Annotated in this window: 45 protein-coding genes (2 of these 45 only partly in view); 11 read left to right on the top strand and 34 right to left on the bottom strand. The window is 42.8% G+C overall.

Features of this window, described 5'->3' with window-relative positions:
• The 6 genes from V1225_RS05660 to fabG all read right to left on the bottom strand — a co-directional run.
• On the bottom strand, nt 1-453 hold the start of the coding sequence (locus V1225_RS05660) for an HD domain-containing protein (protein WP_160203007.1). The gene continues 525 nt to the left of window position 1, outside the view; only the first 453 of its 978 coding nucleotides appear in the window; its start codon is at nt 451-453; the stop codon falls past the left edge of the window.
• 89 nt (nt 454-542) lie between these two features.
• Nucleotides 543-2,180: a HAMP domain-containing sensor histidine kinase gene (locus tag V1225_RS05655; protein WP_338547761.1), complete on the bottom strand. Its 1,638-nt coding sequence runs from the start codon at nt 2,178-2,180 to the stop codon at nt 543-545.
• Nucleotides 2,155-2,844, bottom strand: coding sequence for a response regulator transcription factor (locus V1225_RS05650; RefSeq protein ID WP_334296744.1), 690 nt, complete (start codon nt 2,842-2,844; stop codon nt 2,155-2,157). The genes V1225_RS05655 and V1225_RS05650 overlap by 26 nt, the downstream gene beginning before the upstream one ends.
• 522 nt (nt 2,845-3,366) lie before the next feature.
• Entirely contained in the window at nt 3,367-4,698 is a 1,332-nt protein-coding gene (locus V1225_RS05645; protein WP_338547757.1) for a penicillin-binding transpeptidase domain-containing protein, read from the bottom strand.
• Entirely contained in the window at nt 4,695-6,494 is a 1,800-nt protein-coding gene (locus V1225_RS05640; RefSeq protein ID WP_338547755.1) for an FtsW/RodA/SpoVE family cell cycle protein, read from the bottom strand. The genes V1225_RS05645 and V1225_RS05640 overlap by 4 nt, the downstream gene beginning before the upstream one ends.
• Before the next feature lie 54 nt (nt 6,495-6,548).
• On the bottom strand, nt 6,549-7,271 hold the full coding sequence (gene fabG, locus V1225_RS05635) for a 3-oxoacyl-ACP reductase FabG (protein ID WP_338547753.1): 723 nt from the start codon (nt 7,269-7,271) through the stop codon (nt 6,549-6,551).
• Between the two features lie 356 nt (nt 7,272-7,627).
• Here fabG and V1225_RS05630 point away from each other — a divergent pair, with 356 nt between their 5' ends.
• A complete protein-coding gene (locus tag V1225_RS05630) occupies nt 7,628-8,785 on the top strand; it encodes a cation:proton antiporter (protein WP_160203011.1) in 1,158 nt (385 codons plus the stop codon).
• 190 nt (nt 8,786-8,975) lie between these two features.
• Entirely contained in the window at nt 8,976-9,341 is a 366-nt protein-coding gene (locus V1225_RS05625) for a helix-turn-helix transcriptional regulator (RefSeq protein ID WP_160203002.1), read from the top strand.
• 68 nt (nt 9,342-9,409) lie between these two features.
• Here V1225_RS05625 and V1225_RS05620 read toward each other — a convergent pair whose 3' ends face one another.
• Complete coding sequence (locus V1225_RS05620; protein ID WP_160203001.1) at nt 9,410-9,604, bottom strand: hypothetical protein; 195 nt, start codon at nt 9,602-9,604, stop codon at nt 9,410-9,412.
• A 217-nt stretch (nt 9,605-9,821) separates the two neighbouring features.
• Between V1225_RS05620 and V1225_RS05615 the strand changes: the two genes are divergently transcribed.
• A complete protein-coding gene (locus V1225_RS05615) occupies nt 9,822-10,472 on the top strand; it encodes a phosphoribosyltransferase family protein (RefSeq protein ID WP_160203000.1) in 651 nt (216 codons plus the stop codon).
• 622 nt (nt 10,473-11,094) lie between these two features.
• Here V1225_RS05615 and V1225_RS05610 read toward each other — a convergent pair.
• From V1225_RS05610 to mscL, 9 genes are all read right to left on the bottom strand, one after another.
• Complete coding sequence (locus V1225_RS05610; RefSeq protein WP_160203179.1) at nt 11,095-12,288, bottom strand: pyridoxal phosphate-dependent aminotransferase; 1,194 nt, start codon at nt 12,286-12,288, stop codon at nt 11,095-11,097.
• A gap of 758 nt (nt 12,289-13,046) precedes the next feature.
• Nucleotides 13,047-14,234: a M20 family metallopeptidase gene (locus tag V1225_RS05605; protein WP_251616390.1), complete on the bottom strand. Its 1,188-nt coding sequence runs from the start codon at nt 14,232-14,234 to the stop codon at nt 13,047-13,049.
• 19 nt (nt 14,235-14,253) lie between these two features.
• Complete coding sequence (locus V1225_RS05600) at nt 14,254-15,765, bottom strand: AbgT family transporter (RefSeq protein WP_251616387.1); 1,512 nt, start codon at nt 15,763-15,765, stop codon at nt 14,254-14,256.
• Nucleotides 15,766-15,942: 177 nt separating this feature from the next.
• Nucleotides 15,943-16,977 (bottom strand): A/G-specific adenine glycosylase, encoded by a 1,035-nt coding sequence (gene mutY / locus V1225_RS05595; RefSeq protein WP_338547752.1) that lies wholly within the window; start codon nt 16,975-16,977, stop codon nt 15,943-15,945.
• Nucleotides 16,978-16,982: 5 nt separating this feature from the next.
• Nucleotides 16,983-17,912: a SufD family Fe-S cluster assembly protein gene (locus tag V1225_RS05590; RefSeq protein WP_251616381.1), complete on the bottom strand. Its 930-nt coding sequence runs from the start codon at nt 17,910-17,912 to the stop codon at nt 16,983-16,985.
• A 3-nt stretch (nt 17,913-17,915) separates the two neighbouring features.
• A complete protein-coding gene (locus tag V1225_RS05585) occupies nt 17,916-18,638 on the bottom strand; it encodes an ATP-binding cassette domain-containing protein (RefSeq protein WP_160203184.1) in 723 nt (240 codons plus the stop codon).
• A 146-nt stretch (nt 18,639-18,784) separates the two neighbouring features.
• Entirely contained in the window at nt 18,785-19,087 is a 303-nt protein-coding gene (locus V1225_RS05580; RefSeq protein ID WP_201759613.1) for a DUF1805 domain-containing protein, read from the bottom strand.
• A gap of 50 nt (nt 19,088-19,137) precedes the next feature.
• On the bottom strand, nt 19,138-20,487 hold the full coding sequence (locus V1225_RS05575; RefSeq protein ID WP_161908922.1) for a replication-associated recombination protein A: 1,350 nt from the start codon (nt 20,485-20,487) through the stop codon (nt 19,138-19,140).
• A gap of 1 nt (nt 20,488) precedes the next feature.
• Entirely contained in the window at nt 20,489-20,971 is a 483-nt protein-coding gene (gene mscL / locus V1225_RS05570) for a large-conductance mechanosensitive channel protein MscL (protein WP_160203186.1), read from the bottom strand.
• Nucleotides 20,972-21,581: 610 nt separating this feature from the next.
• Here mscL and V1225_RS05565 point away from each other — a divergent pair.
• A complete protein-coding gene (locus V1225_RS05565; RefSeq protein WP_338547751.1) occupies nt 21,582-22,850 on the top strand; it encodes a M18 family aminopeptidase in 1,269 nt (422 codons plus the stop codon).
• Nucleotides 22,851-22,940: 90 nt separating this feature from the next.
• On the opposite strand, the gene V1225_RS05560 is transcribed toward V1225_RS05565, so the two are convergent.
• Entirely contained in the window at nt 22,941-23,915 is a 975-nt protein-coding gene (locus V1225_RS05560) for a lysine exporter LysO family protein (RefSeq protein WP_338547750.1), read from the bottom strand.
• A 312-nt stretch (nt 23,916-24,227) separates the two neighbouring features.
• On the opposite strand from V1225_RS05560, the gene V1225_RS05555 reads away from it, so the two are divergent.
• Both V1225_RS05555 and V1225_RS05550 read left to right on the top strand, forming a co-directional pair.
• Nucleotides 24,228-26,810, top strand: a complete 2,583-nt coding sequence (locus V1225_RS05555) for a fibronectin type III domain-containing protein (protein ID WP_338547749.1) — start codon at nt 24,228-24,230, stop codon at nt 26,808-26,810.
• A gap of 368 nt (nt 26,811-27,178) precedes the next feature.
• Nucleotides 27,179-28,258: a site-specific integrase gene (locus V1225_RS05550; protein WP_338547748.1), complete on the top strand. Its 1,080-nt coding sequence runs from the start codon at nt 27,179-27,181 to the stop codon at nt 28,256-28,258.
• A 192-nt stretch (nt 28,259-28,450) separates the two neighbouring features.
• On the opposite strand, the gene V1225_RS05545 is transcribed toward V1225_RS05550, so the two are convergent.
• Entirely contained in the window at nt 28,451-31,528 is a 3,078-nt protein-coding gene (locus tag V1225_RS05545; protein ID WP_338547747.1) for a fibronectin type III domain-containing protein, read from the bottom strand.
• Between the two features lie 172 nt (nt 31,529-31,700).
• On the opposite strand from V1225_RS05545, the gene V1225_RS05540 reads away from it, so the two are divergent.
• The 3 genes from V1225_RS05540 (at nt 31,701) to V1225_RS05530 (ending at nt 34,361) form a co-directional block, all read left to right on the top strand.
• Complete coding sequence (locus tag V1225_RS05540; RefSeq protein WP_251616369.1) at nt 31,701-32,042, top strand: type II toxin-antitoxin system RelB/DinJ family antitoxin; 342 nt, start codon at nt 31,701-31,703, stop codon at nt 32,040-32,042.
• A complete protein-coding gene (locus V1225_RS05535) occupies nt 32,035-32,622 on the top strand; it encodes a Fic family protein (RefSeq protein WP_338547746.1) in 588 nt (195 codons plus the stop codon). The genes V1225_RS05540 and V1225_RS05535 overlap by 8 nt, the downstream gene beginning before the upstream one ends.
• Nucleotides 32,623-32,966: 344 nt before the next feature.
• Complete coding sequence (locus tag V1225_RS05530) at nt 32,967-34,361, top strand: ATP-binding protein (protein WP_338547745.1); 1,395 nt, start codon at nt 32,967-32,969, stop codon at nt 34,359-34,361.
• A gap of 219 nt (nt 34,362-34,580) precedes the next feature.
• Here the strand turns inward: V1225_RS05530 and V1225_RS05525 are convergent, their stop codons facing one another.
• The gene (locus tag V1225_RS05525; protein ID WP_338547744.1) at nt 34,581-36,893 is read right to left on the bottom strand and encodes a cation:proton antiporter; all 2,313 of its coding nucleotides are present in this window, start codon (nt 36,891-36,893) and stop codon (nt 34,581-34,583) included.
• 345 nt (nt 36,894-37,238) lie between these two features.
• Between V1225_RS05525 and V1225_RS05520 the strand changes: the two genes are divergently transcribed.
• Entirely contained in the window at nt 37,239-38,363 is a 1,125-nt protein-coding gene (locus V1225_RS05520; protein WP_338547743.1) for a hypothetical protein, read from the top strand.
• A 58-nt stretch (nt 38,364-38,421) separates the two neighbouring features.
• Here V1225_RS05520 and V1225_RS05515 read toward each other — a convergent pair whose 3' ends face one another.
• Nucleotides 38,422-40,674: a fibronectin type III domain-containing protein gene (locus V1225_RS05515; protein ID WP_338547742.1), complete on the bottom strand. Its 2,253-nt coding sequence runs from the start codon at nt 40,672-40,674 to the stop codon at nt 38,422-38,424.
• Between the two features lie 232 nt (nt 40,675-40,906).
• On the bottom strand, nt 40,907-43,582 hold the full coding sequence (locus tag V1225_RS05510; RefSeq protein ID WP_338547741.1) for a fibronectin type III domain-containing protein: 2,676 nt from the start codon (nt 43,580-43,582) through the stop codon (nt 40,907-40,909).
• 710 nt (nt 43,583-44,292) lie between these two features.
• On the opposite strand from V1225_RS05510, the gene V1225_RS05505 reads away from it, so the two are divergent.
• Nucleotides 44,293-44,562: a helix-turn-helix transcriptional regulator gene (locus tag V1225_RS05505; protein ID WP_160203177.1), complete on the top strand. Its 270-nt coding sequence runs from the start codon at nt 44,293-44,295 to the stop codon at nt 44,560-44,562.
• Nucleotides 44,563-44,694: 132 nt separating this feature from the next.
• Here V1225_RS05505 and groL read toward each other — a convergent pair whose 3' ends face one another.
• The 13 genes from groL to V1225_RS05440 all read right to left on the bottom strand — a co-directional run.
• Nucleotides 44,695-46,326 (bottom strand): chaperonin GroEL, encoded by a 1,632-nt coding sequence (gene groL / locus V1225_RS05500; RefSeq protein WP_160203176.1) that lies wholly within the window; start codon nt 46,324-46,326, stop codon nt 44,695-44,697.
• 24 nt (nt 46,327-46,350) lie between these two features.
• Nucleotides 46,351-46,629, bottom strand: a complete 279-nt coding sequence (locus V1225_RS05495; RefSeq protein WP_160203175.1) for a co-chaperone GroES — start codon at nt 46,627-46,629, stop codon at nt 46,351-46,353.
• 314 nt (nt 46,630-46,943) lie between these two features.
• Complete coding sequence (locus V1225_RS05490; RefSeq protein WP_160203174.1) at nt 46,944-47,690, bottom strand: creatininase family protein; 747 nt, start codon at nt 47,688-47,690, stop codon at nt 46,944-46,946.
• A 14-nt stretch (nt 47,691-47,704) separates the two neighbouring features.
• Complete coding sequence (locus tag V1225_RS05485) at nt 47,705-49,228, bottom strand: ABC transporter substrate-binding protein (protein ID WP_160203173.1); 1,524 nt, start codon at nt 49,226-49,228, stop codon at nt 47,705-47,707.
• A 1-nt stretch (nt 49,229) separates the two neighbouring features.
• Nucleotides 49,230-50,216 (bottom strand): oligopeptide/dipeptide ABC transporter ATP-binding protein, encoded by a 987-nt coding sequence (locus V1225_RS05480; protein ID WP_160203172.1) that lies wholly within the window; start codon nt 50,214-50,216, stop codon nt 49,230-49,232.
• Between the two features lie 4 nt (nt 50,217-50,220).
• On the bottom strand, nt 50,221-51,207 hold the full coding sequence (locus tag V1225_RS05475; RefSeq protein ID WP_161909489.1) for an ABC transporter ATP-binding protein: 987 nt from the start codon (nt 51,205-51,207) through the stop codon (nt 50,221-50,223).
• Between the two features lie 18 nt (nt 51,208-51,225).
• Nucleotides 51,226-52,131, bottom strand: a complete 906-nt coding sequence (locus V1225_RS05470) for an ABC transporter permease (protein ID WP_243151117.1) — start codon at nt 52,129-52,131, stop codon at nt 51,226-51,228.
• Nucleotides 52,106-53,089, bottom strand: coding sequence for an ABC transporter permease (locus V1225_RS05465; RefSeq protein WP_160203170.1), 984 nt, complete (start codon nt 53,087-53,089; stop codon nt 52,106-52,108). Before V1225_RS05465 ends, V1225_RS05470 begins: the two co-directional genes overlap by 26 nt.
• Nucleotides 53,090-53,092: 3 nt before the next feature.
• Nucleotides 53,093-54,241 carry a beta-aspartyl-peptidase gene (iadA, locus tag V1225_RS05460; RefSeq protein WP_160203169.1) on the bottom strand — a complete coding sequence of 383 codons (1,149 nt, stop codon included), beginning with the start codon at nt 54,239-54,241 and terminating at the stop codon, nt 53,093-53,095.
• A 29-nt stretch (nt 54,242-54,270) separates the two neighbouring features.
• Nucleotides 54,271-55,167 carry a MurR/RpiR family transcriptional regulator gene (locus tag V1225_RS05455; RefSeq protein WP_160203168.1) on the bottom strand — a complete coding sequence of 299 codons (897 nt, stop codon included), beginning with the start codon at nt 55,165-55,167 and terminating at the stop codon, nt 54,271-54,273.
• 35 nt (nt 55,168-55,202) lie between these two features.
• Complete coding sequence (locus V1225_RS05450; RefSeq protein ID WP_160203167.1) at nt 55,203-56,021, bottom strand: Nif3-like dinuclear metal center hexameric protein; 819 nt, start codon at nt 56,019-56,021, stop codon at nt 55,203-55,205.
• 201 nt (nt 56,022-56,222) lie between these two features.
• Complete coding sequence (locus V1225_RS05445) at nt 56,223-57,083, bottom strand: DNA glycosylase (RefSeq protein ID WP_251616348.1); 861 nt, start codon at nt 57,081-57,083, stop codon at nt 56,223-56,225.
• A gap of 3 nt (nt 57,084-57,086) precedes the next feature.
• Nucleotides 57,087-57,671, bottom strand: the 3' portion of a protein-coding gene (locus tag V1225_RS05440) for an Asp23/Gls24 family envelope stress response protein (RefSeq protein WP_160203165.1). It continues 219 nt past the right edge of the window; the window shows 585 of its 804 coding nt (coding positions 220-804); the start codon falls outside the window, past its right edge — the gene reads right to left on this strand; the stop codon is at nt 57,087-57,089.

Below are 57,671 nucleotides of genomic sequence, written 5' to 3'. Positions count from 1 at the left end.
CGGATAGTACAGAAGTCTCTCTTTGTTTTCTGAAAGCACCTTGGTGCAAAGAGTCCGCAAATCTTTATCCTCCATAGATTCTGCCACAGAGTAAATGTAACTGTACATCTCTTCTGAGTCCTCTGGCGCAGCCTTAACATATTCAGATATTTCAAGGGCGTCCTCTGAGTTGGCAGCTCTGATTCTGCTGATTCTAAGCTGACTCTGCCCCTGCCACTCGGTAACCTGCGCTCTGACCTTAATCAGATCCCCTTCCTTCATGCCGGATAAGAGTTCCAGTTCATCATCCGGAATCTCCCATTTCTTGCCGTTTACCTCGCCACTCTTATCGCCCAGCACTACATCAAAGTACTGTTTCTTGTTAGCACCAACCTTGATGTTGGCACTCTTTACCATAAAAAAATCTGTAATTTCGGATTGTCCTTTCAAATCCGCCGCATAAAATTGTTTCATTCAATCGTCTCCATCAAAAAAATCACTACACTAATTATATAACATTTGGTCCAATTAGTATAGTGATTAAATTGTGAAGAAATTTTCCCTTATATCGCTTTTTCAAGAGCCACTCTAGCTTTGAACAGGTCACCGTCGATAGTAAGTTCAAATTTTCCGTTCATCAGGCTGGTCAAATCTTTTGCAATCGCAAGGCCCAGCCCGCTTCCTTCCGTATTTCTGGACTCATCGCCCCGCTTAAACCGCTCCATCAGCTCGTCAGCACTGATGTTCAGCTGTTCCTTGGACATGTTCTTAACGTCCAAATAAATCATGTTCTTTTCTTCTAAAATGTCAATGTAAACTCTGCTGGCCGGCAGTGCATATTTGCTCACATTGGTCAAAAGATTTTCTATGACTCTCCACAGAAGCTGGCCGTCCGCCATCACGTAGATGGAATCCACTTTATTGGTAAAGATTACCTCAAGGTCGTTTTCCGCAAGGCGCTCTTCCATCTCAGCCATTGCCTGATTGACAATAGAAGTCATTTCAATCTTGCCCATATCCACCGGGATATTGCCGCTGGAAGCCTTTGCTGCCTCAAATAAATCTTCTGTGAGTTTCCGTAGCCTTCTTGTCTTCTCATCGATAATCTCCAGATACATCGGCGCATTTTCACTGTCCAGTCCTTCCGTCTTGAGTAAATCCACATAGGACACCATGGAAGTCAGCGGCGTGCGCAAATCGTGAGAAACGTTTGAAATCAAGTCAATTTTCATTCTCTGATTCTTCAGCTTATCCATCACGGCGATATTCATGGCTTCTGAAATTTCGTTAACACTCATGGCAAGACGATCAAGTTCTCCTCCATCCGTCACAGGGATTTTATAATCTAAATTGCCCCGCTTAATCTGATTGACTCCTTCTTTAACTTCGCAGTACTTCTTCACCCATTTAGGAATAAAGATAAAGATGAAAATCAATACCGGTATCATTCCCAGCCATGTCGCGGAAAGCAGCACTGCCACGATGGCCGTAACCATGACTTTCCAGAACACTTCATCGCTGGCAGCAATTGCATCTGCAATATAGCAGACTAGCTTTCCGATAATGGTATGCCGCCAGAAAGACCTGGTCTTCAGTTTTTTAACAAGGGACTGCAGCAGTATGAGAAATACGCCCATCAGAAAGAGATTTCCAGCAATACAGAAGAACAACTCCAGCCATCTCGGCTCAAACTCTGAATTGTAAAAGTAAATATCACTGCTGAACTGCTCCATCTGCTCTTTGTTTAAGAGCCCCAACGCATATTCCTGATACCAATCGCTGCCGCTGAGCCAATCAACATGAGGCATGCTCATCAGTGCGATGCCGCAAAAGGCAAGAGCACCAACCACAATCTGCACATCGGTAAATATTTTGTCAAACCAGTTCAGTACCACACTTCCCATCGCATCTTTTCTGCCTACCTTAACAAGGGACACGATAATTGCTGCAAGGGCTATGATTACCACGCCGATTTCAATCATCCACAATGCCGATATATGCTCGTCTCCGCCGCGAATTTCAACATGCTGCCAAGTTGTCTCGCCATCTTCTCCTGTTGTCCTGCCATACAGCCCATATTTAATATGGTAAACCAGTGCCAGCATACAGCCCACTAAAACAGCTGCTTCTGCGGCTATCACCGCAATCACAGAACTGATGCTGTACGTCAATGTTCTATAGCTTTTCAATTTTGTATCCAATTCCCCACACCACCTTCAAGTACTTTGGATTTTTAGGATTAATTTCTATTTTTTCTCTGATTCTTCTGATGTGGACTGCAACGGTATTTTCCGGATTGTAAGCAGGTTCGTTCCAAACGTTCTCATAAATCTGCTCCATGGAAAACACTTTTCCCGCATTCTCCGTCAGAAGTTTCAAGATGCCGAACTCCGTCGGCGTCACGGTGACATACTCCCCATCTATGCGCACCGCCTTTTCATCGTCGTCCACTTCAAGTCCCCCTGTCTTGTAAACCCCGCTCTTTTTCTCCATACTTCCAAGATCCACATATCGTCTCAGCTGAGATTTTACTCTGGCAATCAGCTCAAGCGGATTAAAAGGTTTGGTGATATAATCGTCAGCGCCGACGTTTAACCCCGTGATTTTGTCGTAGTCCTCCGACTTTGCCGAAAGCATGATAATCGGAATATTCTTTTCCTCTCTGATTTTCATGGTTGCCTGCACCCCATCCATCTTCGGCATCATTACGTCCATGATAATCAAATGAAGCTGCTGATTTCTGGCATAATTCAAAGCCTCTATCCCATCAAAGGCTTTAAACACCGTATACCCCTCGTTCCTTAGATAAATCTCAATTGCCCCTGCGATTTCTTTATCATCGTCGCATACCAAAATATTCATCAAACCTTAACTCCTTTCGCTTACAACTATAGAATAGTCCTGAATTATTACAAAGCGCCCATGGCGTTTCTTACGATATTCTTAACAAATTGTAACAAGGCATTACGCGGTTGTCAATGCGCCATGCTTCCAGCATCACGGTAAACGCATGAAAAGTTGCGAACATTAAATTTTAGTACCTGTTCCGTATTTTTGCAAAAAAGGTATCAAAAATTAGGAGTCACTTTATACTAGCTAAAAGGTTTTGTGCAAATTAAACGAAATAGAAATGAAATTCTTCGTTCTTTTTTGTTTTCTAAGGGGCTATTTTCGTATAAGTCTTCCATTATCCAAAAGTTCATTCCTTATTTTCCATATAATAGATAAAATGTTTTGGATATTTTAGTACCTTTTTTGCAAAAAACTCTTAAAAGTACTAATGATGTGTTTCATGCGTTTGCCGTGTGTCTGCCTCTAATCAAACCAATCAAAAAAGCAGGTACACTATAATAGTATACCTGCAGAAATTCCGTGCCGTACTTGCGGTTAATCTCTATTCACAACAGCCTGCAGCACCTGATTTGCAACAGGTCCTGCCACGCTGCTTCCATAGCCGCCGTTTTCTACGCAGACAATAAAAGCATAAGGATTTCCTTCGTTTTTTATAAAGCCTGTAAACCAGGCATTGGGCTCGCTTCCGTACATCTCCGCTGTTCCCGATTTTGCGTAAATATCAAGCCCAGGGAAATTGCTCTCGCCATAATTAGAAACGACATTATTTTTCATCATGGAGCGCAGCTTTTCCGCCGTGGACTCGTCAATCATGCGTTCGGTATCCTCGCCTGACGGAAAGTTTGTATAAAGAATTCTAGGCACCGTGCCCACCCCGTCTCTTGCAATTGCGCTCATATAAACCAGCATGGAGCAAGGATTCAGTTCATCGTTATACTGCCCGATTCCCGCCCACGCCAGACTCAAATCATCGTTTTTGGGAAACTCAAAAGAGCCTTTCGCATTATGAATGCCGTCAATATCGTAGGAGTCCAAAAGCCCCAGTTTTTTCGTATAACTTGCCATGACAGTGCCGCCAATCCTCTGGGACAAATCCGCAAAGGCGCAGTTGCAGGATTTTGCCAGCGCCCCCTCAAAATCCACCGTCCCGTGGGCCTGAGTGCAGGTGATAGCCTCGTCTCTGATGTAGCTGACACCGCTGCAGGTATAGCTCCAATCCTCAAGTCCGCTAACATTTTCGATGGCAGCAGCGCAAGTCACCAACTTAAAGATGGATCCCGGAATCAGATTGGAAGACAGGAACTTGTTCAAATATACGCCCGACGTATCATCCGCTGCAATTTCCGGCGGATTAGCAGGGTCAAATCCCGGAGAACTTACCATACAGATAATTTCCCCCGTTTCATAATTATATACACCTACGGTGCCGTTTCTTCCGTTCAGAGCGTTATACGCAGCCTTTGACACTTCCGCGTCGATGGAAAGTTTCAGGTCGTTGCCGTTTCCCGTAATACTGTAGGTTCCGGTCAAAAGACTGTAGCCTACGATTTTGTCTCGAAAAGCGCTCTGCGCTGCAGTTGCAATATTTCCATCCATATCCCCTACGGCATGAAGGGTCGCTCTGCGTGTCAGTTCATCGTCATTATATTTCATTCCATTTTTGGTATTCTCTACAAGGAGGGTATCGTTTGCATCGTAAACCTTGCCAATTGCAAGCCTTCCCTCATAATACACGTGCTGGTTCGCGTAGAAAGTCGCCCATTCACCGCCATCTGTCACAAACTTAAATATGAAAATACATATGCCCAAAAACAGCGCTGCTGCAAGAGCAAGGCAAATGATGCCTCTTTGCTCTAATTTCTTCATATCATATCCTCCTCTTCCGTCTCAGCCTTAAGGCCTTTGTCCGTCAGGCTGATTGCAATGCTGGCATTCTGCCTGGTGTCCGCCGCTTTAAGAAAGGCCAGCATACCCCAGGAGCCAATCATACTGGTTCCTCCGTTGGAAACAAATGGGAAAGTCACACCGGTCATCGGCAGTAAATCCACCGCACCGAAAACATTGAGCACCGTCTGAAACAGGAACATGGAAGTAGCCGCACAAGCAGCAATGGTGTAATAGGTGGACCTGCCTGCCAAGATAGAGCGCACCGCAAAAAGGGAAAGAGTGATGATAGAAATCACCGCAAGAACTGCAATAATCAATCCCCACTCTTCTACCAACATACCGAAAACAAGGTCAGTGTCCGCAGCAAAAACGCTGGACAGCCAGCCTTTTCCGGCACCAACGCCGACAAAACCACCGCCTGCCGCCGCCGACATGGTTCTTGTCTGCTGCATACCCAGCCCGTCTGCAAACTCCCAGGCATGTCCCCATACCGAAAAGCGCTCCGCTATATATGCTTTGAACTTCAGCACCATCAGACCTCCAACAAAAGCTACGCCTACCAGCAAAATCAGCTTGGTAAAATCTCCACTTCTAAGGAAAGAAATCACCAGGAAAGTGACGAAGAATATAATCGCCGTTCCAAAGTCCCCCATCAGCGCCAGGCAGCAAAAGCAGAAGCCTGAAAACAGCATAAATATAATAGAATTCTTTTTTTCAAAGAGCTTGTCCAAGGACGCCGCTCCCACCCAGATGAATGCAAGCTTAATCAGCTCCGACGGCTGGAAAGAAAATCCGCCAATTTCCACCCAGTTGGCAGCACCAAAGCGATCAGTAGCGAAGACCAAATTAAACAAAAGAAGTCCCGCCGCACCTATGTACATCAGCTTCTGAATGGCTTCCGTTCTCGTCAGATTCCTAAGGTAAGCACACATAAAGAAAAACAAAGCAAGCCCCATGGCAACCGCAATAAATTGCTTAAAAGCCGCTTCTGGAAATTTCGCAGCGGTCACCGAAAGACTCAAGGTAGATAAGAAAAAGGCGATAGTTTCCATTTCAAAACCTTTTCGCTTCATGGATCGAAGCAGAATTACATAAACCCACATAAGGATACAGATTCCAGCAAAAGCCATCGTAATAGAATGAAGATAGTTTTCTCCCAAAGCTATCTTCAGTTGTATCACTGTCATTACCTGAAAAATGCTCAGCGCAAACAAGGACGGCCACGGCAGCGGAATCACTGTGTCCGATTTTCTCATCTTTATATTATTGCGGCGTTCCTCCAGGCTGATTGGAAACAATGTACACTGAGTCATGCCCACGCTGATGACATCGCCGGGGCGAACTTTGACTCTCTGATCCTTTCTGACGCGTCGCTCGTTGACATAGGCTCCGTTCTTGGATCCCAAATCACGATAAGTCCAGTTCCCCTTAGGGTCTCTGGTCAGTGTCCCATGGTTTCTGGAAACCCGCGGGTCTTCGATGTTGATATCGCAGCTTTTCGCCCTTCCAAGTACATTTTCCCAATGGGTAATGGGAAGATTTTCTCCCGTACTCAAATGTAAATAAGCCCAAACCTCCGACGGATTTTTGGACTTGAGAAGTGAGCGAATCGCCCGCATTAAAATAAAAATCGCAAGGGCAATAAAAACCCATCTGGCTACAGCAGTATAAATCAGTTCAAAACCGTAGTCAGATGCGAAAACTTCCTGAATTGTTTCCAGAATCCCTGCAAAAAACTCTCCAATGCTTTTAAAAATTCCCGAAATGATCGTCATAATCTGGCTAACCCCTCCATTTCTCTTTCTGGCAATAGTATATCACAGTCTTTTTCAGATGTAAAACCCCCCGTTGACAGCAAGAACCTGTCCTGTTATATAGGAAGCTTCTTCTGAGGCTAAAAACACAGCCGCCTTTGCCACCTCATCGGCGTCACCAATTTTTCCCATAGGGATTTCCTCTGTCAGCGCCTGCAGGGTATCCTCTCCGCAAATGCGACTCATATCGGTATCGATAACCCCCGGCGCAATGCAGTTGACTCTAACGCCAGAAGGTGCGACTTCCTTGGCAAGACTCTTTGCAAATCCGATAACTGCGGCCTTGGTAGTGGAATACGCCACTTCACAGGAGCCACCAGTCTGTCCCCAAACAGAGGAAATCATCACGATACTTCCCTGCTGCCTTTCTATCATGGTTGGAAGTATTTGGCTGGTCACTGAGATTGTTCCGTATAAGTTGGTATCCATAATCTCCTTCCACTGCTTCTGCGTTGTATCTGTGAACAGCCCCGTGATGCTAATTCCTGCATTACATATCAGCACATCGAAATAAGGCACTTCCAGATACATGCGGGCTGCCCGCACACCTTCGGAAACCTGCTGACTGTCAGATACATCGCAACAAATGCCTACAGCACCTGTCTCTTCGCTGACCTCCTTTGCTTTGTCATCTCTCTCTTTATAAAGGAAGGCAACTTTATATCCGCTCTCCATAAACGCTCTTACCATAGCAGCGCCGATTCCCCTGGAGCCTCCCGTAATCAAAACCGATTTCATCTTGGACCTCTTTTCTGTTCTCATAAGTTTCATAGGCAAACCTGTTTCTTTGCAAAAAAACATTGGGACTTGCCCAATGTTTTTTCTTTGCTTATATTTCTGGCGCATAGTATTAACTATAATCTTAGAAACTAATTCCGAGATTCTCAGATTATTTTCATCTATATTCTACTACAACTTTTTCCACTTGTCAAAGAATTTTCAGATATTATTTCTGTTTTTTTGAAAATTTTTCCGGATTTTTCTTTTGAAACTTAAGTTTTTGCCTTTTAAGCAAAAAGTTCCATTTACAAAATGCTTGGTTGGTGTTAGAGTAGTCTAGTGAAAATTTTTATAGAATGATTGAGGTATTTATTATGACTAGCTATTACTTCCTTTTGGCCGTTGCCATTATCATTTTGTCAACGAAGTTTTTGGGCGGCCTTTCAGAAAAGGTTAACATGCCCCAGGTTGTGGGCGCGCTGGTTGCCGGTGTTATCCTCGGACCATCGGTACTTGGCGTTGTAACAGAAACCAATTTTCTTGCGGAAACCGCCGAAATCGGTGTTATTTTACTGATGTTTATGGCAGGTCTTGATACAGATATTAACGAAATCAAGAAAAACAGCGTTTCCATGCTGTGTATTGCAGCCATGGGTGTGATTCTGCCGCTCATCGGCGGCGCTGCCTGCTACTATTTCTATTTTCATGTAGATTCATCCGACTTTAATGAAGTGCTAAAGTGCGTATTCATGGGTGTCATTCTAACTGCAACTTCTGTAAGTATTACAGTAGAAGCACTCCGTGAAATGGGTAAGCTGAACGGTCCTGTTGGTAGTGCTATTCTGGGTGCTGCAGTGCTTGACGATATCATCGGTATCATCATTTTAACCATCGTATCCAGCCTGAAAGATCCGTCGGTAAGCATTATCTCCATTTTAATCAAAATCGCACTATATATCGTTCTCATGGCTGTGCTTGCCGTTATTCTTAAAACTGCCAGACCAAAAGTTGACGATTTAAAAGACAAACGCAGAGTTTGCATCTACGTAATGGCGCTCATTCTGCTCGTCGCATTTATTACAGAACAGTATTTTGGAATCGCTGATATCACTGGTGCATACCTGCTGGGGCTTTTAATGTCTACCTTTGAGATTAAATCCTATATTGCAAAAAAACTTACCGTTCCAAGCTATCTCTTTTTCTCTCCGATCTTCTTCGCAAGTATCGGAATCAAAACAGAGCTTTCCGGTATGACAATATCCATGTTGATTTTCTCTGTGCTGCTCCTTCTTGTAGCTGTTCTGACAAAGATTCTCGGCTGCGGACTGGGTGCACGAATCTGCAAATTTAGCACCAGCGATTCTTTCCATATTGGTATCGGCATGGTGTCCAGAGGTGAAGTCGCACTGATTGTTGCACAAAAAGGCTACAACATGGGACTTCTCAGCGGCTATTTATTCTCACCAATCGTATTGGTAGTTATCGTTACTACCATTATTACGCCGGTGCTTTTGAAAAAATTCATGAAATAACACCTTAATTACTGTAAATGCTGCAAAGCCCGCTGGGTACATCCCCTGCGGGCTTTGCAATTGTAATTGTATTTTTTTAAAAACATGCGGAATTTTGTCTAAAAACGTCAAAACTTGAAACTTTTTTGCCCTGTGACGTACTCTATTATTATGTAACACTTTTTAGAATTTAATAGGAGGACTATACCACATGGATAAAAAAATGCAGCAGTGTATAGCGAATAATTTAAGGTATCTCAGGGATTATTATGACTACACACAGGAAGACGTAGCCGCCCTTTTACATATTTCTCGTACGACTTACGGAATACTGGAAAGCGGAACTAAAAATATGCGCACAGATTTACTTGTAAGACTGGCACGGGTTTATCAGGTGCCTGTCGACCTTCTCATGGAACAAAACTACGAAAAGTTTGCAAGGAGTGTCGCCCTTTCCGATGCTCATAATTCCGATGTATCAGAACTGCTGTACCTATATCGTAAGCTTTCCCCTTTCTCCCAAGGCTGTCTCATTGAAAAAGCAGCCATTCTGCTGATGGACGAGAAAGTAAAATAAGAGCCAATAGAAAACAACCGGGCGAAGGTGGTGGTAATCTGCCAAATCCGGTTGTTTTCTATTACTCTCTATTTTTTCTTTGGCAGCGCAAGTATCATTACGAGGGTGGAAACTGCCATAACTGCTGCCAGAATGCCCAGCAGCGGAAACGCTGTCGTCTCTGACTGATTTACCCCTAATACAATCAGATAGCAAAGCCCCAATATCCCGCTGATTAAATTGACGGTCAGCGCACCGCAAGCCAGCTTGCTGTGATTTCTCATCCTTATCAATCCCCCTTTGTACCTACATTATATAATCCGTCTGTTTCCCTTTCCATAGCTGCCGCTTACAATCCCCTTACAAAATCGTAAGTTTCGACATTTTTTATCATAGAAAGGGGTTTATTTACAGCAAAAAATCCTGTATAATAAATTTTAATGCAGAAAACCGATAAAAGGTCTCTGTAAAGAATACAACTTATAGCAGAAAGGAAACGCTATGCGATATCAACCACCTTATTTTGATTTTGAGATTTGCGGAGTAAAGAGAAAACTTCCTTTTGTAAAAATAAAAGAAGACATGGCTCTTGCCAGCTTTTGTATCGTTTCTGACACAGAACTGGTACAGGCTGTTGCGCCTGAACTTGCAAAAAAACTGCCGGAATTTGATGTACTTTTAACTGCTGAAGCTAAAGGAATCATTCTAACCTATGAGCTCAGCAGAATTCTAGGTCACAAGGACTTTGTCGTAGCAAGGAAAAGCAACAAACCATATATGCAGAATGTGCTGGAAGCCAATGTTTACTCCATCACCACCCAGAAAAAACAGACCCTTTACATGGACGGTTGCGATGTAGATAAGATTCGCGGCAAGAGAGTTGCGATTATAGACGACGTCATTGCTACCGGGGAATCGCTGAACGCACTGGAAACTTTGGCAAAGGAAGCTGGAGCCGAAATCGTGTGCCGTGCAGCAGTTCTTGCTGAGCTTGACTCGGTTTACAGAGATGATATCATCTTCTTAAAAGAACACTATGTCTTTACACCAAACGAAGACGGCACCTTTACCCCGATTGAAAGCCCTATGAAAAAAGCAGCAAAAGCAAAAGAAGCAGAAACTGAAATTTCAGTTTCCACATTCCGAAACTAAATGATTAACGGATAATTAAAAGACGTGTATCGGTGAATCTTGTGCGCGTCTTTTTATTGTCTGAGGACAACAAGATTCCCACGCACCCGTTTGAAGCAGTAAGTCCTAGGTTTGTGTACGGGAGTAAGCTTAACAAAAAGAGAATGGGGATGTGTCGATGATTTGCGCGCCATATTTGACCTTGATTTCTGTATACATGGCGCAGACCTGTGAAAAAGTGCCATATATAAAAGCTTTTTAAGAAAAAATGGCGGCTGCAGAAAGAAATGCAGACAGAAAGTCGGAAAAACTTTGGCACTCTACAGTAAAATATCAAAAAGGTAGGTATCAGGCAGCAGGTGCGCGCCAGTTTTTCAGAAAATGAATTCAAATATGGCGTTTGGCGAGTGGCTGGCGCCATGTATACAAAAAAACGCTTAGAATATGGCGTTTTCCAGGGAGTGAACGCCAGATATACAAAAAAATCCTGAGATTATGGCGCGCCGGTTTCTCCGCAGCATGAACTGCCGCATACCAAATCCCAGCATTTGACCTGAATCCTTTTTCGCTCTAATACTACTTTTACGGCAAAGAGACTGTCTACGCTTGAGACAGTCCCTTTCTCTATTATCTCGATGTACAATTAATCTAAATTGTATTCCTTTGCCAACTCTGCAAATCTAGGCAGGGAATTCATAATCTTTTCGCGGGATACGCAGTATGCCATTCTCACATAGCCTGGGCCTGCAAAAGAACTTCCCGGCACTAACAGAAGATTATGTTTCTTTGCCGCTGCTACAAATTCCTTTTCGTTCTTTACAGGGGACTTCATCCACAGGTAAAATGCACCTTCCGGCTTGGTGCATTCAAATCCCAGCGCAGTCAGACCGCCGTAGAGCGCTTTTGCATTTTCTTCGTAGTAGGAAACATCGCACTGAGCGTCAACACACCTTGCGATAACCAGCTGCATTAAAGACGGCGCGTTGGTGAAACCGCCCAGACGGTTAGCAACAGTTACAGCCTGAATAAATTCTTCAGCACCGTCGGATTCGTCAGGAATTACAACATAACCGATACGTTCACCTGGAAGTGACAGGGATTTACTGTAGGAATATGCCACAACAGTATTATCGTAGTATTTTGTCATATACGGTACATCTACACCGCCAAATGCCAGTTCTCTGTACGGCTCATCAGAAAGCAGGTAAATTACTGTTCCATATTCTTCCTGCTTTTTCTTTAAAATATCAGCAATGCCCTTTACAATTTCCTCCGGATATACTGCACCTGTTGGATTGTTCGGATTGTTAACGATAACAGCCTTGGTCTTAGGGGTAATTTTGGCTTCAAATTCATCCAGTTTTGGCATAAATCCGCCTTCAGGATTTGGAGAAACTGCAACAGTTACGCCGCCGTAAGTCTTAATATAGTTGCCGTACTCAAGGAAATATGGTGCAAACACGATTACTTCTTCACCCTCATTGAGCATCGTTCTGAGCAAAATATTCAAAGCACTCCCTGCTCCGACAGTCATAATGATATTATTTTCTGTAAAGCTTGTGCCGAAACGCCGGTTCAAATTGCCTGCTACAGCAGCTCTGGTTTCTGGAAAACCTGCATTACTCATATAGCCATGTACATACAGCGGATCATCATTTTGGATAATATCTATGATTGCTTCTTTTACTTCCTCTGGCGCTGGAACGCTAGGGTTACCTACGCTGAAATCAAAAACATTTTCAGGACCAAATTCTTCTGCCATTCGCTTTCCTTCTTCAAACATAGCTCTTACAACAGAGCTTCCTTCTACAAAAGGAACCATTTTCTTTGAAATCATGTTTCTCTACCTGCCTTTCTTCTATCAAAACACTTTTCTTTCTCCTAAAATACTTATATTTTACTCCAAGTTCGTTAGAATTTCAAACAAAATTTCAGATTATTTCAAAACTCTTTCATGCTTTATCGCTGCTATGCGCTGACTTCGCTTTGAGCAAGTTTCCAGTACAGCCTGCTTTACCGAAAATCCGCACTAATCCGCACTTTAGATACGATTCCTTCACGCCATGTTTTAATTCTATTTTTGTATACAAGGCACAGACATATGGGAAAGTGCCATATAACGAGAAGTTTTGAGAAAACCCGGCGTCCATAAAAGAAAAAGTCGCCGGATAGTCAGTAAGTTTCCAGCATCCTGTGTCAAAATGTTAAAAAACTGGCTTTAGGAGCAAACCGTACGCCAGTTTTCTAGAGAATGAGCTCAAACATGGCGTTTGGCAGCAGCGGAACGCCGTGTATACGAAAAAGCATTTAAAACATGGCACTTTATAAGGGTGATGCGCCATGTATACAGAAAAGTCCCGGGATTATGGCACACGACTTCTCGACGATACGAAGCAGTTACATGAATCGGCAGCACGAACCAGTCGCGTCAGGATAGTACAATCACCAGCACCTACCGGCAGTACCGACAAAAACAGTATCGACAAAGGCGATACTGACAAAGGAAAGGATAAAGAAACAAAATCACGCACATCGCCTATAGAGAAAATGCCGTATCAGGAAAATCCCCCGATACGGCATAATTTACTCAATTTTTTATTTTCTTGTCTCTTCAAATTCCTTCCATGCAGCTTTGCGGAAATCTTCGTTGAGAAGATATTCACAGGCAACTACGGTTAAACCTTTGGCTGCCAGCATCATACCGTCAAAGCCCTGCTGCGAGCCTGCTGCCTTGCAGAAAGGTTCTGTGTGGCAAGCGATGTCACTAGGACCCATTTTGAAGTAGGATCCAAGGGTCGGACACACGTAGGTGATGTCACCTACGTCCCATGCAAAGTTTCTGGAATCTGTCTGGGTATAGCTTTCTCCAATGCTGTCCAAATACTGTGCCAAAACCAGCCCCATCTGATGATTGGATTTGGTATCTTTCATCGGGTTTGGAACAACTTCCCAGTCGTAAGTGCAGCCTGTTACCAAGCAAGCCGCTTCCGCACAGTTACGCAGATTCTGCACAACTCTGTCAAGATGCGGAGATGTGTCGGAACGAAGACTGAATTCCAGTCCACAGCTGTCAGGAATGGTGTTGGAAACCAGTCCTCCGTCGGTTACAATGCCGCTGATGACATCGCAAGGACGGTTCTGCTGTCGGATTGCATTCATGTTGCTCATGCAAAGCATGCCGGCAGTCAGTGCATTTTTGCCAAGCACCGGATCGCCTCCTGCATGAACGCCATATCCGTGGAAGTGCAGCTTTACAGTGGTTGCAGCCACCAGATTTCTCTCGATGACAGTTTCTCCCTCACCGTGGGCTGTGAATACGCAGTCCACATCGCTGAAAATGCCTTCGTTTACCATAACCGCTTTAGTTCCGTAGTTAGGAACAGTTCCTTCTTCAGCCGGCGCGCCGATGACACGGACTTCGCCTCCCAGTTCCTCCTGAATTTTGCTTAGGGTAATTGCGCCGCCTACAGCGGAGCAGCAGAACAGGTTATGGCCGCAGGCATGTCCGATTTTTGGAAGTGCGTCATACTCTGCAACATATGCGATAACAGGTCCCGGTTTTCCAGATTTTTTCACCGCGGAAAAAGCAGTTTCCATGCCTAAAAGATTTCTTTCTACAGTAAAACCGTTTTCAGAAAGCATATCAGTAAGCAGCTTCGAAGCCTTAAACTCCTGATGTCCCAGCTCCGGGTTTTCCCAGATGGTTCTGCTCATAGCAGTCAGCGCCTGTCTGCGGCTTTCCAGTTCCTCGGTGATTTTTCCAATATATTTTTCAGCTAACATGATTTCTCCTTACGTGAAATTACATGAAGATGGTTGCGCCAGGTCCAAGAGGCAGTCCCAGAACGTACCATACTACAATCAGTACAACCCAGGTCAGACCAATGGTGATTGCCATCGGCAGCATGGTTGCGATAATAGAACCCAGACCAGATTTCTTGTCATATTTCAGCGCAGTCATGATGATAAACGGCATAAATGGCTCAAGCGGTGAGATGGAGTTAGTTACAGAGTCAGCGATACGGAATGCTGCCTGCGTAAATGCCGGTGAAAAGTTCATCTTCATGAACATCGGTACAAAGATCGGTGCCATCAGCGCCCATTTTGCAGATGCACTGCCGATTACAAAGTTAATCAGCATAGTAATACCGATAAATGCCAAGATGAGAGGAATACCGGTCAAGTTGGTGCTGCTTAAAAATTCAGAGCCCTTTACTGACAGATATAATCCCAGATTGGACTGTGAAAATGCTTTTACAAACTGACCTGCAAAGAAGCACAGTACGATAAATCCAGCCAGACCGGACATGGATTTGCCCCACATATTTACTACATCTGCAGATTTTTTGATTGCCTTGGTGCGAATACCATAAACAATGCCCGGTACCAGGAAGAAAACAGTCAGAATTGGAATCATGCTGCTCATAAACGGTGACTGAATAACGCCGCCGTCTTCTCCACGGAGAATGCCGTTTGTCGGCACAATGGTAATTGCAACCACAATAAGATAAATTAAAACAGAGATACCCGCCCATTTCAGTCCGGATTTTTCTTCTGCTGTTACTGCAGAAAGTGTGGTATCTTCTACAGTACCATCTCCGTCTTCAGCTTTGTATTCGCCCAAACGAGGCTCCACCACTTTTTCTAAAACAATAGTACCTGTGATAGTCAAAACAACGGTAGATACTGCCATGAAGTACCAGTTTACAGTCGGATTTACCAGATAGTTCGGGTCGTAAATCTGTGCTGCATCCTGGGTGATACCGGCAAGCAGAATATCTGTCTGCGTGATTAACAGGTTTGCAGAAAGACCTGCAGCTACGCCGGCAAAACCAGCAGCAAGACCTGCAATCGGGTGTCTTCCCATACCCTTAAAAATCATAGCGCCAAGAGGCGGGATAATGACGAATGTTGCAGAGCCAGCCAAACTTCCCATAATACCTACAAACAGTACTACAGCAGTTACAAGTACTTTCGGCGCACCTGCAATAGAAGATTTGATTACAGTGGTTACAAGCCCTGTTTCTTCAGCAATACCGATACCCAGCATAGCTACCAGGGTCATACCCAGCGGGCTGAAAGTTACAAAGTTTTCAACCATAGACTGCAGCAGCCAAATCAGACCTTCTTTGCTCATCAGGTTCATGATATACTGCTCTTCACCGGTGTTTGGATGTGGAAATACAATATTACCGCAAAGACCGGAAATGACGAATACTACGATCGTCAGAATGATGAAAATGTAAACGGGATGAGGCAGCTTGTTTCCGAAGCGCTCAATACCGTTCCAAATTCCGCGTTTCTTCTCGTTCATTTTTTACTCCTTTGGTTACATCATTTCTTTTGTTAAACAAATTAACTTAACGCAATAAAAGCAGGCATATCAAATGCTGGTGCATTCTGACATGCCACACACGTTCTCTATGATACCGCAAAACCTTACAAAATTCTAGTAAATTTTTTATTTTTTTCATATAAAAACTTTACTACTTTACTTCAAGAAATATCCAAAAGCTGTCGGCAGCGGTATTTCTGCAGCTAACTGCGCATCGCTTGCCCACTGGAAAATTTTCGGCATTTTTTCCACTGCAATAAAATAACCTGTCATATGCCACTCTACATGGGTAAATACATGGCAGTAATCGGTACTGCGCAAAAGATTCTTCGGCGCACAGCCCCAGCGTTCCACTTGCTCTATGGCTTGGGCGGCGGTCAGCCTTTTCTCTACATTAGGCAACTGATACAGTCCCGCTAAAAGACCTGTTTCAGCACGCCTGCAAACAGCCGTTCCTAAAGGCGCCTGCAGGATAAAAACAGTCATGTCCACTTTTCTTCTTGCCTTTTTCTTCGCTTTCACAGGTAGTGCAGCTGCTGTACCTGTGGCTTTCGCTTCGCAGTAGGCGTTCACCGGACAGATTTCACACTTTGGTGCGCCTGCCGGTCCGCAGATAAGCGCCCCAAGCTCGATGAGTCCCTGCGTAAAATCGCCGCAGTCTTTTTCTGGATAAAGGGAGGACAGGTAAGCAGTAATCCGCTTCTTCAGCCCGGCATTTAAAATATCCGTATCGTCGTTATTTAAACGGCTCATCACCCGCAGCACATTGCCGTCCACAGCTGCGGTCTTCTGATTAAAGCATATGGATGCAATTGCCCCTGCCGTGTAATCTCCAATGCCCGGAAGGGCTTTAATAGCATCAAACTCCTGCGGAAAAATACCGCCCATCTGCGCTTCTATCTGCTGGGCGGCTTTATGCATGTTTCGGATTCGATTGTAATATCCAAGACCCTGCCAAAGTTTCAGCAAGGTCTCTTCCTCCGCAGCTGCAAGATCAGAAATGGTCGGCAGCGCCCTCATAAAGCGCAGATAATATTCCCGTACTGCTTCCACTCTGGTCTGCTGCAGCATAATCTCAGAAACCCAGATATGATATGGTTCTTTGTCTTCTCGCCAAGGCAAATCTCTGCGATTTTCGCGGTACCATGTCATCAGCGTTTCTGTAAAAGTTTTATCGATTCGTTTCACCATTTTGTTTAACCGTTTGCTCTTAAAAATCCTTCGATAATCTGCTGTTCTGCTTCTTCCTCAGTAAGTCCCAGAGTTCTCAGCTTCAAAATCTGCTCGCCTGCCACTTTGCCGATAGCTGCCTCATGGATCAGTTCTGCATCAAGGTGACCGGCATAAAGCTCGGGCGCCGCATTAACTCTGCCTTTTCCTACGAGAATTGCGTCACATTCGGAGTGACCTGTACAGCGGTTGTTGCCTTTTATCTTGGAATGATATTCCTGATAGGAATTGCCCTTTGCGACAGAGCGGGAAATCAAATCAATGGCGCTGTCTTCGCCATTCATATCCACATCAAAATCTGTCATGACGTATTCGTCTCCGTCTGTCATCAGACTTTCGTGAATCAAAAGCTTCGCCCGGTCCCCAAGGCTTCCTGTGGTAGTTCTGACGGAATGATCCACACCACCCAGCTGAATGGTGTTCATCTCAAGCACAGCGTCCTCAGCAAGTTCCACATGGGTTACCGGACTGATTTTCTTCTGCCCGGTTCCTTCTCCGGTTCCCAGATGCTTTTCTTCATAAAGAACTTTAGCACCTCTTTCCAGATAGAAGCTATGAATACCGTTGTGTGCAGCTTCCCCTTCATCGTCGGTATGCACACCGCAGCCTGCTACAATCACTACATCAGCACCTTCACCAACGTGAAAATCATTATATACAAGGTCACTCACGTTACCGCGAGTCACACAGGCAGGAATGAAAACCTTCTCTCCTTTGGTGCCTGCTTTGATGTAAATATCAATACCGCTGCCGTCAGCCTTACCCTCAATCTGAATGTTGTCGGTGGACTGTCTGCCTGCACAGCCGCCGTTTTCTCTGATGTTGAATGCCCCTGTATAGCCTCCCTCTGTATAATCAGAGACTGCTTTTAAAAGTTCTTCTGTCAGCTTGTCCATCTTTTACCACTCCTTTCCAATCGGGCAGATGCCGGCTTTTTCACCTGCCAAAAGCTGCGGCATAATTTCCTGGCTCGGACCTGAAATGCGAACTTTTCCGTCCACAATTACCGCAATTTCATCTGCAATCTCAAGAAGACGCTCCTGATGGGAAATAACCAGAAGAGCCTTATCCTGTTCTTTTTTAAGATCCTCAAAGGTCTCAATGAGTCCTGTAAAGCTCCACAGGTCAATACCTGCCTCCGGCTCGTCGAAAATAAGCACCTTGCTGTCTCTTCGCGCCAGTACGGAAGCAATTTCGATTCTTTTGATTTCACCGCCTGAAAGGCTGGCATTGATTTCTCTATCGATATAATCCTTGGTGCAAAGCCCCACCTTCGCCATCAGCTGACAGACATTCTCATCGCCAACGTCTCCGCCTGCTGCCAAATCAAGAAGAGAACGCACGGTAATCCCCTTAAATCTGACCGGCTGCTGAAAAGCATAGCTGATACCAAGCTTCGCTCGTTCTGTAATATCTTTCTCCGTAATATCTATATCTCCAAGGCTGATTCTGCCGCTGCTGACCTGATTCAGACCCGCAATAACCTTCGCAAGGGAAGTCTTGCCGCCTCCATTTGGACCAGTAACTACAGTCAGTTTCCCCGGTTTTAGCTGCAAATCAATTCCTTTGAGAACCGCATCTCTGCCATCCGGTTTCCAGCACACATTCTCAAGTGTTAGCATGTTGTTCCTCCAAAAAACTTAATAATTGTTACATACTTTTCTATTTTATACCATTTACAGCAGAATTGAAACCTTTTTCTCTCGAAAACGCCGCGAAAAAACACCTCCCGCCTGCACTGCATAAAAGAGGTGTTAGATACTAAAAGTTATGCGTTTAATTTTGCTACCGCTTCAGCGCCTGTCATACCGACCTCAACGCCCAGCTCCGCAGCCTTTGCAGAAACCGCCTTTACCGGATTTGCCAGCGTCTCCTCAAAACAGCTGCCGCCTACAATTGCAGCAGCGTCCCCAAAGGACTCAGCCGCCGGCAGATTGAGATAGCCGCACATTACATATCCCTTCCTGCAAGGAATCAAAAGCATATTCGGATGTCCTTCTCCGCCAGGGGCAACAACTCGCAGTCCCTGAACAGATTGTCCGTTTACGTTTAACATTTCAACTTCTATCATTTCCATTTTCCTCCTGTATGGTATTCTTCTGGATTTATTATACTGCCCCTTTACTCGGAAGTAAAGAGCCTCTTCTCTTCTCGTTTCTTCTGTTTCCATTCCTCAATCTGAGAAAGCCGCTCCTTTACCAGCTTTTCTCTGCCCTGGGTCGTCGGCTGATAATACTGTCTTCCTTTCAGTGAATCCGGCAGGCAAGTCATAACAGTCAGCTTTTCTTCTGTGTCATGGGCATATTCATATCCTTTTCCGTAGTCTAGTTCCTTCATCAGGCTGGTCGGTGCATTGCAAAGGTGCAGCGGCACCGGCTCTGCCGGCATATTCTTTACATCTTTCTTACACGCTTCGCAGGCTTTGTAAAGAGCGTTGGATTTGCTCGCCATGGAAAGATACACCACAGCATGGGTCAAGTGCACATCACACTCTGGCATGCCCAGAAAGTGGCAAGCCTGATAAGCCGCGACTGCTATCTGTAGTGCTGCAGAATCTGCCATACCTACATCCTCGCTGGCAAAGCGCACCAGTCTGCGCGCGATATACAGCGGATCCTCTCCGCCATCCAGCATCCTGCAAAGCCAATACACCGCAGCGTCCGGGTCGCTGTTTCGCATGGATTTGTGAAGCGCTGAAATCAGATTATAGTGTTCCTCTCCATTTTTATCGTATAACAACGATCTGCGATTCATGCATTCGGAAAGCACTGAATCAGTCACATGAACTGTGCCATTTTCGTCAATTTCACCGTTGAGCACCGCCATCTCCAACGTATTCAGCGCTGTTCTTGCATCCCCATTGGAAAACCTGGCAATAACCGAAAGATCCCCTTCCGTAATATCAACATCCATATTTCCAAAACCCTTTTCGCTGGTAATGGCATGCTGCAGAAGTCCTGTCAGATCCTCTTCGCCAAGAGCTTTCATCACAAAGACCTTGCATCTTGATAAAAGCGCAGAATTAATTTCAAAGGATGGATTTTCCGTCGTTGCACCAACTAGTATGATACTGCCCTTTTCCACATAAGGAAGAAACGCATCCTGCTGCGCCTTATTGAACCTATGGATTTCGTCCGCAAAGAGCAGTGTGCGAATCCCCATACGCCGGGACTCTTCGGCTCGTCCCATAACCGCTTTGATTTCTTTGATTCCGCTGGTTACCGCACTGAACTCCACAAAGTTCGCCTTGGTTTGCTTTGCGATAATCCTTGCAAGAGTGGTTTTTCCCACACCCGGTGGCCCCCAGAAAATCATCGAAGAAATCTGATCCTTGTCTATGAGCTGGCGTAAGATTTTCCCTTTTCCAATCAGGTGCTGCTGCCCCACATACTCGTCCAGAGTTTCTGGTCTGAGACGGCTTGCCAGCGGCGCAACTTCGGGTCTATTGTCAAAAATTGTAATCTGTTCCATACTAATTCTCTTCCGTCTGCTTTGCTTTCAGCAAATCCCTAATTTCTACAAGAAGCTCCTCCTGGGTTGGTCCCTTCGGTGCCTTCTCTTCGGCTTCTTTTGCAGCTGCTCTCGTAAATGTCGCTGTCACTTTTGCCGCAACCTTCACCATGGCAAAAATACACACACCGATAATCAAAAAATCGATGATATTCTGTATGAAACTTCCATAAAGAATCGCTGTTTCCGGTGTTACGACAGCGCCGGCAGCGTCCAGCTCAGCTTCCTTTATCACCCACTTTAAATCTGAAAAAGAGATTGTACCTGTAATCGCTCCTAGCGCCGGCATAAGGATATCGTTTACAAGAGATGTTACGATTTTCCCAAAAGCACCTCCGATAATCACGCCAACAGCCATATCAATGATATTTCCTTTTAAGATAAAGGCTTTAAATTCGCTGACTGTGCTGCCTACAGTGCCTGTCAATTTGTTTTTCTTCTCCATAAAGTTTTCCTCTGCTGTTCTTTTCTTTTGCATCGTTCATCGTTTTTTTACGATATTATTTGAAATTCATCTTATTTTAGCATATTTTGATAAACACGGCAACCGGTTCCCTACTGTGCATCTCAACCTAAAATCCTGTTTTCAAGAAAAAGTGTATAACATTTTTGTTCTGTACTTTTATGCAGCTCGCATTTGGCGTAAGATCTCATATAAAATCACCAAATTCTTACGTAAAATGCAGTATTTCTACAGAAAATCAAGGGTAAATCCTATCTGAAGCCCGGGGTATCACACCTATTGATGATGCAATTTGACTTCAGTTATACACTTTTTTTGTATTTTCTATTTCTCGGTTAAGATTCGTCTCCCCCAGTTATACATATTTTATCGAAAATCGTAATTTGGGTTGAAATCATTTGTTCATGCGCCAGACGCACAGCATTCGCAGACTTTCTAATTTTTGAAAACGTTTTTACCCCCCTCTTTCCTGCCACACGCACTGAAATCTTATCCTTGACAGAACAACATTCCAAAGCTAGTATATTCTTGATAAAAACCTGTGCGTAACCGCAGGTTTTTATCAAGAACACATTATGGGAGGCAATTTGTTATGTATAGAAAAATATCTGAAGAATTGCTGGCATTTCTAAACGCCAGCCCCAGTTGTTTCCATGCTGTAAAGAACATGGCAGACACACTGGAATCCAAAGGCTTTACCAAGCTTTGCGAAGAGGAAAAATGGGCACTTGCCCCGGGTGGCAGCTATTTTGTCACACGAAATGACTCGTCTATCATCGCATTTACCATTCCGATAGGCGGCATCAACAGCTTTCGTATTATGGCAAGCCACAGCGACTCTCCTACTTTTAAGGTGAAAGAAAACCCTGAAATTACAATAGAAAACCACTATACCAGGCTCAATGTGGAGCGCTACGGCGGCATGATTTACAGTTCGTGGTTGGATCGCCCGCTTTCCGTTGCCGGTCGTATCATCATAAAGGATGGCGATAAATTCATAACAAAACTGGTAAACATTGACCGTGACCTGCTGTTGATTCCAAATCTTGCCATTCACATGAACAGGGAGGTTAACAGCGGATACAAGTACAATCCGCAAAAGGATCTGCTTCCACTCTATGCTGCTTCTCCAGCTGAGGGTTCTTTCATGGAGTTGATTGCAGAAGCTGCAGGTGTACAGGCAGAAGATATTCTCGGTCACGATTTATTCCTTTACAACAGACAGCAAGGCACCATCTGGGGCGCCAATAACGAATTCATTTCCAGCGCCAAACTGGATGATTTACAGTGTGCCTTTGCGTCATTACAAGGATTTTTGCAAGGAAAAAAAGAAAAGCATGCTGCAATTCACTGCGTCTTCGATAATGAAGAGGTCGGCAGCGAAACCAAACAAGGCGCAGCTTCTACCTTCCTGAAAGACACTCTAGCTCGCATTTGCGAAGGGCTCTCCATGAGCCATGAGGATTATCTGGTTGCTATTGCAAAGAGTTTTCTCGTCTCCGCCGACAATGCGCACGCAGTGCATCCAGCCCATGGAGACAAAGCTGATCCAACCAACCGTCCTTATATAAATAAAGGCATCGTCATCAAGTATAACGGTGACCAAAAGTACTGCACTGATGCGGTTTCCTCCGCCATGTTCAAGGATTTATGCAAAGTCTGCAGCGTGCCTGTTCAGTCCTTCGCAAATCGATCCGACATGGCTGGCGGCTCCACGCTGGGCAATATCTCCACCTCTCAGGTTGCACTGAACTCCGTTGACATCGGTCTGCCTCAGCTGGCAATGCATTCCCCTTATGAAACCGGCGGTATCAAAGATACTGCAGACTTGGTTCAAGTGGCTGCTGCACTGTTTGCATAAGATATAGCAAAGAAAAAGCTTTCGTTCCTTAACTGTTTAATCATGTCAGTTAAGGAAGCGAAAGCTTTTAATTTTTTATGATGTAATAAATCATGCCAGAAGCTGGGTACCCATAGGAAGCCACAGTGGTACCACAAAGGTCAGAATAGTTCCGCTGATGAGTGCCACCATGGAAAGTTCCGGACCCACATAGCGACTGACGGGCACTAGCATGGAATCCATACAACCAGCAGCACCTGAGGCTATGGGGCTACCTTTGCTGATTCTGATAAGAACCGGTAGCAGTGCCACAGTCAGTACATCCCGCAGAATGTTTACAATAAATCCATAAGTTCCGGCCTCAATGCCAAAAGTATCCGTCATCGCTGCACCGGTCAGGCTGTAATAGCCCATGCCGCTTGCCGAAAGCACCGCCCAGTTTGTCGGCACGCTCAGCACCGCGCCTGCCAGCATTCCCCCGAACAGACAGCCTGCAAAAATCCCTGTGGGCATCAATAGCACTCGAAATCCCAATCGACGAATATAGCTAAACACACTTTTGTTGGACGCAAGACTCACCCCAACGCCTGTATAAAGAAAAATCAGACAGCCAGTCAACATTGCATCTAACAGGTATTCCTGTATATTCTGCATAAAAAATCTGCCAGCAATCATGCCTACTGCAATGCACGCAGGCATGATAACAATCAAAGGTGAAAAGCTACTTCTTCCTTTAGACTTCGATTCGCTTCCAGAAGCAGTATCCGATGCTATAGAAGCCCCTTTTTCCATATGAAGCTGCAGACGAATTTTTTCAAGAGGCATGATTGTCTTTTCTAAAAGTACTGTGACCACCACACTGCAAGCCACTGCGCTTAGAGAAATGAGGAAGCAGTTGATCCCAATCCGATTCAAATTATCCATGACCTCTTCACTGGTTCCGATGTTGATTCCAATTACAACCATCAGCAAAAATAAAGCCAGATTTGTCAGGTAATCTATGTACTGAAGAATTTTTTCGGGCAGCCCGCGCCAGTTAATCGCGGCACCTAAAGCAAGACAGATAAAGGGAATATAGACGTTCATGCTGCTGACCTCTCTTTCTTTTGTTTCTTTTCTAAATATTATACGTTTGTCCAGCGTAGAAGTCGATTGCTTTTTTGCAATCATATAGAATTGCTAAATAATTTGTGATTCCCCTTATATTATGCGCTTAATCATAAACCGCTGTTCTCTATTTCAAATTTCTTTGTTTACAAAGAAATCATATCATTCAAAACTCGCTTCATCACTTTTTCAAGTTCATTGTGAACTATCATTTCATTTATGAGTTTTGCGCAAAAAGGCGTATAACTATAATCTTAAAAAAAGAACAAAAAAGAGGGAGGAATTCTTAAAATGAAGAAATTTTTAACAGTGCTTCTTGCATTGTCAGTTGTCTTCACTTATAGCTTCAGTGCTGTTGGCTCTGTTTTTGCAGCTACACCTAGCGAAGCAACCGCTGCTGCGGCTGCTGCAAAAGAAGAGGCTAAAACAGCGGCTGAATCCGCTTTAAAAACTCTGGCTTATGCAAATGGCAACTTAGCTTTTATTGGCGATGAGGCATATGCAGGCGCATCTGTCGTAAGTAAGACCGCTGTAGATCAGGCTGCTGCAGATCTTCAGGCTGAAATCAATAGAGAAATTCAGAAAGCTGCAGATGCTACTGTTACTGGTGATTCCAGTGCACAGACAATTGAACAGGTAAAGACTGCATACTATGCAGATGCAGACACTTATTTAAATAAGTTGTTTGACGAAAACGGTGGTGACTATGCTTATACTAAAGTTTATGCAAAGCAGGCGGTAATTGACAAAGCTGCTGCATTAGCAAAGCTGAATGCTGTTGTTTCTGCGAACTACTACGATGCTGATAAGGCTGCTGTAGAAGCAGCAGTGAAAGCAGCTAAAGACGTGATTGATCCGCTGACAGGCGTTGCTGCTGATTTAAGCACAATCAGTACTGCAATGACTACTTTTGATACTGAGTTTGCAAAGTATAAGACAAAGGCAGATATCGATAAGGCTGTTGCAGATGCTAAGGCTGCTGCAATTAAAACCCTGAACGAAAAAGCAGATACTTTTAAAGAAAATGAAATCAAAAGATTGACTGCGGAGATTGAAGCTGATGATGCTACTCCGGCTCAGATTACAGAAGCAAAAACTTTACTGAACAGATTGAATGCAAACATCACTGCTGTTATCAATCTGCGTACAAATGAAATTAATGCAGTTACAGTTGATAAGTCTGCTGACTTAGAGACTGCTGTAAAGACTACCATTCCTGGTAAAGTTGGTTCTGACTTTGATGACGACGATGCATTTTATGAGACTGTAAGCGGTTTAGGCGGAGTTTCCTACTTAAAGGATTACGCTGCAACAAAGGCTGCTGCTTTCAAAACAGAGTTAGGTACTGATGGCACTATCAAATACTATGCTGCTACAGTTGATGAAGCTCTGAAGACTGTAACTGATAAAGTTGCTAGCTTAGAGATTACTACTGTAAAGGGCGTTGATGAAGCATTTGATACCGCTTTAGCTGGTAAAACTAAGAAAGAATTAGACGAAGCTTTAGCTGCAACAAAAACAACTAAGAAAGCCGCAGTTGATGCTTTACTGAATGGTAGAACTTTCTCCGGCGAAAGAAAAGACAAGGTTGATACACTTGTAAAAGAAGCAAAAGATGCAATCGATGCCGCAGCTGATGAAGCAGCTATGGATAAGATTATCGAAGACGTTACAGCTAAACTTGCAGCTGTACTTGATGATAGTCAGATTGCAGCCTTAAAGGCAAAAGTAGATACTGAATATGCAGCTCCATATAAGGCTTTAATTGATGGCTATGTTGATTCTCTTATCGCAAAGAATGGTGCTGAAAAATACGATGCGGCTACACAGAAAGCTGGTATCGAAGCAAAAGTAAAAGAATACTACTATGATTTAGTACTGGCAAAAGAAGATAAAGATTTAACTAATGCTGCAGTAAAATCTATCCTGGCACAGAACTATTCTGGTGCTGTAGCTGTTGCTGAAAAGAATCTGGTAGCGAAAGATACATTAGCTGCTGCTGAAAAAGCAATCAATGATCAGTTAGATGCTTTAGATTACACTGTAAATGCAGAAACAACTCCAAAAATCTTGGCAGCTTATGAAGCTTACAAGAACTACAAAGAGTTAAACGGCAGCAATGATGCTAACGTAAACAAGAGCAAGTTAGACTACCTGGTAGGTCAGGTTGTAGCTGCAGAAAGAAAAGTAATTACAGATAAGATTACTGCAATCACCAATAAGACTGCATTCACTTTAGATGATATTGCAGCATTAGAGGAATTGAAGAAAGAAGCAGAAGCATTCAACGCAAAATACGCTGAATATCCTGGTTTCACTGAAATTGCAGATCCAACTACAGATGCAACTACAGTAACTAAGATTGCAACTGCGCGTTATCAGGATGCAATTGCTAAGATTAACGCAATCCCTGCTGACTTAACATTTGCTGATAAGGCTGCTGTAGAAGCTGCAAGAGCTGCTTATGATGCTTTAACTGAAGCACAGAAGGTTGCACTGAACAACTCCTTCATCACTAAGCTGGTTGCTGCTGAAACAAAGCTGGAAGTATTAGAAATTGCTGCTGTAGAAGGTCTGAAGATTACTGCATCTTCTACTGCTGCAAAAGGTTCTATCACAGTTAAATGGACAGTAAAGGGTGACACTTCTGCTGCTGACGGATTCGAAGTATTCAGATCTGTAAAGAAGAACAGCGGATTCACTAACAAAGCATTCTACACTACTGATAACAATGCTAAGAGATCTTACAAGAACACTAAGTCCCTGAAGAAAGGAACTAGATACTACTACAAAGTAAGAGCTTACAAAGTATTAGCTGATGGAACTAAGATTTACTCTGACTGGTCCAGCAAGGCTTACAGAATTGCTAAATAATGAGTGTAACACCCTAAAAAGCAAATATAAACCTTAAATAAAAGAGTCGGTTATCCGGCTCTTTTATTATGTCACTAATACGAACAAAATGCCCATAATATGGATATTTTTGTGTATGGTTTCTTTTTTTTGCATAATTATAAATAAACCTGATTTATAATCACTATATGAGTTGGCTTATCTTTATCCTTGAAATTTCAAGTATTTACTCTTTTGAATTTTAGTACTAAAATAGTACTTATTCGCCTATTTTTTCCAACAATTATCGCAGAATTTTATATTGACTTTGAGAATAGGTTTGATATATTTTGGGCTTAATTTAAGGTATAGAGGAAAACTTTGAGCATTAATTTATGGGAGGAATGGATATGCCAGCATATAAAAATCAGAATGGAACTTGGTATGTTTCTTTTTACTATAGAGATATGAATGGTAAAAACGTAAAAAAGAAAAAAACAGGATTTAGCACGAAAAAAGAAGCACTGAAATGGGAGCGCCATTTTATAGAAACAAAGTCAGGCACGTTAAATATAACCTTTGCGGCCTTTGTAAATGTATATGCGCAGGATATGAAGCCAAGACTTCGTCATAATACATGGTTGACGAAAGAACATATTATTGAACAGAAATTGGTTCCATATTTTTCAGAGCGAGCAATGTCTGATATCACTGCAGCTGATATTGTAAAGTGGCAAAACATTATGATCAGTTATCGAGATGAAAAGGGCAAAGGATATGCAGATACTTATTTGCGAACGATTCAAAATCAGTTGAGCGCTATTTTTAATCATGCGGTCAGATTCTATAATCTAAAGAGTAATCCGGTTAGAAAAGCTGGCGCCTTAGGACGGGAAAAGTCCCGTGAAATACAAATATGGACCAAAGAAGATTATTTTAAGTTTTCAGCAGCCGTTCGTGATACGCCGGAAACCTTTTATGCTTTCGAACTTCTGTATTGGTGTGGACTACGTATTGGTGAACTGCTTGCACTTACGGGAAAAGATTTTGATTTTGAAAAGCATACACTATCTATTAATAAATCCTATCAAAGACTTGAACGGAAAGATTATATTACAGCGCCAAAAACTGAAAAGAGTAATCGAATTATTACGATGCCTAAATTTTTATCTGATGCACTATATAAATATCTGCGCAAAAGGAGACGACTTCATTCTGGAAAACGACTCTTTACTATGTCAAGAAATTTTTTACATACGGAGATGCGAAGAGGCGCACAAATGGCTGGAGTACATAAAATAAGAATTCACGATCTTAGACATTCACATGTATCACTTCTAATTGCAATGGGCTTTACCCCGGTCGATATTGCGGGCAGACTTGGACATGAAAGCATCGACATTACACTGCATTACGCCCATATGTTTCCCACCCGACAAAACGAAATGGCGGAGCGATTGAATTTGGAATTTAACGATGTGAAGCACTAGAAAAAAGTTCTAAAAGTACTACACTGGTACTAAAAAATATGATGGTAGTTTTGCATAAACTGTTATGGTCATAATTTGTTTTAGTATAGATGAAACATGTCAGCTAATATAATTTCTTGATATAAAAAATATATACATTAAAAGAAGGTCGGATGAAACCGACCCTCTTTGCTTGTAATCGTTATTAGGATACTATTTAGCTACTCTATAAGCTTTGTTAGACCACTGTGTGTAATACTTTTTACCATCAATGACTCTGACACCGCGTACTTTGTAGTAGTATCTGGTGCCTTTTTTCAGGCTCTTCGTGTTCTTGTAAGATTTTGCAGTACCATCTTTTGTAGTAAAGTAAGGTTTTGTGCCATATCCGCTGCTCTTTTTTGTGGATCTGTATACTTCATAGTAATCCACCTTGTAACCAGCAGATTTCTTCCAGGTCACTTTGATTGCACCTTTTACTGCGGTGGAGGAAGCGGTTAAAGAAGTACCTCTTACGCCAGCAATCAGTCTGTCATTGTTTACTTCCGCAGCAAGGGTTTCCAGAGACAACAGTTTTGCGTACATTTCAGCGCTAATAGTTGTTTCGCCAAGAGCGTCATAAGCTTCTCTTGCAGCTTTAATTGCTTCTACATCTAATGGCTTTGCAGTCGGATCAATCTTTGCGATCATTGTTTCTACTGCGGCAACTTCTAAATCAGTGAAGTCAAAGACATATACAGTATTGACATCGCCAGTAACAATTGCACGGTCACCATAATTTTCAATATAAGCGTCAATTAATCCGCAAGCAGCTTCTACTGCAGCTTTTTCATCTAATGTGATTTTTCCATCTTTCAGGATAGCAGCAACAGCATCTGTAATTGCTTCTGCGTCAATTGCCTTAATACCGCTTACCAGTGTTGCAAGAAGAGAATCTCTCAGTGCAGTAGCGTCATAGCCTACAAATGCAGCATATTCCTTAAATGTGTCTACCTTTGACTGCAGATCCAGAATTGCAGCTTTGCTTTCTGCTGTAACTGGAACTTTAACTGCCAGGATTGCTGTATTCAGTGCAGCGACTTCTGCATCTAAAGCAGCAGTGGACTTAAGTCCGTTAACAGTTTTAACTGCTTCGTCATAGATAGTTTTCATTTCATCTAATGTGTAAGCGGCGTAGAGACCGTCATTCTTAGCATCAGTACCAATCAGCTTTGCTTTTAAGTCATCAGCAGAAATGTCAAAGTCTACATCAAAGGTAGCACCATATCTAGCAACTTTTGCATCAATTAACAATCCAAGTTCTACGGTATATTCAGCGATTTTTGCAGTGTATGCGGTGTCTCTCTGCGCAGCTTCTCTATCAGCCAATGTCAGTACAGCGTCATATTTAGTGTAGCCTGCAAGGAATGCTTCATCAACTGCTTCTACAGTTTTCGCAGCTCTGATTGCAGCTTTTGTATCAGCGATAATGCCCTGAACTTTTGCAAGTTTTTCTGTATCGTAGGTTGTGTCATTTGCAGTCCAACCAGCTACAACTTTGTAAATTTTCTTATTGAATTCAACAGTCGCACTTGCATCATCAGTACCAAGTACTCTGTTCATTTCAGCTTTTACAAGATCATAGTTTGGATTTACAACCAGTTCAATTGCTTTTACAGCAGCTTTGTCAGCAGCGTCATATACAGCGGCAATCTTTGCAGCCAGCTCTGCTGCTACCATATCTTTGTCATACATTGGCTTACCATCAAAACCAGTCATCTGATTGAGAAGATCTGCACGATTCTGCAACTCAACAACTTTTGCAGCTTTTACAACTGCTAATTCTTTTGCTGTAGCATCAACTGGGAATGCAGCAGCAATTTCAGATGCTTTGATGGTTCCATTCTTTTCAAAGAACGTTTCTACTTTATCCAGTTTGTAGTTCTTGATCTGATTTGTATATACATCCTCTACTGCTTTGTAATCTTTGTCTAAGGCAGCCAGTGCAGCTTGCGCTTCTGCCAGCTGCTTTTTTTCGGCAGCAGTCAGCGTGGTTCCCTGTGCTTCTTTTCTCTGCAAGTCTCTGATAACTGTGGAGAAAGTTGCATATTCTGTATTTTTCAGGTCGGCTAAGTGGGACTTCATTGCAGAAGTGATTCTTTCTTTACCTTTTTCTAAATCTTCTTTATCCCATGCTTCATCCTGAATGGTAGGAACAGTACCGATTTTATCTGTGATATTGGTTTTAAAGAAAGCGTCAGCATCTTTAATCGCGCCGATTTTTGTCGCAATCGCACTTTCATCATCTGCTGCAACAATATCTTTATCAGCTAATGCTTTTTTTGCTGCATCCAGGACGGCCTTTACTCTTGCCTGATAGCTGTAATAGCCAGCGCCAGATAATGCAAAAGCAGCTGCTTCTGCATCATCCAGATAATAATCAGAGTTCTGATCTGCGTCAGATGGAATGTTATCGCTGTATTTGGTTACATCCACTTTATCAAGTAAAGCAGTGACTTCTGCTTTCTGAATTGCATGTTCAGCAGTCAGAAGCGCTTTGCCATATTTGCCGTCTGCATCATCATCAATTAGCGCCTTTACTTCAGCAGCCGTATCATACTTTAGATACTCTGTGTTGACAGCAGTTTCATAAGCTAATTTTTCAGCAGCAGTAAATCCAGCAAAAGTACTGCCTGCAGTATTTTTCTTGTACCACTTGCCTTTCTTTACAACGTACGTAGCGCTGCTATCATAAGTTGCATTAGAATCCTCTATTTTTGTTACATTACCGTCAGCTTTAGTATAAATTCCAGTTGCAACTGCTGCCTGCAGTGTAGCGTCATCTGTTATACCTGTTGCTGGGTCAAAAGCATTGTCTACAGTAGCTGCAGTGGTGCCTTTGTCATCCGTATACAGATCTGCCGCCCAGACATCTGTTTCTACATAGCTAACAGTAGTGCCTGCTGCTTTTTCAATTGCGTCAGCTTTCTGTTCGTCTGCGACAGCATTAATTTTAGCTGCAATATCTTTAAAAATCTTATCGATTTCTTTTTCAACAGCAGCTTTTGATAATGTAACGCCTTCAATTTCAACCTGATTAGCATCATAGTTTGCTAAGAAGTTTGCTTTAACAGCGTTGAGCATATCAACATTTTTCTGTGCCTGTGCATATATTGCAGTTTCCACTTCACTTAACGTGTATGTAGGATCTGCTTGTGCATTTACGGTTACGCCAGCAGCTGCAAACGAAGAGCCTACGGTATAAGTGAAGACAACTGACAATGCAAGAAGCACTGTTAAAAATTTCTTCATTTTAAGAATTCCTCCCTCTTTTTTGTTCTTTTTTTAAGATTATAGTTATACGCCTTTTTGCGCAAAACTCATAAATGAAATGATAGTTCACAATGAACTTGAGAATTGCTAAAATAATGGTATATACAATGCAATGACGATGTAGTATAATATAAGCAAAGGAGGCGATGTGATGGCAAATACAGGATTAATACAAATTCGTGCAGCAGAAGAGGATAAAAAACAGGCAAGCGAGATTTTGGAAAAATTAGGAACAAATCTATCGGCCGTTGTTAATATGATGTTAAAACAAATTATTCTGACGGAGAGTATTCCGTTCGAGGTTGCTTTGCACCCTGCCAAGCAAAAAGTAACGATATCAGCTATTGATGCAGTAAATGCTACAATGGCATTGGAGGGTTTCAATTTAAACGCTGATGATATAGATTTGCTGGAATATTATAGTAGAAATGCTGAAAAGGGTGATGAAATTCGGAAAAAGATTCTGAATGAACTGAGGGTAGATAATGAATGATAAAAAATACTGCTATCCTCAAAGTAATGTATTAATTAATAAGTTATCTATTCACAATGCGGAGAGGCTTGCTGAAGCGGAGAAGAAACTCACAATGTTGCGTCTTTTGGAATTGCAGTATGAACCTGTTGAAGGCGAGTTGGACTTTGCTCATTTGTGCGAAATACACAGATACATTTTTCAGGATGTATATGAATGGGCGGGTCAATTGAGAACAGTAGATATTGCAAAAGGAAATATGTTTTGCAAATCGGAATTTTTACGAGAAAATGGTGAGCAACTATTCTTAAAGCTGAAAGAAGAAAATTATTGTGAAAATCTTCCGTTGGATATGTTTGTTAATAGATTGGCATATTTTTTCTCGAAGATAAATGCGCTCCATCCTTTCCGGGAGGGTAATGGAAGAGCACAACGTGAATTTATTCGAGTGGCTGCATTAAACGCAGGGTATCTGATAGATTTCAGTCGTATAACCCAAGAGGATATGATATATGCGAGTAAGGAGTCTTTTTTATGTAACTACCGTCCTATGCAAAAGCTGCTTTCGAAGTGCATTTTTAAATCGGGGGATATATATTAGCATTAAATGCGTATGAAAAGAAGGTCGGGCAAGCCGACCTTCTTGATGTTTTGGATAGGTGAATCACCAATTATTTAGCAATTCTGTAAGATTTTTGGAGTTTTGAATCTGAGGGGATATCAAAGTCTTTAATAAATGCTTTATTTCAAATAGAAAAGCAGCATACTAAAACTAAAAAGCATGAGATATATTTTAAGATGTTTCTTCACACGGATTATAAACTGTGCTAAATGTTTTGTGAGTAATGATTTCCTACTGGACTTTAAATCAATCATATGTTAAAATATGATCAGTTATAACTTAGTAAGTTAAGACTGAGCAAATATCGAATTGGGAGATTACAAATGTTTATTGGACGAAAATATGAGCTGGATAAACTCAATCAACTTTACGCTACAGATCGTTTTGAGTTTGCTGTAATTTATGGTAGACGACGCGTGGGTAAATCAACTTTGATTAAAGAGTTTTGCAAAGATAAAAAGGCAATCTATTACATGGGAATGGAGGCAGCAAGCCAAAGCAATATAGACAGCCTTTCTGCAGCGATATGGGATTTTGAGGGGCGGAAGCTGCCTGCGCCTTCTTATGGCTCTTATGAGGCACTTTTCGACTACATTGATACTATTTCAGATGAAAGAATTATTCTTGCAATTGATGAGTATCCTTATTTGGCAGAGGATTACCAGGCGTTGTCATCACTTCTGCAAAAACACATTGATATGAAGTGGAAGGATTCAAAACTGATGTTGATTTTATGCGGCTCATCGATGAGCTTCATGGAAAATCAGGTTTTAGGCTATAAAAGTCCACTGTATGGACGCAGAACTGCCCAATTTCGAATGGAAGCATTCCGCTATTATGAACTTAAGGAATTCGGCTGGGATTATACGGAAGAGGAACTGGCACTTATTTATGGAATCACAGGAGGAATTGCGGAATATGTGAGCTTTATTGATGGAACTCGCACCGTGAAAGAAAACATTCTGAATATGTATTTGGATCAGGCTGGCAGAATGTTTGAAGAACCCAGCAATTTGATGAAACAGGAACTTAGGGAACCAAGGATGTACCATACGATTCTTGGGAGCATTGCATCAGGCAGCAGTACGCTAAATGAAATTGCAGGAAAAGCCAGAGAGTCTACTGCGTCTTGCGCCTATCATCTGAATGCCCTGCAAGCGTTGGATATTGTTAAAAAAGAAACTCCTGCGGGGGAAAAGGAGTCTTCGCGAAAAACGATTTACCGAATTAAAGACTCTGCATTCCGCTTTTGGTTTCGGTTTGTTTTCCCTTATCAGACCTTTGTTGTCAATGGAAACGGAGAATATGTTTATGAGAATTTTGTAAAACCTTTTTTATCTTCATTCATGGGTACGGTATTTGAAGACATGTGTTTGTCCTATTTAATGCACCCGGAAACATTGTTAAAAGTACCGTTTCCTTACAGTGAGGCTGGAAGATGGTGGGGAAATAATCCAAGAGAAAAAAGACAGGAAGAAATTGATATTTGCGCATTGGGCGCAGATGCGATCTTGCTTTGCGAATGTAAATGGCGCAATGAGCCTGTTAAATTGCCCGTTTTAGAAAATCTACGCAGACAAGGTGGATTGTTCCACCAAAGCCAAAAATATTATTGGTTGTTTTCTAAATCATTGTTTAGCGAGTCTGTACTAAGTGCGTGTAATGCGGACGATGATGTAAAATGCATCAGCCTTTCTGAGATGTATCAAATAGATTAAAAGACGAACATGACAATATGAAAAGAAGGTCGGGCGAGCCGACCTTCTTGATTTTTTGGATAGGTGAATCACCAATTATTTAGCATTTCTGTAAGCCTTGTTGGATTAGTCAGAGTAGTATTTTACACAAGTGACAACTTTATAAGTACTTACATTCTTTAGGTGCTTGGTATTTTTGTAAGTATTCTTTAGTTTCTTTTCCTGCGTTTAAAGATGGAATTATCTATCAGTCCTTGAAAGAGGTCTGAAATCCGCTGCCTCAGCTGTTTCAACAGATTCGGCAACGATAACGCTCACGTTATGGTTGGAACCCATGACCCAGATGATGTCCTCCTTGGTAATTAGAGTATTGATATCAGGCATGATAATCGGGTAGCCGCTTTGCTGTACGCCCAGCACCATGCAGTGGAACTTTTCTCGAATATTACCGTTCTTAAGGGTTTTTCCGGCATAAGATTCATTGCCGGTCACCTTGATTGCACAGACAGACAGCGCATTGTCAGCGTCAGGATAGTCTGTCTCCATAAACTTCTTTAGGGTTCTAGGAGGTTTAGAAGGCTTCATTTGTACCAGACGATAAAAGTTTTCGATGGACTTTAAATCTCCAACGACAAAGACTTTATCGCCTGCGGCAATGGTAGCCTTAGGTTCCGGTAAAATAATGTGCTTGCCATGATGGCGGATTTTAACAACATATACGTTATATACTTTCCCCCATTGCAGATCAGCCAGGTGCTTACCGAGAAAATCTGCTGACTCCGGCGCAATTAAGGAAATAATATGAAGTTCCGTATCCAGCCAGGACTGGTGCAGCCCTTTTTCTTCTTCGGCCTCAATCAATCTTTCGTTCAGATTGCGAAGAAACTGAGTTTCCAGTCTGAGGTAAGCCGTTGAGAGAAAGTTGCTTTTTCCGGCAATGAGCACTGCGATAATAATAAAGATAAATAGGTATGCAGGATTGATTTCGAACAATACGCTAATTGGAATCATGGCAATTGTTGCAGTCAATATAACGCGAACGGCTGCCAATACGATTAGTGGTAGTCTATTTGCCCTTTTTTTGAGCCATAGAGAGGTGAAAAGAGCATTGCCGGGGTTCAGCATAGGTCTTACAAAAATCGCTATGACGAAGAAAATTATAGCGCAGGTAGCGATGCTCGCTGAAAGTGGAGTGAGTGTTTCTGCTAAAAACGGATAAATGCCTTCGATACCAATCATGACAGCAACAAGCATGATGACACTATAAAGTGCTGTTCTGGAAACAAATTTTCGGATATATTCATTCCAGTCTGTATCTTTATCATCATCAGTCTGGTCGCTGGAAGTATACTGGTGCAGCTTTTGAAGAAGACTCTCTGGAAGTTTTCTCTGCAAAAGGTCAGTAACGCTACTGGAATTTTTAATTAAAAATGGTGTTAAAAACGTAGTTATCACTGCAGCAGATACGATAATCGGATAGAGGTTTTCTTCCATCACACCAAGGCTGACGCCCAGTGCCGCAATGATAAAAGAAAATTCCCCAATTGGCGCCAGACTGAAACCGCTTTTTACGGCAGTGTTTAAGGTTTGACCGGATAACAGCATGCCGACTGTGGCAAAAATCAGTTTTGCAATGACCGCAACTACAGTAATTACTGCAATGATGGGAGCATAGTTTACAATAGCATGGGGATCAACTTTCATGCCGACGGACAGAAAGAAGAAAGACACGAACATATCCTTAACGCCGCCGGTAAGATGTTCCACTCGTTCAACATGAATGGTGCCCGCAAGAAGAGAGCCTGCAAGAAAAGCGCCCAACTCTGAAGAAAATCCCAGAAAGTTGGCAATCATAACCATACCAAAGCAAAGTCCTAATGATAAAATAAGAAGCATTTCATCATTCATCACCTTGATGACTTTGTTCAGGAAGGTTGGGAGTAAATAAATGCCGAGAAGCAGCCAAACAACCAGATAGCAGACCATCAGTGCCAGACTGATCATCAACTCTTTGCCTGCAACGCTCTGGCTGACAGAGATAGTGGATAGAACCACCATCATAAAAATGCCCACGATGTCTTCAATAACCAGAGTGCCCATAACTAGTTGGGAATACTTTTGTCCTTTGATTTCCAGTTCTTCAAAGCTTTTTTGTATGACAGCGGTAGAACTGATGGAAAGCATACAGCCCAAAAAAAGACTGCTGATGACGGAAAAACCCATCAGGATACCGACTAGGTATCCTGTCAGCATGACGCCGCCCATCTTTATAATGGCAGAGATGACTGCCGTTCCGCCCAGTTTTGCAAGCTTATGCAGATTAAATTCAAGTCCAATGTGAAACATCAGAATAATAACTCCGATTTCACTCCATAGATTAATGGAATCGATGTCTTCTACATTGAAAAATAAAGGAAAGTACGGGCTAATAAGAAAGCCCGCCAGAATATAACCTAGAATCAAAGGCTGTTTGATTTTTTTAAATAAAATTGTGATAAGACCGGCAGTAAGCAGCATGACGGCTAAATCAGTAATCATGTCAGGTGTGTGCATGAATCAAACCTCCTTTTGTATAAAATTTGTATACTATTATTATATATGAAAAACTTTCGGGGAAAAAGAAATTATTGTGAAAAAGGGGCGTGAAATTATAAAATCAGTAAAAAGTTTAATCTGTAATTGCTTTGTGTGAGGATACTGCAAAGGGATATCTGCAGCATTGCTGGATCATCTATACCGGCTTCAAAGAGAGCATTTTCTCATTTCTAACTGTATAATGACTGCATCTTGTTCACTGTATTATGAAGAAAAATGCAGATGAGTGATGAATTATCATTAAAAATATGATATACTAAAAATACAATTTCGAATAAACTTTATTACCGAGAGAAGGTCTCCATGAATTACACGCTTATGAATAAAGAGCGTCCTATCCTGACGTTTTCTACTTTTAAAACTGAATATGGTACAACCAAGGCGAAGAATGTAAAAATTCTGGAGCCGGACGGACTTCCCGCTGCATATGACGGCAGCATAATTCGGTTTATTGAACGGCGTAAAGCTCCTAAGCACCGCAAATATATCCGGGGCATTTTGAAACAGCTGGGAGCAGAGGATATTGACGGCTTTATTAAAGTCAGCCGGGGTGCATCTTTGAATGATACCTTCTGGGTAAGAAATGATGAAGAACCTCTGGTATGGAAGCAGGTTTCTCTTTACCATAATGATTTTGACGAAAATATCGCACGAATTGCTTTTGAAGGCGGTTCCGGCAGTCTCAGCACAACGACACCGGAACTTTCCGTAGACGGTAACTATGCGAAATGCTGGATTCGTGAGAATGAACAGCTTTTTCTTCTGAAGCGGGGCAGCGAGACTCACGGGCAGGAGGTTTTCGCCGAGTACTATGCTTCGCAGCTGGCAGAGGCTTTCTGCGCTGATTCTGTTAAATATGATTTAGTAAGTCACCACGGACACCTTGCTAATAAGTGCGGGATTTTCACCAGCGAGGAAGTAGGATTTTCTCAGATGACATATCATGTGGAAAATCCCCAGTCGGTTTCTGTCCAAGAGGCGCTGGCGGTGATGGAAAAATGTGGCCATGGTGAGCATTTCAGGCGAATGATGGTACTGGATGCACTGATTCTCAATATTGACCGCCATTTGGGGAATTTTGGACTTTTGGTGAACAATGACACTCTAAAACCTATAGGGATGGCTCCAGTGTTTGATCATAACCGATCTATGCTGTTTCATATGGATGATGACCGTTTTATGAGACAGAATATGGATTGTCTGATAGATATTTATCCGCGCCTTATGGGGGAATTCAATATCAACGCTAACGATATGCTGACAGACGAAATTCGAAGTGACCTGAAAAATCTTTCCGGCTTTGCGTTTATTCCTCACGAGAAGTACAACTGGCCGAAGGTGAGACTGGAAAAATATCAGAAGTTTATGGACACGCAAATTGACCGCATACTGAAACGAGAGAAGCTGTTTATCAGCAGTTTTGAGTAATGTATAGCAGGTAAAAGGCACCGTAACCTAAAGTTGCGGTGCCTTTTATAATTGCGTTTTATTTTACTTTAACCTTCTTTACTGTTGTCCAGTTGCCCCAGACTTTGGTGCCGTCGGCTAAAGTCTTGTAGGAACGAACTTTTACGTAGTAGGTAGTACCCGGTTTCAGATTTTTCAGGGTAACGTAAGTTGTCTTATATCCATTATCCTTATGAGTGATGTATTTATCTTTGTAGCTTCCGCTGCGACCGTATTTTACCTGATACTTGGTAGCACCGTCAACCTTTGTGATGGTGACTTTTGCCTGACCTTTTGCCGGCGTAGTGATTTTGAAAGTCGGCTTTTTAGGTTTTACGGTAACGTATACGCTCTTCACTTCAGGATTGAATTTAACATCATTGGTAGTTTTTACTGTAATAACAGCTTTACCTGTACCTTCGATTGTAACGGTTCCGTTTGCAGATACTGTTGCAACGGTTGGGTCGCTGGTTTCGTAAGTGATAACGCCATCGCCGTTAGTAGTAGCACCCAGATTGAAATCCGCACTGGTCAGGTATTTGGTGTAATAAGTATAGTCAGTAGTCAGTTCCTGTGTCTTACCATTAATAGTAAAGTTTACATTCTTAGTACCGGAATAGTTGCCAATACCTTCGATTACTGCAGTAGCAGTACCGCTGTTTTTGTTGTTTTTGTAGGTTACTTTGTAATCGGTTCCATTTACCAGCTTAATCGTGCCGTTGTAAAGGGTAACAGCAGGCTTGTGTTCGGTTCCTGTGTACTGATAGGTGGTCTGGGACAGGGTTGCCGTGAAACCGGAAATATCCTGACCTAAAATTTTGAAGGTTTTATAAACAGAGCCGGAGTAGTTGCCGATACCGTAGATATATACAGTTGCTGTACCGATGTTGGTGTTATTTAGGTAAGTAACTGTATAGTCAGTGCCTTTTACTAAAGTGCGTCCGCCGCAAGCTACGCTGACAGAAGGTTCAATTGCTTTGCCGCCGTTGAACGGTGCACTTGCCGGTAAGGTGACTGTTGCATCTTTATCGTTAAGTGCCTTTGGTGTAATGCTGTAAGTGAACTCAGCTGCAACACCGCCGTAATTGCCGATACCTACAACCTGTACTTTTTTGTTTGCTTCAACTTTGGAGCTGGTATCATAAACCAGTTTATAGTCTACACCTTCACGGTATTTGGAAGAGGATGTAACTAATACCTCAGGTTTGATTACGCTTCCTGTATACTCATAAGAAGTCTGCAGCAGTGAGAAAGCATTAGCTGTCAGACTGTCTTTTACTGCGTAAGTTCTTGTAATCTGACCTTCGTAGTTGTTGATACCGTCAATATAGACTGTGGCAGTACCTTTCAGGTCATAGTTAGCATAAGATAGTGTATAGTCCTGTCCTTCAACCAGTGTTTTAGCACCATCTTTGATGACTGGTTTTGGAACGACATTTACTACCTGATTATCAATTGGTGCAACAGTGACATAGGAAATGGACTTTGGCAGGATGTTAAAAGTCTTGGTTAAGGTGCCTGCATAATCGCCTTTGCCTGTAACAGTTACTGTTGCATTACCGCCTACGTTGATATTATCGCTATAGGTAACTGTGTAGTTTGTGCTGCTCAAAATATTATTGTTGGAGTCTTTTACTACAACAGCCGGAGCTTTTGCAGTTCCATCATAGCGCTGGTCAGCAATCGGCTGAATTGCATAATTTGCAGTACTGAGATCTGTACCGCCATTTACTCTGATGCTTCTGGTTCCTGTATAGTTGCCTTTCCCTGTAATGGTAACCTGCTGTGCACCTTTGACTACCTTGGCATCAGCAGCTGCAGTGATTTCGTAATCGGTGCCTTTAACAAGGGGAACGCTGCCGTTCTTCAAGGTGAACTGCAGAGCAGAAATGTTAGTTCCGACAGCAACTGTCGGTGGAACAGTCAATGTAACATTATTGATGTTCTGCTGTTTAATCTCGAAAGTTAGTACGTTGTTTATGTTGGAGCCAGTCTTAATTTCGTATGGGACATCTGCACCAGTTCTCATAGTTACAGTTGCTGAGGCATTGGTTCCAACAGCAGTGTTATTGGACCATGCAACATCATAATATAATGATGAAACCGTGGTGTTGCCTGCCTTTACTACGATGGCAGGGCGAATTTCACTGCCGGTATAGGTATATGCTGCATTTGGATTTTCGAAAGCGATACTTGTGATCGCAGTCTTGCTGGCATCGTCAGCAAACGCCATACCCGGCATCATACAGAGTATCATCATGACAGACAGCATGATTGCTAATATCTTTTTCATAATCTCTCTTCCTTTCTGTGTCAGTACTTTTTTTCTTTGTATAGTACAAGCTGTTAGGCTTACTATAGATAAATACATTATATCATGGCTTGTACAAAAAAGATATAAGTTATTGGTAAGATTAAGAAACTTTAAGAAACATTACCGGTTTGTTTCAGGTGTTTAAAAAAAGCGAAGGTCGGAAAATCCGACCTTCGCTTAAAGGATAGCTGTATTTGAGTTATTATCCCAATTATTTAGCGACTCTGTAAGCCTTGTTGGACCAGTCAGAGTAGTATTTCACGCCATCAACAACTTTGTAAGCTCTTACTTTGTAGTAGTATCTGGTTCCCTTTTTCAGGGACTTGGTATTCTTGTAAGATTTCTTAGTGTTTTTGTCAGTGGTGTAGAATGCTTTGTTTGTGAATCCGCTGTTCTTCTTTACGGATCTGAATACTTCATATCCGTCAGCAGCAGCAACATCGCCTTTTACAGTCCATTTTACAGTGATGGAACCTTTTTTAGCGGTAGAGGATGCTGTAATCTTCAGGGATTCTACAGCTTTGATTTCATTTGCCTTCAGCTGTGCTTCAGCATAGAATAATTTGTCAGCATTTACAATCTGAGCTTTTGCATCATATGGTTCAGAAGCATCGGTGTATTCTTCAACAAATGCATCATAAGCAGCTCTTGCAGCTTCAATATCGGTTCTTGCAGCGTTTGCGGAAAGTGCCGCAATTTTTGCTTCTACATCAGCTTTTACAGCTGCTCTTACTGCTTTCTGATAGTTTTCTACAGTTGCAGCGATTGCGTTAACTGCAGTGTCTTTGGATAAATCGCCGTACATGTCTGTACCATACAGTGCATCCAGTGCGTCTGCAACAGCTTTTACAGCTGCTTTATCAGCTGTAGTAACCTTGCTCAGTGCAGGCAGTGCAGCAATCTGATCATTGAGTGCTTTGATTTCTAAAGCCTTTACTGCATTGATTGCTGCAGTCAGTCTACTTTCATTGGAAACAGTCTGACCCATCTCTTTTGCAGTTTCGACTAATTTATTTGCTGCTTCTACAGCTGCTTTATCAGTCAGTGCGATTCTGTTAGGAATGTCGTTTACAGCTTTTTCAGCAGCAGCTTTTGCATCTTTCTTTTCTTTTACGGAAGGAAGTGCAGCCGCCATTGCTTTTGCGTCAGCTAACAGTGCCTGGATTTCAGCAGTAGTTCTTGCGCCTTTTTCACCGTAGAAGTTAGCCAAATCATCAGTCGTGAACTCTCTGTAAGCGTCGCTCCACTTATTCACATCGGCGTTTACCACCTGATCCATGTGAGCCTGTACTTTTTCAAGTTCTTTTGCATATCCTGCTAAGGCTTTAATTGCTGATTTTACTGCAGCAGCGTCTTTTACGTCAGAGATATCAACATCTTCGTTTTCAAGCACCTCTTTTACCTGCTTTTCGTTTGTGCAAGCATTGATTTTAGCAAGCTTTAACGCATATCTTGCTTTAATTTCTTCAGTCTCTTTATCATAGTAAGTTTTTTCTGCAAGTTTTGCGTCTCTTTCTGCCTCTACAGCAGCAACTGCTTTTGCCTTAATCCAAGCGATATCTTCGGTCTTGTTTTCAGCGCCAACGATTAAGTCGGTATCTTTTACGGTTTCGCCGGTGCGACCATAAAGCTTTGCTTTTGCAGCAGCAAGATTTTCGTCAATTTTAGCAGCGATGTACTTTAAGGAACCATCTTTTTCTACCTGCAGTTTGTAAGCTGCGGCAGCCTGCTCTAAAGCATTGTATTTTGCTACCAAATCACGGTTTGCAGTACCAGCTGTTAATGCAGTAACTGTAATCGGGGCAGTAGTAGCCAGGTCAATTTTGAACAGTTCTACTTCCAGATATGCGTCTTTTTCAGCAACTTTTGCATCGAAGTCTGCTTTTGTGTCAGTTCCTGCATTGTAAGCGTTTAATGCGTCTTTGTAGAATTCAGATGCATTTGCCTGCGCCTGTGCCTTTGCAGCTAATTTAGCAGCTTCTAAAGAAGCGTTATCGTTCTTTAAATCATCCTTTGTCTTAAATTCTGAAGCAGCCAGTTTGTAAGTAAGGATGATTTCTACACCATCAAGACCTGTGTAGGAGTCAGCTTTCACAATTTTGTTAGTAGAAATCAAATCCTGCAATGCAACGATTTTTTCTTTTACTTTATCTGCAGTTAAATCTTCTACATCTAAAGTAATTTTCTTAGCGGAAGATACCAGTTCATCTTTTGCTGCTTTTGCTGCTTTTGCATAAGATACTGGGAATGCAGCAGTTGGATCCATGATATCATCTGTATACAGAGTTAAATCAATTTTATCCAGCTCTGCTAAAACTCTTGCCTGTTCGATTGGAAATACAAGTTTCAGAGTGTCCAGCAGATAAGCAGTCTGTCCGTTGGAAGTTACTAAAGCTGTAAATTCAGCAGTAGTATCAGCGTCTCCGACTTTCATGTCTTTGTATTCCTTGCTGTTTGCTTCAAGAACTGCTGTGTCGGCAAGGTCAGCTTTGATTGTAGCAATGTCTTTTGCATCAAGTGCTGTTTTCCCTGCTTCATCAGCAGCGCCATAAGCAACCTTTAACTGATAAGATGTAATCTCTAATACTTTTGCATAGTCACCATAAACCTGATTTGCGATTGTTTCGTAAACGGATTTAGGAATGGTAACTGTTCCTTTTGCTAAGTTTTCAGTGTATTCGTTTGCCAGTTTCTTTACTGTGTCGCTCTTTGCATTTTCCAGATCGTTCGCTAACTGTCTGGTTGCTTCTGTCAATTTCTGTTCGTAAGAAAGTCCAGTAGGTGTTGAACCTTCAACAGCATCAGCTGCAAAAACAGAGCCAACAGCACTGAAGCTATAAGTGAAGACAACTGACAATGCAAGAAGCACTGTTAAAAATTTCTTCATTTTAAGAATTCCTCCCTCTTTTTTGTTCTTTTTTTAAGATTATAGTTATACGCCTTTTTGCGCAAAACTCATAAATGAAATGATAGTTCACAATGAGTATAACTCAAACACCCCAATCTTGGCAAGCATTTTTTCTACTTTTTGGAAAAAATATTCCCAAAAAAGGCTTTTGGGTTAAGGATAAAGCCTTTCGAATCAACGCACGACCGTGATTGTTTGTACTTGATTTACACAACACTATTTACGATTATTTCATTTGTCCACATTATAACACATCTCGTTTCGATTTCCAATAGTAAATTGTGGAATGCCAGCAATTTTTCTACTATATCATGTGCTCACTTACGCAGCTAAAATCGACAAAAACCGCTGATTTTAGCCATTTTCTCTATTTCATACTTCTATAATTTCCCTCAACATTACCAATAAATTTCTCTTTTTTTCTTGGTACTAAATTAAAAAGTGGGTTCAATCAGCTTGATTTTCCAATCTTTTTAGCGAAAATTTCTCCATTTTAGGCTCGCCTTTTCTCTCTCTGCTGTACTCCCTTTCCTCTTCTATCAGACCGTCCTTCATTCTCTCCAAAGTATGAGGCATCTAATCGTCCATAATAGGTCAAATCGACCTATTATCCATTTTTTATTCCGCCCTATGTTATATCTATATATCTACCACGGATTAATCAACACAAAAAACGAAGGAGGAAAATTATGAACATGAACGATTTAAAGTTAGCTATGGGTGAACGTATACGTCTCGCTCGTGAAAGCAAGCACTTGTCCCGTGCGCAGCTCGCAGAGCTTGTTCACCTATCGACAAAATTTATTTCTGATATTGAAAACGGCGCAAAAGGAATGTCTCTTAAAAACTTTATACTGATAACGCAAGCTTTAGATACCCCAGCTGACTATCTGCTTTTCGGAAGTATGCAGTCGCCTCCCTCTGAACTGTGCAGCGAACCGAATCCCGACCAGAAATAAGCGTCAGCTTTTATGACCCGTTTAAAGAACTTACATTTGCTGCATCCCGCTTTCTTGCCAAAAGAGAAGACATCCCACAACACGCAAGATGTCTTCTCTTTCTTACAACATTATATATCCGGCTTCAGCAGATTACATCATGCCGCCCATGCCGCCTCCTGGCATACCTGCAGGCATAGCCGGAGCATCCTCTTTGATATCTACGATACCTGCTTCTGTAGTCAGAAGCATTGCGGAAGCAGAAGCTGCATTCTGCAGTGCAGAACGAGTCACTTTTACAGGGTCTACGATACCTGCTTCAATCATATCTACATACTCTTCAGTAGCTGCATTAAATCCGTATCCAACCTTCTGCTTCTTAACCTCAGCAACAACTACGCTGCCTTCAAAGCCTGCGTTTTCGGCAATCTGTCTAACTGGCTCTTCCAGCGCTCTTTCGATAATCTTTGCACCGGTTCTTTCGTCGCCTTCCAATGTATCTACATACTTGGATACTGCGTCGATTGCACTGCAAAGCGCTACACCGCCGCCTGCAACAATACCTTCTTCTACTGCTGCCTTGGTTGCGTTCAGTGCGTCCTCGATTCTCAGCTTTCTTTCCTTCAGTTCAGTTTCTGTAGCTGCACCAACTTTGATTACAGCAACACCGCCGGACAGCTTAGCCAATCTTTCCTGGAGTTTTTCTTTATCAAATTCAGATTCAGTTTCCTCAATCTGCTTCTTAATGGAGTTGATTCTTGCTGTAATGTCAGCTTTTTCACCTGCACCATTTACGATAACAGTGGAATCCTTGTCAACTTTAACAGTTGCAGCCTGACCCAGCATATCTAAAGTAGCTTCCTTTAGGTCATAGCCAACTTCTTCGCTGATTACTACGCCTCCTGTCAGTACAGCGATATCTTCCATCATAGCCTTTCTTCTATCACCAAAGCCAGGTGCCTTAACAGCAACGCAGTCGATGGTTCCTCTCAGCTTGTTGAGTACCAGTGTAGTCAGTGCTTCACCTTCTACGTCTTCTGCAACGATTAAGAGCTTTCTTCCCATCTTAACAACCTGTTCCAAAAGCGGAAGCAATTCCTGAATATTGCTGATTTTCTTATCTGTTAACAGAATCAGTGGATTTTCCATCACTGCTTCCATCTTTTCTGTGTCGCTTACCATATATGCGGACAGGTAACCTCTGTCGAACTGCATACCTTCTACTACATCTAAAGTGGTGCCCAGTGACTTTGCTTCTTCAACAGTGATAACGCCGTCATTTCCGACTTTTTCCATTGCTTCTGCAATCAGTGCGCCGATGTTTTCGTCTGCAGCAGAAACAGAAGCAACCTGTGCGATACTTTCCTTGGTTTCTACTTTCTTAGAAATTGTAGCAATTTTTTCTACAGCAGTTTCTACTGCACCCTGAATACCTCTCTTCAGAACCATAGGGTTTGCGCCTGCTGCTACATTCTTAAATCCTTCTTTAATAATGATCTGTGCCAGCAGTGTTGCAGTAGTAGTTCCGTCACCTGCAACGTCATTGGTCTTGGTTGCAACTTCTTTAACAAGCTGTGCACCCATATTTTCTACTGCATCTTCCAGTTCAATTTCTCTTGCGATAGTCACACCGTCGTTGGTGATTAGCGGAGAACCGAAAGATTTATTAATCAGGACATTTCTACCCTTAGGTCCCAGTGTAATCTTTACAGTATCTGCCAATTTATCCACGCCAGCCTGCAGTTTTCTTCTGGCGTCTTCTCCATAATATAAATCTTTTGCCATTTTACTTTACCTCCCAAACAAAAATTATTCTACTGTTGCCAGAATGTCTGCCTGGCTCATGATAGTATATTCCTCACCGTCATATTTAATTTCAGTGCCAGCATACTTGGAGAATACAACCTTATCTCCTGCCTTTACTTCCATCGGTTCGTCCTTGGTTCCAGGACCTACAGCTACGACTTCTGCCATCTGCGGTTTTTCCTTTGCTGCGCTGGCAAGAATGATGCCGCCCTGTGTTTTCTCTTCGGCTTCTAACTTCTTAATCACAACTCTGCTGCCCAGCGGCTTGATTCCAAAACTCATTTTCTCTACCTCCTGATATATATTTATCTAATTTTTATTCGATCCGTTATTAGCACTCAATCAAAACGAGTGCTAATCACTTTCTTTATTGTAGGTCTTTCTGCCCTCAATGTCAATATATTTTCCAAATTTTTTTATGTGTTTTTGGTGAAATTTTCCTTTACTCTCTCCGATTCTATTTTGGTCCGATATTTCCAAAATATGCACAAAAGCTCTTCCATATACTATATCCTATAAAAGGTGCCTCTCACGTAAATATAAGGAAGCGTTCTTTCTTCTCGAAAGAACGCTTCTCTGGAACAATTATGAGAGCTTTATCTCACTTCTGCCTTACGAAAGGCTTCTATAAAATTCGCAATGTAATCTGCTACTTTCGTGAGCATTTCCACGCCCCATTGCTGCGTAGCTTCTTTTGGATCATCTGGACCAATCCAGCCATTAGACGTGTACTTTATAACATCTCGAGGCACAGGAATGCCAATGCCGCCAAATTCTATTCTGTCAAATCCCATGGTTGGAAAATCTGCGCCCAAATCATCAATCAGTTCCTGCCCACGCATATGGTCAAAATACACCAGATTCGGATTTATTGCCAGCATTGCCGCGGTTTCCTCTCCACCACCGTGGCCGCCTGCCCACGCAGCATTGAGCTGGCCTGCCATAATCCACCAGTTCAACTGCACACCAAGCGCCCCTTTGCGGCTTAATTCAATGCACACGCGATTTAAAGTCGGGATATTGCCGCCATGACCGTTGAGGAACAAAATTTTCTTTGCTCCATGCGCTAGCAATCCATCGGTAATACGTGTCAGCAGCTGATACATACAGTCTTCGCCCAAGGACACAGTGCCCGAGAAACTAGTCATATCCTCACATACACCATAAGGGATTCCCGGTGCAGCAGCTATTTCAACCCGTTCCTCTATCATAGACAGTAATTTTTCCGGAATCATAGTGTCAACTCCCAGTACATTGTGGCTGCCATGGCTTTCCAAACATCCAATCGTCAAAATCACCATGTCATTTTTCTGAAAGTAAGACTCCGTTTGCCAATATGTCATTTCCGCAAGTCTCATTATTCTGTTACCTCAACATTACGCAGGCGATGGTATCCATTAGGATCCGGCGCAAAGCCGCTTACTTTCTTTGAAGCGCCCACATTGACACTCTCATAGTACAGCGGTGCATACGGTGACAAGTCTCCCAGCAATTCTTCCAGCTGATCATAATACTCTTGTCTTTTTTCCGGTTCAGCAGTTTCTCTTGCTGCAATGACCAACTTATCTACATCTTTATTTTTCAGGAAAGCATCGTTTCCAGGATAACCTGTCTGTGTAGAGTGCAGCAGTGAATAATAAGTATAGTCAGCATCACCTGTTACGCATACCCAACCTGCAAATGAAAGTTCATGTGAGCCAGTGCCCAGCTCGTCAAGCCATGTACCAAATTCCTTTGTTTGAATGCTTACTTCAATACCAATCTCCTTCAGCTGGCTCTGAATAACCTGACATATTTCATTTTTTACAGAATCATCTGTTACTGACAGAGTACAGGAGAATCCATCGGGATAGCCTGCATCAGCCATCAGTTCTTTCGCCTTCTCGATATTATGTTCATACTTCTGAATCTTTGCAGAGAAACCAAAGGTACTTGGCGGAATAACAGAATCTGCAGGCTCTCCCGCACCATACAGCATGGTTTCTACGATAGCTTCCTTGTCAATGGCATATCTGATTGCCTGTCTGACTCTCTCGTCAGCAAACTTCTCGTTGGTTTCGTTAATAGTCAGATAGGAAACACTCTGAGAAGGACCTTTGAACATCTGCAGGTTCTCATCTTCTTCTACACGCTTAGAATCATTAGCGGAAACGTTGTAAGCCAGATCAGCCTCACCAGTTTCAATCGCAATAACTCTCTGAGAAGCTTCCGGCACTACTTTCATAACCAGGTTCTGTGTCTTCGGTGCTCCCTGGAAGTAGTCAGGATTTGCCTCCAGTTTAGCGTACTCGCCCTGTTTCCATTCTACGAACTTGTACGCGCCGGTGCCAATCGGGTTCAGCGCAAATGCATCCTCATCTGCCTCTACTGCATGCTGCGGCACGATAGCGGTAAAAGGTACAGTCAGTGCAGATAGCAACGGAGAATACGGTTCCTTCGTCTTCACGATTACAGTATAGTCATCCTTTTTCTCAACTTCACTGATTGCGTCTACAACATAGGAAACATAGTTGGATTCTCTGGCTCTATTCAGAGAAAATACTACATCGTCTGCCGTCATAGCCTCACCATCGTGAAACTTCACATCCTGGCGCAGCTTGAATTCATAAGTTCTCTCATCCAGCTGTTCAAAGCTCTCTGCAAGCAGAGGCGCCGGTTCGTTGTTCTCGTCCATAGTTAACAGTGTGTCAAAAATCTGACTTGTTACAGTAACTGCCGGTGTTTCTTTGCCTACATGTGGATCCAGAGATGTGACGTCTGCAGCTTGTACCCAGGTCAAGGTGTCTTTCGCTGCACCGCCGGACTCTTCGCCGCCACCGCCGCAGGCTGCTGCTGTCAGCGCAAGACATAGCACCAGCACTAAGGTTAATACTTTTTTCATTTTAAACTTCCTCCTTCAGATTATTTATTTCGTGAACGCGTACACAGGCAGTAAAATGACCGGGTTCGCTTTCCACCAAAGGGATGTCCTGACCAAAGCAGGCTTCTGTCGCATAATTGCACCTTCCCGCAAAGCGGCAGCCAGGTTTCGGTTCAATCGGTGAACTGATTTCACCTTTCAAAATAATTCTTTCCATCTGTATGTCTGGATCCGGAACCGGAATCGCAGACAGAAGGGCCTTAGTATATGGATGTAGCGGTTTTGAGAAGAGCTGCTTCACATCGCAGTATTCCACCACCGTTCCTAAATACATTACCATGATTTTATCTGCTAAATGTTTGACAACAGATAAATCATGTGTGATAAACATATACGTCAAACCCATATCACGCTGCAAATCCTGCATCAAATTCAGAATCTGTGCCTGGATAGAAACATCCAAAGCCGAAACAGGCTCATCACAAACGATAAATTGCGGATTCAGTGACAAAGCTCTGGCAATACCGATACGCTGCCTTCTTCCGCCATCCAGTTCGTGTGGATAAGAATTAACAAAACGCTGCGCCAGACCTACCAAATCCATCATTTCGCGAACCTTTTGCTCCAAGGCTGCTTTGTCATTCTTTTTAATCACACCCTGAATCGTCAAAGGTAATGCAATCGACTGACTTACCGTCATACGAGGATTTAAAGAGGAGAATGGGTCCTGAAAAATCAGCTGCATGTCCTTCTTCAGTTCCTTCATCTCATTCTTGTTGTACTTTAGAATATTTTTTCCGTGAAACAGCACTTCTCCCGATGTTGGCTCATGTAAACGCAAAACCGCTCTGCCAAGAGTGGATTTTCCACAGCCTGACTCTCCAACAACTCCCAGCGTCTCTCCTTTTGCAATATCAAAAGTCACATCATCTACTGCATGAAGCTGCCCGGCTGGCGTTGCAAAATACTTCTTCAGGTGCTTGACTTCAAGTAATTTTTCTTTACTCATCTCATCACGCTCCTTTCCATGCGTCTTTTTCTGCGCCAAAGCGATGACAGCAAACACTGTGTCCCTGCGTTAATTCCACAGGTTCCGGTGTCTTACAAGCACATACGTCTTTAGCATATTTACATCTTGGATGGAATCTGCAGCCCTCTGGTAAATTAGCTGGATCTGGCATCAGTCCTTCAATCGGCTGCAGCCGGTCTGTGTCCTCATTCAGCTTCGGAATCGAATCAAACAACCCTTCCGTATAAGGATGCACCCCGTTTTTAAACACATCGCGCAAGGTTCCCTGTTCTACAATCTCTCCAGCATACATGATTGCTACATATTCACAGTTTTGCGCTACTACTCCTAAATCGTGTGTGATAAGAAGCATGGATGTGCCTAGCTTACTTCTCAAATTCTTAATCAGATCCAGTACCTGCGCCTGTATCGTCACATCCAGTGCTGTAGTGGGTTCATCTGCTACCAGTAAATTCGGATTGCATGCCAGTGCTATGGCAATCACAACCCTTTGTTTCATTCCGCCAGAAAACTGATGCGGATATTCCTCTGCACGACTAGGATCAATACCAACCAGCGCTAACATTTCTCGCATTTTTTGATCCGCCTCTTCAGCAGATACTTTTTCATGTACAGCAATTACCTCTGAAATCTGTTTCCCCACAGTCATGACAGGATTCAACGCTGTCATCGGATCCTGAAAGATCATAGAAATTTCGTTTCCTCTAATCTTATACATATCCTCTTCACTAATCTCAGTAAGATTTTTCCCGTGATACAGAATTTCTCCGCCCACAATCCGACCCGGCGGCCACTGTATCAGTCGCAGGATAGCTTTCGCCAACGTTGTCTTTCCTGCACCAGTCTCCCCAACAAGTCCAACTGCAGCTCCCTGCGGTATATTCAGATTGACAGAATTAACTGCTCTTATGATGCCATCCTCGGTTTCATACCGTACAATCAAATCTTTGATTTCTAAAATATTATCCATAAACTTTTCTTCCTTACGTTAATTCTTCAGTTTCGGATCCAATGCGTCGCGCAGACCGTCTCCAATGATATTCAAAGCCAAAATTGTGACCAAAATCACCAGCCCTGGAAATACTGTGATATGCCATGCGTCTCTGATATAACCCCTGGCATTGGTAAGCATTGCACCCCACTCAGGAAGTGGCGGCTGAATGCCTAGCCCTAAGAATGATAAGCCTGCAATAGACAGAATCGCACCAGCAATCGCCATAGTCACCTCAACAATCAATGGCGCCATAGCATTAGGCAAAATTTGCTGGAAGATGATCTTTCTGTCCGATGCGCCCACTGCCTTTGCTGCTTCAATAAATTCTCTTTCTCGAATTGTCATTACAGATGCTCTCGTAATGCGGGCAAATTCTGGTACATATCCAATCGCGATAGATATCAATACGTTGACTAATCCCGGTCCCAATGCTGCTACGATAGCAATTGCCAGCAGCATATAAGGCAGAGAAAGCACAACATCCATCAGACGCATGATTACATTATCCACACGTCCTCCATAATAGCCTGCTACCGCACCGATAACAATTCCTACGATACCAGCTGCAAGAACTGCAGCAATACTCATAAATAAAGAGTATCTGGTTCCCCATAAAATACGCAGAAGGATATCTCGTCCGAACTCATCCAGCCCCAGGATATGTGAACTGCTTGGCGGTTCAAACCGCTGCGTCAGGTTTTGACTGATTACCAGTGTATCGTAGATGGAGTCGTTGGTGACCCAGTCAATCACTAAAGTGATAATTCCAATTAACGCCAGACATAGAAGAAAAATCAAACTGATAACGGCCATCTTGTTCTTCTTGAATCGTCTCCAGGCATCCGCCCACAAAGTTCTGGCTTTTACTGTGCCGCTATTGTTTTGCAAAACGTTTTCCAAGTCTTTTTCCTCCTCCCACGCTCTTGTATTGTGCTTTAATTCTTGGATCAACAAATGCGTACAGAATGTCCACCAGCAAATTGACCACAGAATACATCAGCGCCAGGAACATTGCAGATCCTAATACCATAGGCATGTCCTTGGCTTTGATAGATTCTACCATGAATCGTCCCAGTCCCGGCCACGAGAAGATGGTTTCTGTCAGTGCTGCACCGCCAAGCAACATACCAAACTGCAGTCCAATCACTGTTACGATTGGAATCAGAGCATTTTTGAACATATGATTTTTCGTAATATATCCTTCCTTCAGACCTTTAGATCGCGCCGTATCTATGTAATCCTGCCGCATGGATTCCAGCATGCTGGAACGTGTCATACGCATAATGCTGGCTGCACAGCCTGTCCCAAGAGTCAGCGCCGGGAGAATTAAACTCGGCAGCAGCGCCATCCCTTCTCCCATACCTGATGCCGGAAGCCAGCCCAAGCTCAGTGAGAAAAACATAACCAACAGAAGACCCAGCCAAAAGTTCGGCATAGCTACACCGATTAATCCTAATACAGTAGCGATATTATCTACCCACGTATATTGCTTTTTCGCTGATAAAATGCCAATTGGAACACCTATCAGAATCGCTACAAGAATACCGGCAATAGATAGAATCACCGTATTGGGAAAGTACCCCAGTACCTGCGGCAATACTTCCAGCTGGCTCTTCCAAGAAGTCCCAAAATCGCCTTTTAGTGCGTCAGTCATATAATCGAAATAACGCACAAACAGATTATGGTCCAGCCCTAACTCTTCTCGCATCGCCTGAACTGCTGACTCAGATGCCTGCTGTCCCAGTATCATACGAGTCGGATCACCTGGAGAAACAGCCAGGATGAAAAATACCAGAAATGATACACCGATTAATACCGGTATCATCATCAGTAATCGTTTCAAGACATATTTGTACACGTTTTATTCCTCCTCCTTATATAAAGGAATTTGCTCAAAAGTTCCTTTAACCAGAAGCTTTTTATTCTGCATCATCAATCTGCCTTTCGCCATAACAGTATCGATCTGCAAGTCCTCATCCAAAAGCACCAAATCTGCATCACTCTCCGGATGTAAACAACCCTTTCTCGGATAAAGTTCCAAGGCTTTAGCTACATTGCTCGTAATCAGCTGAATTGCTTCCTCCATCGGTACTTTGAAATCGACAACCAAATTTCGAATAATTTCATACAACGGTTCCATACCGCCGATCATTACATCTACTACTGCGTCCTTTGCCTCATTCCATACTGGAATACTTCCTCCGGCATCAGAGCTGACAGTCAGTCTTTCGATTCCCATTTCCTGCACGACCTCATAGAGTTCGTCTGTTTTAGATGGCTCAGTCGTAAAATCTGCCCAGCCTCCCATTGCCATAAATCGCTTTGCTGCCTCGGTGTGACAGTCCATATGCGTTGGACGAAAATGTTTGATTGGAATCTGCTGCTCATCGCATATTTCTATAATGTCATCCAGCGTTCTGCCGATTCCGCCTACGTGAAGGTGCAGCACGCCTGGTTTTCCCGACACCAAAGAAGCCATACGTATATCCGATGTCAGCCGCGTCAGCTCTTCCTTTGTCGGTCGAGATGCCCGGTGATCCGATATCGCCAATTTACATCCTAGAATTTCATCGATATAGACAATATCCTTTGCTACCGATCCGGTTACAGTTACAGGCGGATAGATATAAGCCCCTGTCAAGCAGTAAGCGCTAATTCCCTCTTGCTTTAATGACTTTGTTTTTGCCAGCAAGTTTTCCACGCTGCGCGTAAAGCTATCGGTTCCCAGCAGTCCCACTACAGTAGTAACCCCTGCTTTGATAATAGATGACAGCGGAAGTTCCGGTATACGCGATTGAAATCCGCCTTCCCCGCCGCCGCCAGTCACGTGAACATGCTGGTCAATGAATCCCGGAACTGCTGTTTTACCCGTACCGTCAATCTCCTTAATACCAGGAATTGCAGGCTGCAAGTCCTTGCCTACAGCTACAATCTGCTCCCCCGAAATCAAAAGATTGCAAGTGCCTCTCAGCATAGGATCATACAGTGTTACATTTTTAATTAGATACATGTACAAACCTCCTTCAAGTTATAATTATTTTATTCATTTCCTTTGTCATTGAAGTAGTATTCATTGTCAAAGGCTGGAATCGTTGATGTCTTGAAAAAGTCTTCAATCAACTTCACTTTACTGTTATAGGCTTCAAATACCTGCTTATTCTGCAAGATATACAACGAAGCGATAATGTCAGCCATAGCCGCCATAGATGCAATAGAATTATGAAAAATCATACTGTCAGAGCTGCACAGCAATGTGTGCCTTGCGTTGCGTACGATTGGAGAGGACAGCTTATCTGTCATTGCAAGCACCACTGCATTCTCCCTTCTCAAATAATCTGAAATCGCCACTGTCTGTGCTGAATAAAACGGAAGTGTAATCAGTATGAATACATCATTTTCGTCAAATCTGGTCAACGCATCCAAGACTTCTGCATAGTCAGCAACATTCACAAGCCGCGTCAGCGCACCCGTATCCCGCAGTTTATGCTGAAGACTTCCAGCGATGGTCAGCGATGCTGCATGACCGCAAATATAAATATTCTCTGCCTGACTCAAGGCATCTACAAATTCAAAAAGAGCATTGACATCTACGCCATCCATCGTTGCCTGCATCAACTGCAATTGGCTTTGCTGTAAACCAGTCAGGGTTACCTTGTCCGCAGCGTAACGTTTAGAAGAGGTTTCCAGCTTATTATTCCATCGCATTCTATCCTGCAAGTAGCCATGCATTGCCTTCTTCAGTCCTGAAAAAGTTTCCGCTTTCGTCTTCTTGCAAAAATTCAAAATCGTAGTCTCCGTAACTCCGATTTCGTCGGATAGCTTTTTCAGTGGTAAAAAACAGACCGCATCTGGATTATCTAAAATGTATTTCGCTATTCTTTTCTGCGTTCTGGTTAAGTCCGGCATCAAATCTTGTATTTCTTTCAATATATCCATAAGCCATTTCTCTCTTTCCTTCATACTGTGTATCCCTAAAGATCCATCAGCAGAGGTGTTTCTTCTATAAACTCTGCTTTTAGCCCCCGCTCTTCAAAGAATCTGCAGACTGACTTCAATGCAAATTTTTCTGTGGAATAATGTCCTGCCGCCAAAATACTGACACCTTGCTGCCTTGCCGCTTCATGAGATGGTGCAAACCAATCGGCTTCCTTTGTGCCTACGCCGGTAACAAAAAGACGCACACCTGCTTTTCTCAGTTTTTCATAGATGTCCGCTCCCTCACAGCCGCCAGCAACTAACGCGATCTTTCCATCCTGCAAGTTTTCTTCGCCATATTGATACAAGCGGCATTTATGCTCCACCACTAATTCTGTCTTGTCAAGAACCTGCTGTACAGTCTGAAAAGGTCCTGTACAAATCACGCCCATCATAGCGCCGCCCTCTTCAAAAAAACTTGAGTAAGGTGTCAATTCCATTTCTCCTGCCAAAGCAATACCCGGTGCATACGGTCCTAGCTGATCCAAAGGCAAGTGCATGCTATAGTGGCTAATGCGGTTTTCCTTCATATAGTGCTTATCCCTATCTGAAAAATATACCGGCGGCTCACTTTCAGGATGCTGTGCACCCGGATGATGTGTAAACAGCAGGCAGTCATGCGCTCCCTGTCGGCGGAGTTTTCCTAATACTTCCTCGCTTGAAAAAGTCGCAGTATAAACTTTGTCGATTACCTGCGCATTACTCAGCAGCAGCCCATTGGGCGCTAAATCGGTATACCGGCCCGGCTGAAAAAATTCGTCAAGCATTCGGCAAATGTCCTTTTCGTGAATATTAACAGTATTTTCTGAAATCATAGTATAAACTCCATTTACTACATTTTTTAATGTAATTACTTTATTTGCATTTTACTACCCCCCTCCCATGATTGTCAAGAGTAAATTCAAAAAATATGTAATTTTTCTGATTAGTTTTACATTCATACAATTCAGCCCACAAAAATAAGCCGAAAACTGCTTTACAGCAGTTCTCGACTCCCTTCTCAAAAAATAATTATACTATTTTCTTGCGTTCAAATTTCTGATGTAATAGAACAGGTATTGCTGTGCAAACCCTCCAAGGGCTCCAAAGTGCTCGTCAGCATATGCTTTCATGGCTCCATGATTTTTTTCATCAATTCCATAGAGTCCGCTCATCACCCTTGCCACCCAGACATCAATAGGAAAGCTGCCCGTCTCCCCCATGCCAAAGAGAGCAATGCAGCTTGCAACTTTAGGTCCTACTCCGCAAAGAGCTGACAAATCCTCTACATTCTCAGGCATTCCTTTCTGACATACAATTTTTGCAGTTTCAATCAGATATTTCGCTCTATATCCCAGCTTCACCGGCGCCAAATCTTCCACCGTTACCAACGCCAGTTTTTCTGGAGTTGGCAAATCATACCATGCCCTTCCCTCAAAGACACCGACCGGCTCTCCAAGCAGCTCCGCAAGCCCCTCTATACAGCCCTTAATCCGCGGAATGTTATTGTTCTGTGAAATAATAAAAGAAACAATAGTTTCCCACAAATCCTGATTCAGAATTCGGATTCCCCAGCCAAATTTGACTGCCTTTCTCATGACTTTATCACCACGACAAAGCTTTCGTTTGAGTTTCCCATAGTCTCTGTCTAAATCCAGATATTGACTCCAGAAATTTTCAAAATCTGCTTCCGTACAGTTGCTTATCTGCAGTCTGCCGCTGCCGCCTTCCGCTTCCCCTTCATATGGCTCAAAGGCAATATTTGCAATTCTCCCTCCGGCAACACCAGTATAAGAGCCGTCCTCCTGCCGCTGCCACCGAAAGCACTGCCCGCATTCAAAGACATGCACAGGGAAAAAATCTTCAACGTCTTCTATTGTATATATTCTCTGTTCCATATTCTACTCGATCCATCTGACTTCTACATTGACCTTAACCACGTTAAATGCCGTCATGTACTCCACCGTCTCAGCCAGTTTCTGCTGAAACTCTATGGCGCTTTCCCATATCAGCGCCTGCGCCGATGCCGCTACAGCAATATCAATAATCAAATTATCCGGCGCCGTATTTTCATAAATCTTTAAAACTCTTGAAATCCCTTCTGACTCACCTGCTACACAGTCTGCAATATCCTTCATTACCGAGTCGGAAATAAAAAATTCTCCCATATAGCTGAACGTCGGTCTCACCACTGTCTTTTCCGGTTCCTGAATTTTCCCGCCGATTCCGCGCAAAATCCGAAGAGGATCCAGAAAATATCCGGCAAAATCACGTTTCAGCTGCAGAGTCGGTGCCGGAATGACGTGTTTTCCAAGCATATTCCTCTGCCTGTTTGCCGTCTCCCTTTCCTCTTCTGTAGTAATATCTTCAATATAAATTCGTTGACTGACAGCAGGCAGACCCAGCCTTGCTACAATCTTGTCCGTCATTTTGTCGCTGGTTCCAATAATTAAGATGGATTTCGGCTCCATCTCCCGAATCCGGTC

Source organism: Emergencia sp. JLR.KK010, from assembly GCF_037018265.1.
Taxonomy (GTDB): Bacteria; Bacillota; Clostridia; order Peptostreptococcales; family Anaerovoracaceae; genus Senimuribacter; species Senimuribacter intestinalis.
The sequence above is the reverse complement of the archived record's forward strand: the minus strand, read 5'-3'. Positions and strand labels throughout refer to the sequence as shown.

What these genes read in the sequence shown, in the direction of transcription:
- V1225_RS05515 (WP_338547742.1), bottom strand. Translation starts at nt 40,674, where the DNA reads ATGAAAAAGATATTAGCAATCATGCTGTCTGTCATGATGATACTCTGT.
- V1225_RS05490 (WP_160203174.1), bottom strand. Translation starts at nt 47,690, where the DNA reads ATGACATATTGGCAAACGGAGTCTTACTTTCAGAAAAATGACATGGTG.
- iadA (WP_160203169.1), bottom strand. Translation starts at nt 54,241, where the DNA reads ATGTATCTAATTAAAAATGTAACACTGTATGATCCTATGCTGAGAGGC.
- V1225_RS05575 (WP_161908922.1), bottom strand. Translation starts at nt 20,487, where the DNA reads ATGGAACAGATTACAATTTTTGACAATAGACCCGAAGTTGCGCCGCTG.
- V1225_RS05555 (WP_338547749.1), top strand. Translation starts at nt 24,228, where the DNA reads ATGAAGAAATTTTTAACAGTGCTTCTTGCATTGTCAGTTGTCTTCACT.
- V1225_RS05530 (WP_338547745.1), top strand. Translation starts at nt 32,967, where the DNA reads ATGTTTATTGGACGAAAATATGAGCTGGATAAACTCAATCAACTTTAC.
- V1225_RS05630 (WP_160203011.1), top strand. Translation starts at nt 7,628, where the DNA reads ATGACTAGCTATTACTTCCTTTTGGCCGTTGCCATTATCATTTTGTCA.
- V1225_RS05640 (WP_338547755.1), bottom strand. Translation starts at nt 6,494, where the DNA reads ATGACGATCATTTCGGGAATTTTTAAAAGCATTGGAGAGTTTTTTGCA.
- V1225_RS05485 (WP_160203173.1), bottom strand. Translation starts at nt 49,228, where the DNA reads ATGAAAAAAGTATTAACCTTAGTGCTGGTGCTATGTCTTGCGCTGACA.
- V1225_RS05525 (WP_338547744.1), bottom strand. Translation starts at nt 36,893, where the DNA reads ATGCACACACCTGACATGATTACTGATTTAGCCGTCATGCTGCTTACT.
- V1225_RS05510 (WP_338547741.1), bottom strand. Translation starts at nt 43,582, where the DNA reads ATGAAGAAATTTTTAACAGTGCTTCTTGCATTGTCAGTTGTCTTCACT.
- V1225_RS05565 (WP_338547751.1), top strand. Translation starts at nt 21,582, where the DNA reads ATGTATAGAAAAATATCTGAAGAATTGCTGGCATTTCTAAACGCCAGC.
- V1225_RS05480 (WP_160203172.1), bottom strand. Translation starts at nt 50,216, where the DNA reads ATGAGTAAAGAAAAATTACTTGAAGTCAAGCACCTGAAGAAGTATTTT.
- V1225_RS05540 (WP_251616369.1), top strand. Translation starts at nt 31,701, where the DNA reads ATGGCAAATACAGGATTAATACAAATTCGTGCAGCAGAAGAGGATAAA.
- V1225_RS05445 (WP_251616348.1), bottom strand. Translation starts at nt 57,083, where the DNA reads ATGGAACAGAGAATATATACAATAGAAGACGTTGAAGATTTTTTCCCT.
- V1225_RS05545 (WP_338547747.1), bottom strand. Translation starts at nt 31,528, where the DNA reads ATGAAGAAATTTTTAACAGTGCTTCTTGCATTGTCAGTTGTCTTCACT.
- V1225_RS05450 (WP_160203167.1), bottom strand. Translation starts at nt 56,021, where the DNA reads ATGATTTCAGAAAATACTGTTAATATTCACGAAAAGGACATTTGCCGA.
- groL (WP_160203176.1), bottom strand. Translation starts at nt 46,326, where the DNA reads ATGGCAAAAGATTTATATTATGGAGAAGACGCCAGAAGAAAACTGCAG.
- mscL (WP_160203186.1), bottom strand. Translation starts at nt 20,971, where the DNA reads ATGGAGAAGAAAAACAAATTGACAGGCACTGTAGGCAGCACAGTCAGC.
- mutY (WP_338547752.1), bottom strand. Translation starts at nt 16,977, where the DNA reads ATGGTGAAACGAATCGATAAAACTTTTACAGAAACGCTGATGACATGG.
- V1225_RS05620 (WP_160203001.1), bottom strand. Translation starts at nt 9,604, where the DNA reads ATGAGAAATCACAGCAAGCTGGCTTGCGGTGCGCTGACCGTCAATTTA.
- V1225_RS05505 (WP_160203177.1), top strand. Translation starts at nt 44,293, where the DNA reads ATGAACATGAACGATTTAAAGTTAGCTATGGGTGAACGTATACGTCTC.
- V1225_RS05475 (WP_161909489.1), bottom strand. Translation starts at nt 51,207, where the DNA reads ATGGATAATATTTTAGAAATCAAAGATTTGATTGTACGGTATGAAACC.
- V1225_RS05590 (WP_251616381.1), bottom strand. Translation starts at nt 17,912, where the DNA reads ATGGACAAGCTGACAGAAGAACTTTTAAAAGCAGTCTCTGATTATACA.
- V1225_RS05580 (WP_201759613.1), bottom strand. Translation starts at nt 19,087, where the DNA reads ATGATAGAAGTTGAAATGTTAAACGTAAACGGACAATCTGTTCAGGGA.
- V1225_RS05560 (WP_338547750.1), bottom strand. Translation starts at nt 23,915, where the DNA reads ATGAACGTCTATATTCCCTTTATCTGTCTTGCTTTAGGTGCCGCGATT.
- V1225_RS05600 (WP_251616387.1), bottom strand. Translation starts at nt 15,765, where the DNA reads ATGAACGAGAAGAAACGCGGAATTTGGAACGGTATTGAGCGCTTCGGA.
- V1225_RS05520 (WP_338547743.1), top strand. Translation starts at nt 37,239, where the DNA reads ATGAATTACACGCTTATGAATAAAGAGCGTCCTATCCTGACGTTTTCT.
- V1225_RS05535 (WP_338547746.1), top strand. Translation starts at nt 32,035, where the DNA reads ATGAATGATAAAAAATACTGCTATCCTCAAAGTAATGTATTAATTAAT.
- fabG (WP_338547753.1), bottom strand. Translation starts at nt 7,271, where the DNA reads ATGAAATCGGTTTTGATTACGGGAGGCTCCAGGGGAATCGGCGCTGCT.
- V1225_RS05615 (WP_160203000.1), top strand. Translation starts at nt 9,822, where the DNA reads ATGCGATATCAACCACCTTATTTTGATTTTGAGATTTGCGGAGTAAAG.
- V1225_RS05625 (WP_160203002.1), top strand. Translation starts at nt 8,976, where the DNA reads ATGGATAAAAAAATGCAGCAGTGTATAGCGAATAATTTAAGGTATCTC.
- V1225_RS05605 (WP_251616390.1), bottom strand. Translation starts at nt 14,234, where the DNA reads ATGTTAGCTGAAAAATATATTGGAAAAATCACCGAGGAACTGGAAAGC.
- V1225_RS05585 (WP_160203184.1), bottom strand. Translation starts at nt 18,638, where the DNA reads ATGCTAACACTTGAGAATGTGTGCTGGAAACCGGATGGCAGAGATGCG.
- V1225_RS05610 (WP_160203179.1), bottom strand. Translation starts at nt 12,288, where the DNA reads ATGATTTCAAAGAAAATGGTTCCTTTTGTAGAAGGAAGCTCTGTTGTA.
- V1225_RS05550 (WP_338547748.1), top strand. Translation starts at nt 27,179, where the DNA reads ATGCCAGCATATAAAAATCAGAATGGAACTTGGTATGTTTCTTTTTAC.
- V1225_RS05645 (WP_338547757.1), bottom strand. Translation starts at nt 4,698, where the DNA reads ATGAAGAAATTAGAGCAAAGAGGCATCATTTGCCTTGCTCTTGCAGCA.
- V1225_RS05495 (WP_160203175.1), bottom strand. Translation starts at nt 46,629, where the DNA reads ATGAGTTTTGGAATCAAGCCGCTGGGCAGCAGAGTTGTGATTAAGAAG.
- V1225_RS05455 (WP_160203168.1), bottom strand. Translation starts at nt 55,167, where the DNA reads ATGGATATATTGAAAGAAATACAAGATTTGATGCCGGACTTAACCAGA.